General features: G+C 44.8%; 66 protein-coding genes and 1 pseudogene. 11 read left to right on the forward strand and 56 right to left on the reverse strand.

Annotated elements, in window-relative coordinates; genetic code table 11:
* Positions 1–313: 313 nt before the first annotated feature.
* The 6 genes from G5B12_RS11180 to rpmJ all read right to left on the reverse strand — a co-directional run bounded on the left by G5B12_RS11180 (position 314) and on the right by rpmJ (position 3,918).
* Entirely contained in the window at positions 314–850 is a 537-nt protein-coding gene (locus G5B12_RS11180; protein ID WP_021976084.1) for a bL17 family ribosomal protein, read from the reverse strand.
* 176 nt (positions 851–1,026) lie between these two features.
* Positions 1,027–1,986 (reverse strand): DNA-directed RNA polymerase subunit alpha, encoded by a 960-nt coding sequence (locus tag G5B12_RS11185; RefSeq protein WP_021976085.1) that lies wholly within the window; start codon positions 1,984–1,986, stop codon positions 1,027–1,029.
* An 84-nt stretch (positions 1,987–2,070) separates the two neighbouring features.
* Positions 2,071–2,664 carry a 30S ribosomal protein S4 gene (gene rpsD / locus G5B12_RS11190; protein ID WP_021976086.1) on the reverse strand — a complete coding sequence of 198 codons (594 nt, stop codon included), beginning with the start codon at positions 2,662–2,664 and terminating at the stop codon, positions 2,071–2,073.
* A gap of 16 nt (positions 2,665–2,680) precedes the next feature.
* Positions 2,681–3,073 carry a 30S ribosomal protein S11 gene (gene rpsK, locus G5B12_RS11195; protein ID WP_015526942.1) on the reverse strand — a complete coding sequence of 131 codons (393 nt, stop codon included), beginning with the start codon at positions 3,071–3,073 and terminating at the stop codon, positions 2,681–2,683.
* A 55-nt stretch (positions 3,074–3,128) separates the two neighbouring features.
* Entirely contained in the window at positions 3,129–3,497 is a 369-nt protein-coding gene (rpsM, locus tag G5B12_RS11200; RefSeq protein ID WP_008707282.1) for a 30S ribosomal protein S13, read from the reverse strand.
* 307 nt (positions 3,498–3,804) lie between these two features.
* Positions 3,805–3,918 (reverse strand): 50S ribosomal protein L36, encoded by a 114-nt coding sequence (gene rpmJ / locus G5B12_RS11205; RefSeq protein ID WP_003022746.1) that lies wholly within the window; start codon positions 3,916–3,918, stop codon positions 3,805–3,807.
* Between the two features lie 258 nt (positions 3,919–4,176).
* Between rpmJ and G5B12_RS11210 the strand changes: the two genes are divergently transcribed.
* Positions 4,177–4,908 carry a YoaK family protein gene (locus tag G5B12_RS11210; protein ID WP_021976087.1) on the forward strand — a complete coding sequence of 244 codons (732 nt, stop codon included), beginning with the start codon at positions 4,177–4,179 and terminating at the stop codon, positions 4,906–4,908.
* A 243-nt stretch (positions 4,909–5,151) separates the two neighbouring features.
* Here the strand turns inward: G5B12_RS11210 and G5B12_RS11215 are convergent, their stop codons facing one another.
* Together G5B12_RS11215 and G5B12_RS11220 are read right to left on the reverse strand one after the other, a co-directional pair.
* The gene (locus G5B12_RS11215; protein WP_174088288.1) at positions 5,152–5,889 is read right to left on the reverse strand and encodes a leucine-rich repeat domain-containing protein; all 738 of its coding nucleotides are present in this window, start codon (positions 5,887–5,889) and stop codon (positions 5,152–5,154) included.
* A 302-nt stretch (positions 5,890–6,191) separates the two neighbouring features.
* On the reverse strand, positions 6,192–6,467 hold the full coding sequence (locus tag G5B12_RS11220; protein ID WP_174088290.1) for a recombinase family protein: 276 nt from the start codon (positions 6,465–6,467) through the stop codon (positions 6,192–6,194).
* A 190-nt stretch (positions 6,468–6,657) separates the two neighbouring features.
* Here G5B12_RS11220 and G5B12_RS11225 point away from each other — a divergent pair, with 190 nt between their 5' ends.
* Positions 6,658–6,912, forward strand: a complete 255-nt coding sequence (locus G5B12_RS11225) for a helix-turn-helix domain-containing protein (RefSeq protein WP_021976089.1) — start codon at positions 6,658–6,660, stop codon at positions 6,910–6,912.
* Between the two features lie 370 nt (positions 6,913–7,282).
* Here the strand turns inward: G5B12_RS11225 and G5B12_RS17525 are convergent.
* The 4 genes and pseudogenes from G5B12_RS17525 to treP form a co-directional block, all read right to left on the reverse strand.
* A pseudogene (locus G5B12_RS17525) lies at positions 7,283–7,552 on the reverse strand (transposase); the annotation flags it as partial.
* Between the two features lie 528 nt (positions 7,553–8,080).
* A complete protein-coding gene (locus G5B12_RS11235; protein ID WP_118071084.1) occupies positions 8,081–8,902 on the reverse strand; it encodes a hypothetical protein in 822 nt (273 codons plus the stop codon).
* 161 nt (positions 8,903–9,063) lie between these two features.
* Positions 9,064–10,710 carry an alpha,alpha-phosphotrehalase gene (treC, locus tag G5B12_RS11240; protein ID WP_021976091.1) on the reverse strand — a complete coding sequence of 549 codons (1,647 nt, stop codon included), beginning with the start codon at positions 10,708–10,710 and terminating at the stop codon, positions 9,064–9,066.
* 60 nt (positions 10,711–10,770) lie between these two features.
* Complete coding sequence (gene treP / locus G5B12_RS11245; RefSeq protein WP_174088292.1) at positions 10,771–12,750, reverse strand: PTS system trehalose-specific EIIBC component; 1,980 nt, start codon at positions 12,748–12,750, stop codon at positions 10,771–10,773.
* A gap of 300 nt (positions 12,751–13,050) precedes the next feature.
* Between treP and G5B12_RS11250 the strand changes: the two genes are divergently transcribed.
* Both G5B12_RS11250 and G5B12_RS11255 read left to right on the forward strand, forming a co-directional pair.
* Positions 13,051–13,776, forward strand: coding sequence for a UTRA domain-containing protein (locus tag G5B12_RS11250; protein WP_021976093.1), 726 nt, complete (start codon positions 13,051–13,053; stop codon positions 13,774–13,776).
* A 124-nt stretch (positions 13,777–13,900) separates the two neighbouring features.
* Positions 13,901–15,223, forward strand: coding sequence for a sodium-dependent transporter (locus tag G5B12_RS11255; protein ID WP_174088294.1), 1,323 nt, complete (start codon positions 13,901–13,903; stop codon positions 15,221–15,223).
* 112 nt (positions 15,224–15,335) lie between these two features.
* Here the strand turns inward: G5B12_RS11255 and G5B12_RS11260 are convergent, their stop codons facing one another.
* The 32 genes from G5B12_RS11260 to G5B12_RS11415 all read right to left on the reverse strand — a co-directional run bounded on the left by G5B12_RS11260 (position 15,336) and on the right by G5B12_RS11415 (position 35,671).
* Positions 15,336–17,477, reverse strand: a complete 2,142-nt coding sequence (locus G5B12_RS11260) for a hypothetical protein (RefSeq protein ID WP_174088296.1) — start codon at positions 17,475–17,477, stop codon at positions 15,336–15,338.
* A gap of 176 nt (positions 17,478–17,653) precedes the next feature.
* Positions 17,654–17,872, reverse strand: a complete 219-nt coding sequence (gene infA / locus G5B12_RS11265) for a translation initiation factor IF-1 (protein ID WP_005428560.1) — start codon at positions 17,870–17,872, stop codon at positions 17,654–17,656.
* Between the two features lie 34 nt (positions 17,873–17,906).
* Positions 17,907–18,665 (reverse strand): type I methionyl aminopeptidase, encoded by a 759-nt coding sequence (map, locus tag G5B12_RS11270; protein WP_021975812.1) that lies wholly within the window; start codon positions 18,663–18,665, stop codon positions 17,907–17,909.
* 2 nt (positions 18,666–18,667) lie between these two features.
* The gene (locus G5B12_RS11275; RefSeq protein WP_021975811.1) at positions 18,668–19,312 is read right to left on the reverse strand and encodes an adenylate kinase; all 645 of its coding nucleotides are present in this window, start codon (positions 19,310–19,312) and stop codon (positions 18,668–18,670) included.
* Positions 19,313–19,410: 98 nt separating this feature from the next.
* Positions 19,411–20,724 carry a preprotein translocase subunit SecY gene (secY, locus tag G5B12_RS11280; protein WP_021975810.1) on the reverse strand — a complete coding sequence of 438 codons (1,314 nt, stop codon included), beginning with the start codon at positions 20,722–20,724 and terminating at the stop codon, positions 19,411–19,413.
* Positions 20,724–21,164, reverse strand: coding sequence for a 50S ribosomal protein L15 (rplO, locus tag G5B12_RS11285; RefSeq protein WP_015526933.1), 441 nt, complete (start codon positions 21,162–21,164; stop codon positions 20,724–20,726). Before rplO ends, secY begins: the two co-directional genes overlap by 1 nt.
* A gap of 12 nt (positions 21,165–21,176) precedes the next feature.
* A complete protein-coding gene (gene rpmD / locus G5B12_RS11290; protein WP_015526932.1) occupies positions 21,177–21,356 on the reverse strand; it encodes a 50S ribosomal protein L30 in 180 nt (59 codons plus the stop codon).
* Positions 21,357–21,369: 13 nt separating this feature from the next.
* On the reverse strand, positions 21,370–21,879 hold the full coding sequence (rpsE, locus tag G5B12_RS11295) for a 30S ribosomal protein S5 (protein WP_015526931.1): 510 nt from the start codon (positions 21,877–21,879) through the stop codon (positions 21,370–21,372).
* A 17-nt stretch (positions 21,880–21,896) separates the two neighbouring features.
* A complete protein-coding gene (rplR, locus tag G5B12_RS11300) occupies positions 21,897–22,265 on the reverse strand; it encodes a 50S ribosomal protein L18 (RefSeq protein ID WP_021975809.1) in 369 nt (122 codons plus the stop codon).
* 17 nt (positions 22,266–22,282) lie between these two features.
* Positions 22,283–22,822 (reverse strand): 50S ribosomal protein L6, encoded by a 540-nt coding sequence (gene rplF / locus G5B12_RS11305; protein ID WP_118062096.1) that lies wholly within the window; start codon positions 22,820–22,822, stop codon positions 22,283–22,285.
* Positions 22,823–22,909: 87 nt separating this feature from the next.
* Complete coding sequence (gene rpsH, locus G5B12_RS11310) at positions 22,910–23,311, reverse strand: 30S ribosomal protein S8 (RefSeq protein ID WP_015526928.1); 402 nt, start codon at positions 23,309–23,311, stop codon at positions 22,910–22,912.
* A 77-nt stretch (positions 23,312–23,388) separates the two neighbouring features.
* Entirely contained in the window at positions 23,389–23,574 is a 186-nt protein-coding gene (locus G5B12_RS11315) for a type Z 30S ribosomal protein S14 (RefSeq protein WP_015526927.1), read from the reverse strand.
* Positions 23,575–23,587: 13 nt separating this feature from the next.
* Positions 23,588–24,127, reverse strand: a complete 540-nt coding sequence (gene rplE, locus G5B12_RS11320; protein ID WP_021650765.1) for a 50S ribosomal protein L5 — start codon at positions 24,125–24,127, stop codon at positions 23,588–23,590.
* Positions 24,128–24,149: 22 nt separating this feature from the next.
* Positions 24,150–24,461, reverse strand: a complete 312-nt coding sequence (rplX, locus tag G5B12_RS11325) for a 50S ribosomal protein L24 (protein WP_021650764.1) — start codon at positions 24,459–24,461, stop codon at positions 24,150–24,152.
* Between the two features lie 11 nt (positions 24,462–24,472).
* The gene (gene rplN / locus G5B12_RS11330) at positions 24,473–24,841 is read right to left on the reverse strand and encodes a 50S ribosomal protein L14 (RefSeq protein ID WP_019162495.1); all 369 of its coding nucleotides are present in this window, start codon (positions 24,839–24,841) and stop codon (positions 24,473–24,475) included.
* A 13-nt stretch (positions 24,842–24,854) separates the two neighbouring features.
* Positions 24,855–25,109 (reverse strand): 30S ribosomal protein S17, encoded by a 255-nt coding sequence (rpsQ, locus tag G5B12_RS11335; RefSeq protein WP_021650763.1) that lies wholly within the window; start codon positions 25,107–25,109, stop codon positions 24,855–24,857.
* A gap of 18 nt (positions 25,110–25,127) precedes the next feature.
* The gene (rpmC, locus tag G5B12_RS11340) at positions 25,128–25,337 is read right to left on the reverse strand and encodes a 50S ribosomal protein L29 (protein ID WP_021650762.1); all 210 of its coding nucleotides are present in this window, start codon (positions 25,335–25,337) and stop codon (positions 25,128–25,130) included.
* Entirely contained in the window at positions 25,327–25,764 is a 438-nt protein-coding gene (gene rplP / locus G5B12_RS11345) for a 50S ribosomal protein L16 (protein ID WP_118062095.1), read from the reverse strand. The genes rpmC and rplP overlap by 11 nt, the downstream gene beginning before the upstream one ends.
* A complete protein-coding gene (gene rpsC, locus G5B12_RS11350; RefSeq protein ID WP_015526923.1) occupies positions 25,764–26,420 on the reverse strand; it encodes a 30S ribosomal protein S3 in 657 nt (218 codons plus the stop codon). The genes rplP and rpsC overlap by 1 nt, the downstream gene beginning before the upstream one ends.
* Positions 26,421–26,431: 11 nt before the next feature.
* A complete protein-coding gene (gene rplV / locus G5B12_RS11355; protein ID WP_015526922.1) occupies positions 26,432–26,821 on the reverse strand; it encodes a 50S ribosomal protein L22 in 390 nt (129 codons plus the stop codon).
* A gap of 86 nt (positions 26,822–26,907) precedes the next feature.
* The gene (rpsS, locus tag G5B12_RS11360; protein WP_015526921.1) at positions 26,908–27,189 is read right to left on the reverse strand and encodes a 30S ribosomal protein S19; all 282 of its coding nucleotides are present in this window, start codon (positions 27,187–27,189) and stop codon (positions 26,908–26,910) included.
* Between the two features lie 15 nt (positions 27,190–27,204).
* Positions 27,205–28,050 carry a 50S ribosomal protein L2 gene (rplB, locus tag G5B12_RS11365; RefSeq protein WP_118062094.1) on the reverse strand — a complete coding sequence of 282 codons (846 nt, stop codon included), beginning with the start codon at positions 28,048–28,050 and terminating at the stop codon, positions 27,205–27,207.
* Positions 28,051–28,256: 206 nt separating this feature from the next.
* Positions 28,257–28,556, reverse strand: a complete 300-nt coding sequence (gene rplW, locus G5B12_RS11370) for a 50S ribosomal protein L23 (protein ID WP_021976670.1) — start codon at positions 28,554–28,556, stop codon at positions 28,257–28,259.
* A complete protein-coding gene (gene rplD, locus G5B12_RS11375) occupies positions 28,556–29,176 on the reverse strand; it encodes a 50S ribosomal protein L4 (protein WP_021976669.1) in 621 nt (206 codons plus the stop codon). The genes rplW and rplD overlap by 1 nt, the downstream gene beginning before the upstream one ends.
* A gap of 21 nt (positions 29,177–29,197) precedes the next feature.
* Positions 29,198–29,830, reverse strand: a complete 633-nt coding sequence (gene rplC, locus G5B12_RS11380; RefSeq protein WP_174088298.1) for a 50S ribosomal protein L3 — start codon at positions 29,828–29,830, stop codon at positions 29,198–29,200.
* A gap of 65 nt (positions 29,831–29,895) precedes the next feature.
* Positions 29,896–30,213 carry a 30S ribosomal protein S10 gene (gene rpsJ / locus G5B12_RS11385; protein WP_015526916.1) on the reverse strand — a complete coding sequence of 106 codons (318 nt, stop codon included), beginning with the start codon at positions 30,211–30,213 and terminating at the stop codon, positions 29,896–29,898.
* Positions 30,214–30,559: 346 nt separating this feature from the next.
* The gene (locus G5B12_RS11390; RefSeq protein WP_021977062.1) at positions 30,560–31,642 is read right to left on the reverse strand and encodes a hypothetical protein; all 1,083 of its coding nucleotides are present in this window, start codon (positions 31,640–31,642) and stop codon (positions 30,560–30,562) included.
* Between the two features lie 137 nt (positions 31,643–31,779).
* Positions 31,780–32,034 carry an HPr family phosphocarrier protein gene (locus tag G5B12_RS11395; protein WP_015526913.1) on the reverse strand — a complete coding sequence of 85 codons (255 nt, stop codon included), beginning with the start codon at positions 32,032–32,034 and terminating at the stop codon, positions 31,780–31,782.
* The gene (gene whiA, locus G5B12_RS11400; protein ID WP_021977061.1) at positions 32,031–32,987 is read right to left on the reverse strand and encodes a DNA-binding protein WhiA; all 957 of its coding nucleotides are present in this window, start codon (positions 32,985–32,987) and stop codon (positions 32,031–32,033) included. Before whiA ends, G5B12_RS11395 begins: the two co-directional genes overlap by 4 nt.
* Positions 32,988–33,034: 47 nt before the next feature.
* Positions 33,035–33,913, reverse strand: a complete 879-nt coding sequence (gene rapZ, locus G5B12_RS11405) for an RNase adapter RapZ (protein WP_021977060.1) — start codon at positions 33,911–33,913, stop codon at positions 33,035–33,037.
* Between the two features lie 66 nt (positions 33,914–33,979).
* Positions 33,980–34,870 (reverse strand): UDP-N-acetylmuramate dehydrogenase, encoded by an 891-nt coding sequence (murB, locus tag G5B12_RS11410; RefSeq protein ID WP_118062093.1) that lies wholly within the window; start codon positions 34,868–34,870, stop codon positions 33,980–33,982.
* Positions 34,871–34,939: 69 nt separating this feature from the next.
* On the reverse strand, positions 34,940–35,671 hold the full coding sequence (locus tag G5B12_RS11415) for a tRNA threonylcarbamoyladenosine dehydratase (protein ID WP_021977058.1): 732 nt from the start codon (positions 35,669–35,671) through the stop codon (positions 34,940–34,942).
* A 192-nt stretch (positions 35,672–35,863) separates the two neighbouring features.
* Between G5B12_RS11415 and G5B12_RS11420 the strand changes: the two genes are divergently transcribed.
* From G5B12_RS11420 to G5B12_RS11440, 5 genes are read left to right on the forward strand one after another with little or no spacing between them, the layout of a single operon-like run.
* Positions 35,864–36,280, forward strand: coding sequence for a stage V sporulation protein AB (locus tag G5B12_RS11420; protein WP_174088300.1), 417 nt, complete (start codon positions 35,864–35,866; stop codon positions 36,278–36,280).
* Between the two features lie 40 nt (positions 36,281–36,320).
* On the forward strand, positions 36,321–36,779 hold the full coding sequence (locus G5B12_RS11425) for a SpoVA/SpoVAEb family sporulation membrane protein (RefSeq protein WP_021977056.1): 459 nt from the start codon (positions 36,321–36,323) through the stop codon (positions 36,777–36,779).
* Entirely contained in the window at positions 36,776–37,831 is a 1,056-nt protein-coding gene (locus tag G5B12_RS11430; protein ID WP_118071090.1) for a stage V sporulation protein AD, read from the forward strand. The genes G5B12_RS11425 and G5B12_RS11430 overlap by 4 nt, the downstream gene beginning before the upstream one ends.
* Positions 37,832–37,833: 2 nt before the next feature.
* Positions 37,834–38,190, forward strand: a complete 357-nt coding sequence (locus G5B12_RS11435; RefSeq protein WP_021977054.1) for a SpoVA/SpoVAEb family sporulation membrane protein — start codon at positions 37,834–37,836, stop codon at positions 38,188–38,190.
* A gap of 25 nt (positions 38,191–38,215) precedes the next feature.
* Positions 38,216–38,842: a stage V sporulation protein AA gene (locus G5B12_RS11440; RefSeq protein ID WP_021977053.1), complete on the forward strand. Its 627-nt coding sequence runs from the start codon at positions 38,216–38,218 to the stop codon at positions 38,840–38,842.
* A gap of 128 nt (positions 38,843–38,970) precedes the next feature.
* On the opposite strand, the gene G5B12_RS11445 is transcribed toward G5B12_RS11440, so the two are convergent.
* Positions 38,971–40,953, reverse strand: coding sequence for a sodium-translocating pyrophosphatase (locus G5B12_RS11445; protein WP_148447506.1), 1,983 nt, complete (start codon positions 40,951–40,953; stop codon positions 38,971–38,973).
* Between the two features lie 196 nt (positions 40,954–41,149).
* Complete coding sequence (locus G5B12_RS11450; RefSeq protein ID WP_044961019.1) at positions 41,150–42,073, reverse strand: 4Fe-4S binding protein; 924 nt, start codon at positions 42,071–42,073, stop codon at positions 41,150–41,152.
* Positions 42,074–42,264: 191 nt separating this feature from the next.
* Between G5B12_RS11450 and G5B12_RS11455 the strand changes: the two genes are divergently transcribed.
* Positions 42,265–43,182, forward strand: a complete 918-nt coding sequence (locus G5B12_RS11455) for a LysR family transcriptional regulator (protein WP_092069535.1) — start codon at positions 42,265–42,267, stop codon at positions 43,180–43,182.
* Between the two features lie 120 nt (positions 43,183–43,302).
* Here G5B12_RS11455 and G5B12_RS11460 read toward each other — a convergent pair whose 3' ends face one another.
* Positions 43,303–44,601 carry a dicarboxylate/amino acid:cation symporter gene (locus tag G5B12_RS11460; RefSeq protein ID WP_174088302.1) on the reverse strand — a complete coding sequence of 433 codons (1,299 nt, stop codon included), beginning with the start codon at positions 44,599–44,601 and terminating at the stop codon, positions 43,303–43,305.
* A gap of 1 nt (position 44,602) precedes the next feature.
* Positions 44,603–45,493, reverse strand: a complete 891-nt coding sequence (gene rfbD / locus G5B12_RS11465; RefSeq protein WP_418721362.1) for a dTDP-4-dehydrorhamnose reductase — start codon at positions 45,491–45,493, stop codon at positions 44,603–44,605.
* Positions 45,494–45,848: 355 nt separating this feature from the next.
* On the opposite strand from rfbD, the gene G5B12_RS11470 reads away from it, so the two are divergent.
* Complete coding sequence (locus tag G5B12_RS11470; RefSeq protein ID WP_021977048.1) at positions 45,849–46,346, forward strand: QueT transporter family protein; 498 nt, start codon at positions 45,849–45,851, stop codon at positions 46,344–46,346.
* A 62-nt stretch (positions 46,347–46,408) separates the two neighbouring features.
* Here the strand turns inward: G5B12_RS11470 and G5B12_RS11475 are convergent, their stop codons facing one another.
* The 8 genes from G5B12_RS11475 to G5B12_RS11510 form a co-directional block, all read right to left on the reverse strand.
* Positions 46,409–47,131: a SigF/SigG family RNA polymerase sporulation sigma factor gene (locus G5B12_RS11475; RefSeq protein WP_021977047.1), complete on the reverse strand. Its 723-nt coding sequence runs from the start codon at positions 47,129–47,131 to the stop codon at positions 46,409–46,411.
* A 2-nt stretch (positions 47,132–47,133) separates the two neighbouring features.
* Positions 47,134–47,559, reverse strand: a complete 426-nt coding sequence (spoIIAB, locus tag G5B12_RS11480; RefSeq protein ID WP_015526893.1) for an anti-sigma F factor — start codon at positions 47,557–47,559, stop codon at positions 47,134–47,136.
* Positions 47,543–47,902, reverse strand: a complete 360-nt coding sequence (locus tag G5B12_RS11485) for an STAS domain-containing protein (RefSeq protein WP_021977046.1) — start codon at positions 47,900–47,902, stop codon at positions 47,543–47,545. Before G5B12_RS11485 ends, spoIIAB begins: the two co-directional genes overlap by 17 nt.
* Before the next feature lie 125 nt (positions 47,903–48,027).
* A complete protein-coding gene (locus G5B12_RS11490) occupies positions 48,028–49,353 on the reverse strand; it encodes a hypothetical protein (RefSeq protein ID WP_174088303.1) in 1,326 nt (441 codons plus the stop codon).
* Positions 49,354–49,363: 10 nt separating this feature from the next.
* Positions 49,364–49,516 (reverse strand): hypothetical protein, encoded by a 153-nt coding sequence (locus G5B12_RS11495; RefSeq protein ID WP_021977044.1) that lies wholly within the window; start codon positions 49,514–49,516, stop codon positions 49,364–49,366.
* Positions 49,513–50,811 carry a bifunctional folylpolyglutamate synthase/dihydrofolate synthase gene (locus tag G5B12_RS11500; protein WP_021977043.1) on the reverse strand — a complete coding sequence of 433 codons (1,299 nt, stop codon included), beginning with the start codon at positions 50,809–50,811 and terminating at the stop codon, positions 49,513–49,515. Before G5B12_RS11500 ends, G5B12_RS11495 begins: the two co-directional genes overlap by 4 nt.
* A 171-nt stretch (positions 50,812–50,982) precedes the next feature.
* Positions 50,983–53,085 (reverse strand): LTA synthase family protein, encoded by a 2,103-nt coding sequence (locus G5B12_RS11505; protein ID WP_174088305.1) that lies wholly within the window; start codon positions 53,083–53,085, stop codon positions 50,983–50,985.
* 15 nt (positions 53,086–53,100) lie between these two features.
* The gene (locus G5B12_RS11510; RefSeq protein ID WP_118071098.1) at positions 53,101–55,755 is read right to left on the reverse strand and encodes a valine--tRNA ligase; all 2,655 of its coding nucleotides are present in this window, start codon (positions 55,753–55,755) and stop codon (positions 53,101–53,103) included.
* Positions 55,756–55,954 lie beyond the last annotated feature (199 nt).

A 55,954-nucleotide genomic window follows, 5' to 3' on the forward strand; every position in this document is an offset into this window, starting at 1 on the left:
TACCGGAATATATGGCTCCCATTCTCCGGAATGGTGGCTCTCAAAGTCCGGACAGGTGGCTCTGAGAGTCCCGGAATAATCATCGTCACAAATGGCAATGGTCATCATCGTCATACTTATGTATCCCCTCTTGTTCTGTCATTGTATCTTTTTGTTCTATATATTATATCATGATTCATTATTTAATTTATGTCATCTTCATGTAATTTATGGTCGTAAATCCGCCATTTCTGCATTTTTTCAACTATTTAAGCATACAAAAAAAGGACATCTGCATTTCTGCAAATGTCCTTTAAAATGGTCAGAATTACAATTATACAAGCTCGATGAGAACTTCCATAGCTGCGTCGCCTTTACGCTGACCGATCTTAACGATTCTTGTGTAACCACCGTTACGATCTGCGTATTTCGGAGCGATCTCGCTGAACATCTTGTCAACCATGTCAACTTCTTTTGTGTTTTTCTTTCTGCCAGCGCCCTTAGCAGGAACCTCTGTTACAGGATAGAAAACTTTCATCATCTCACGACGTGCATGAAGTCTGGAAGGAGCATCTTTCTTGATCTCTTTCTGTACTTCATCGTAAACTGTTTTCTTCTTGCCGTCTACGACTTCTTTTACACGTTTTCCGTCAGCATCTTTGCGGGCAACTTTAGCTGTTACTGTAACTGTCTCGAAATTGTCTTTCTCACGTACAGCCATAGCGATAAGTCCCTCAGCGATCTTGCGGATCTCTTTAGCCTTAGCTTCTGTTGTCACGATCTTTCCGTGATGAAGAAGGTTTGTAACCTGATTTCTCAGGAGTGCTTTTCTCTGGTTAGATGTTCTGCTTAATTTTCTATATTTTGCCATTTTATTATCCTCCATCTGTGGGACACCAGGACATGCTTGTTCGGTCTTACTGTCCTGCTGCTGACACCCCACTCATTATTCTGTTTCCGGCGGTGTGCACGCACGTACGGCATGCTGGTACCAGAACCTGTTATCCAGTTACGGTTCGCGACATTCACCGCGAACCGTCAACATTATTATTCCTCTGTAGGCTGGAGCTGAAGTCCCAGCTCTTTGAGTTTCGCAAGTACTTCCTCTAATGATTTGCGGCCCAGATTACGAACCTTCATCATATCGTCAGAAGTCTTGTTGCATAATTCTTCAACCGTATTGATACCGGCTCTCTTAAGGCAATTATAGGAACGAACAGAGAGTTCAAGCTCATCAATGCTCATCTCCAGAACCTTTTCCTTCTCATTGTCTTCTTTCTCGATCATAACCTCAGCGGTCTTAGCATTCTCGGAAAGATCAATGAACAGGCTTAAATGCTCGCTGAGAACCTTCGCTGCAAGGCTGACTGCCTCGTCCGGATCAAGTGTTCCATTGGTATATACATCCAGTGTAAGCTTGTCGAAGTCAGTTACCTGACCAACTCGTGTATTCTCGACGATCATGTTGACTCTGTCAACCGGAGTGTAGATTGCATCAACTGCGATCACACCGATCGGCATATCATCGGTTTTGCCTTTGTCTGCGCTGATATAACCACGTCCCTTGGTAATGGTAAGTTCCATGGCCAGTCTGCAGTCTTTTCCGCCGTTCAGGGTTGCGATCACCTGATCCGGGTTCATGATCTCAATATCCTGATCTGCCTGGATATCAGCTGCTGTAACAACACCTTTTCCCTCACACTCGATGTATGCGGTCTTCGGCTCATTGTCACTGCTGTGATTCTTGATGGCAAGAGATTTCAGATTCATGATGATCTCGGTTACATCTTCCTTCACGCCCGGAATGGAGCTGAATTCATGAAGTACACCATCGATCTTTACCTGGCTTACTGCAGCTCCCGGAAGGGAGGACAGCATAATTCTTCTTAAAGAATTGCCAAGGGTAGTACCGTAACCTCTTTCAAGAGGCTCTACAACGAATCTTCCAAACTTCTTATCTTCGGATATTTCGGTAATTTCGATTTTTGGTTTATTGAAATCAAACACTATAAGGTTCCCTCCTTCTGGGTTAATCAACATTCGAGGGTATTACCAATTTTTATAACTGTAGACACTGTAAACAGTTACTAATTATTTAGAATACAGCTCGACGATAAGCATCTCGTTTACAGGAACATCGATCTGCTCTCTTGTAGGAAGCTCTTTAATTACACCCTTCAGGTTCTCCTGATCAGCATCGATCCACTCCGGAACAAGTCTTCCACCTGTAACCTCAAGGATTCCTTTATATCTCTCAGAACCTTTGCTCTTCTCTCTGATCTCGATTGTATCGCCTGCTTTGCAGAGATAGGACGGAATGTTTACGCATTTTCCGTTAACAAGTACGTGCTTGTGATCTACGATCTGACGAGCCTCTCTTCTTGTTCTTGCAAATCCCATACGGAAAACGATATTGTCAAGTCTGCTCTCAAGCATAACCATAAGGTTCTCACCTGTCTGGCCCTGCATTCTGTCGGCTTTCTTGTAGTAGTTACGGAAAGGTTTCTCAAGAACTCCGTAGATGAATTTTGCTTTCTGTTTCTCTTTTAACTGAAGTCCGTACTCAGATACCTTGCGGTTTGCACGTTTTAACTGTCTTGTGGACTTCTTATCAATTCCTAAGTAAATCGGATCCAGGCCAAGGGATCTGCATCTTTTCAGAACAGGTACTCTGTTTACTGCCATTTCAACTACCTCCTAATTAGACTCTTCTGCGTTTTGGTGGACGGCATCCATTGTGAGGAACCGGAGTTACGTCACGAATGCTGGTTACTTCAAGTCCGCATGCCTGAAGCGCACGGATTGCTGCTTCACGGCCTGAGCCCGGGCCTTTTACCATAACGTCTACTGTTTTTAATCCATGAATTAAAGCAGCTTTTGTTGCAGTCTCTGCTGCCATCTGTGCTGCATAAGGGGTAGATTTCCTTGAACCTTTAAATCCAAGACCACCGGCACTTGCCCATGAAAGAGCGTTTCCCTCGTTATCTGTCAGTGTAACGATTGTATTGTTGAAGGAAGACTGAATGTGTGCCTGTCCGTGTTCAACGTTTTTCTTGACACGACGTTTTGTCGTTTTCTTTGTAACTTTTGCCATTTTAAAACTAACCTACACTTTCCTTTTTTTGAAATTAATTAGTTATATCTATAAATTATTTCTTCTTGTTTGCAACTGTTCTCTTCGGTCCCTTGCGAGTTCTCGCATTTGTCTTGGTCTTCTGACCACGAACCGGGAGTCCTTTACGATGACGGATACCTCTGTAGCATCCGATCTCCTGCAGTCTCTTGATGTTAAGGGCGATTTCCCTTCTCAGATCACCTTCTACTGTCATTGTCTCATCAATAACAGCGCTCAGTCTCTTAACCTCGTCATCAGTCAGATCTCTGACACGTGTGTCAGGATTAACCTCTGCTTTAGCAAGAATTTTGTCTGCGCTTGGTCTACCAATTCCATAAATGTAGGTAAGACCGATTTCAATACGTTTCTCTCTTGGTAAGTCTACACCAGCTATACGAGCCATGTACTGTTTCCTCCATTTTCTGTTTCTGAAAGTCCTGCATATCGTATGTCACTTGCTCCCGCAAGGTGAAATGGGACATATCAACCTGCCGCTTTCTTTTCTAGTTTCCTAATTGGGGTGCCTCGGTAAAACACCCAGCTGTAATTGGCGAATCACAGCCTTTCCGAAATTGCGGATCTTAACCGCTGTTGCCTCTCGGTATTAGGCAATACATGCTTATTATTCACTCAGTAGAACAACCCTTCCGGGTGTTTCATACTGCAGCCGCACGTTTCACAAACATTCCAAAGAAGTTCCGATATGGAAATCAACCCTGACGCTGTTTGTGCTTCGGGTTCTCACAGATGATTCTGATGGATCCCTTTCTTTTAATGACCTTGCACTTCTCGCAGATCGGCTTTACAGATGATCTTACTTTCACTGGAAATCCTCCTTCCGTAAATTAGTCTCATATCTGCAGTTTCATAGGCGCACTCATACACAGTATTTGCGCGCTTGAAATATATACTAACACCTGTTTTCCTGAAATGCAAGAAAAAATTTTAAAAATTTTTGATTTTTTTTACAGACTGTATTATAATGGGTGGCAAAGTCCGGCAGAACCTGTCAAACTTCTTATATCCTGTACTTTCATACAGACGGAAAGCTGCCCATTTTTATATGAAAGGAATCTTTATATATGCATACGGAAATGAAATATCGTTTTCTGATCCATTACACCTTATCTTTTATCGGAGGATATCTGGGGCTTTACGCCATTGTATCAAGAGCCGATCTTTTCGGCAACGCACAGACTGCCAACCTTCTCGGTGTTGTGCGTGATATCATCGGCAGAGACTTTTCGGACATGATGCTGCGTGTGGGCGCACTTCTGATCTATATGACAGCTGTGATCCTTACGGTCTGGATACCGGAACATTTTTCCACAGATCTTCGTTTTATCAGTATCGGAATTGATATCTGTGCAGTTTTGCTGCTTGGTTTCCTGCCAGCCAGAATGAGCCCGGTCGTAGCTCTTTATCCGGTATTCTTCGCAATGCCTTTCCAGTGGTGTACTTTCAAGGCTCCCGGCGGATATAACAGCTCGACGATCTTTTCCACCAACAATCTCCGCCAGTTCACCACTGCTGTCACACAGTTTCTTATGAAAAAAGATGACGCACAGCGTGATAAGGCGAAATTCTACGGAATGACGCTGCTGTCTTTCCATGCAGGTGCTGCTCTTTCTCTGATCCTTTATATGTACTGTGGATTGTCCGGTGTGTGGGTCTGTCTGATCTCGGCTTTCTATGCGGTGTGGCTGATTGCTGCGGACCGCAGTACTGCCGCTGATACTTCTAGCGTATCTCAAAAGAAAACTTCTGCCCCAAGCAATTATAGAAATATTTCCTACAAGAAAAAAGAAGCCTGAATCAAAATGAGCCATTGATTAATAATGATTTTTAACACCGTCAGCTCTAAATAAAACTATCCCGGCAAGTACAAGTTTTTACACTTTGCAGCTTGTTCGGGATAGTTCTATTTTAAGAAATAACATTCATCTTGGAACACAAAGCTCTCTTATCTGAAGTTTTGCATCCGCATTTTTCTATGCTGTTTTTTCGGTGCGTTTTCCCTCAAATTTACTTAATTTTTTCCGACATTCCCATTTTCTTTATTTTTTATAGACCGCCGTGGAACTCATTCCTCTGGATTTTAAAAGCTTCTTGTATGCATTCAGCTGTTTTGCCGGAACTTTGACAGTCAGCTTTTTATATGTTCCTGCAAAGGCTTTTTCACCAATAGTTTTATTAGATAATACTCCTGTCTTGATAATAACGGTTCTGAGATTTTTACAGTTATAGAACGCCTGTTTACCAATTCTGCTGACGGTTTCTGAGATTGTAATACTACTCAGACTTACGCAATTGGCAAATGCTCTGTCTACAATCTTCATTATATTATTTCCACCACTTACTTTATTCAACTTTCTGCATCCCCAAAATACATCCGTACCTATTACTGTCACATTCTTTCCAATAGTAACAGTTTTGAGGACCGTATTATTTTTAAAAGCATTTGCTGATATTCCCGTTACTTTACATGTAATTCCATTTATTTTAACTCTATCAGGAATTCTTACAGATGCTTTCTTATAAAACGGCTTTGTAAATTCAACGCTCATTCCATCCTTCAGTACCTTGTAAACTCCATTTGTAGCTTTATCATTTATGACTTTTCCAAGTGTTACAGTCTGTGGTTTGAGTTTTGCAATCTTTTCAGTTCTTGTCACTCCACAGAAAGTACAGGTAAATGTTTTGATTCCTTCCTTCGTAGTGGTAGCCGCTGTTGTAATTTTTCCCGCATTCCACGTATGTTTCGTTTTCGGAATTATTGTTCCTTCTTTCAGCAACTTGCCACAATCCTGGCAAAAAATATCGCCACTGTAACCATCGGATTTACAGGATGCTTTTTTTGAAAATTTCGTAATAGTATTTACATGTCCGGTCGCATGGATTTCTTCTATTCTTGTGGATCTACATACTTCGCAAGTGAATGTTCTGATTCCTTTTTCTGTACAGGTTGCATTTTTCGTTACTTTTCCTTCATCCCAGGTATGGGGTTCTTTCGGAATAGTTTTTCCAGAAGAAATTTTTATGCCGCAGTCTGTACAATAAACATCGCCTGTATAACCTTCCTGTATGCAGTTTGCTTCTATCTCATTACGCAGTTCTGTATACTGATGTCCTGTTGCCGGAATTTCTTCTGTGCTTGTTTTTCTACATCTTGTACAAGTGTAAGTTTTACTTCCAGGTTCTTTGCAAGTTGCATCCTTTGTAATTTTTCCACTATCCCACATATGACCTGTTGCCCCGACTGATAGTCACAATATATATTTTTCTTTTTAATTTGGTAAGGTTCCAGAGCTAACAGCTGCCTGTCTATACTTTGTTCCTTGGTAGATACTCTAATATATGCATATTTCTCCATTTTTTTGTCCTCCTGTATTTTTTTTATAATCCAGTAGACATTTACACATCCAATTCACCTATATATAGGTAACATTTTAATAATATTCTTTTATTTACTTAAAGTCAACTATGTAAAGGTAATTTTATATTTTTCCTCTGTTATGATGAACTCAACTTTACAAAGATAACTAATCATAACAGGTGACCGTATGACTTATTCTGATATTTATGCATTACGTATCTGTCAGCTCTGCAAAAATCGTAAAATTACGATAAACAAGCTTGCAACACTGGCTGGACTGAAACAATCCACAATAGATAATATTATACGAGGAAAAAGCAGGAATCCCCAAGTAAGAACACTCCATAAAATCGCTAATGTATTTGGAATGACCTTAAGTGAGTTTCTTGATTTTCCGGAACTCAATGACTATTCCATTGATGATGAAGAAGATGATGAATAATGATTTTTAACACTGTCACTCCCAAATAACATTTATTTTGGGATACAAAAAAACCCTTATCTAAAGTTTAGCATTCGCATTTTTTCAATGCTTTTTCCCTTAAATTACTTGATTTTTCTTTCTTCCTTTTTTAGCATAACAGAAACAGGATTTCCTGATACGCCACAGTTTCTTCCTGTTCAGACTTATAGTATACTTAAATAATCAAATAGAGAGACACCATTTTATTAGTTGAAAAAGCAAGAATCTTTCAACAACCGTTGAAGAATCTGCGGTTGAGCTTCTTCATCGCTACTCTGGCAGACTCCATCAGCGGCCATTCTTTCCTAAGCCTCCCTTTCAGCATGCCTTATTTTAAACTGCTTTGTTTTCAACCATCAAATTCTATGTCAATTTTAACGCAAAAGTGATTTCCTGTCCTTCCTGCCTGAATACTGCGATTCATCCGAAGCATGATTCCATACTCACTTGTGATCCGTTCCAGATTTTCTTCCCGTTTCTGGACCATTATCTTCGACACCATCAACACTTTTTTACGTTTTTCCATAGATGTTTTGCAGTTATTCCCTTTGATACATTCTGTTTTATAAGAACAACCAGTGCAGTCTGAACATCTGTAATAAGTTTTTATACTGACATATCCTCTCGTCGTTTTACTTCTTCATTCATTTGTAACTGTTCCTCCACTTTCGTACCTGTCATCTGCAACGATTTCTGAATATGTTTCTATGTCAAGAAAAAGCACTCTTTAAAAGCGCTGTATCTGGCCACTTTTAAGGCTACGAAAAATAGGCCAGTACAATTCGAAACTGGGTGCAGGTATATAACAAACTGAGTATTATATACGAAAGGTGCCATCCAGAGTAACAAGTAAACCGACGATTAAGACGGGCGCCCCCTGTGCTTGACATATAATTCAACAACTTTTATATAAAACAAGGGCGAAGGGTCTATCACCCTTGCATTCGTAAAAGAATCTTATTTACAGACTTTTTCTCACAATCTCAAATAAAATAATCCCAAACAAGTTACAAAACGTAAAAACTTTGTACTTGCCGGGATCATTTTATTTGGAACTGACGGTGTTAAAATCATTATTAACCGACAGCCCCTCTGTTTTTCTATTTATTTTTCAGACCTCAGACTATTATGAAATTTAGAAATTTTCTTATCCGGCAATTCCTCTGCTCCACGCAGTAAGAGCTTTCTTGTTATTTCCGTTGAGATCACATCTGCACTTTCTTGTTTTCCAGTCATAAGTAGCTTCTGTATAATAAATATAGTTGCCCTTTACAGATACTTTAATAGCTCTGTCACTAATTATTTTGCATTTGCTTCCATCTCTGTTTATCAGATAGACAGGACCTCCATGAGGGAATCCCACAGCTGTAACCAAGACTTTGTTTTTCACGCTCTGTACTGTTGAACAATCCTTCCCCAGACGTTTTATCTGTCTTTTTTTCAGATTTACCACTGCAAAATTTCCCAGTCCGTCACCATACTGGGTCTGATATCCCATATAAAGATAGGTGCCATCGCAGCCGATAATGCTATCCGCAGGTCCCTCCCCCCTGAAGCTTATCAGCACTTTATTTTTACGGGTTTTCAGATTATACTGAACCAGTTTACGATTTTTGTAAGTTCCTCCAAAGCTGCCGCTCCTCAGAAATGCTGCACTTTCATAATAAAGATATTTTCCGTTTGTTACAATGGAACCACTGGAACAGCTGTTAAGAAGCGCTTTCTTTTTACCATTCTTTGAAGCATATACAATATAACGATTGGTTCTGTCATTGTATTTCATAGAATAAATCGTGCCGTTTACTTTGCCGCTTTTATAAAAAGTAATCTTCTTATATGCACTGAGTCCGTTTGACGCGGCCTGTACATTCTCTGTTGTTCCTACTGCTGTAAACAGCATACTGAATGCCAGCAGTAATACCATACATATGGTCAGCAGTCTGTTACCTTGGTTTCGTTTGTTTTTCATAATTTTCCTTCCTTTCCTGTTGCGGTGTTTACAGATATCGTATATCTATATTTTACACTACAGGAAGACTGTATGTCCATAGATACAAAAAAGAAACAGGTTCTGATTTATTTTCAGTTCCTGTTTCTTTTCATTTTAATCAGGTGGGCATTTTTTTAATTTTATAAAGCTGAATCTAATACGATTGTCTCAAACGGTCTTAATGTGATCTTTCCATCTTCTGCAGTGATCTTCTCATAGTTTCCAAGACGTTTCTGATATGCTTTCCATTCCGGTTGCTGCCGGATCGTTACATTCTCTGCTGTCAGATTATTAAGAACGATCAGTTCTTCTCCCTGATAGTTACGTCTGTATGCCAGCACATCTGCATTTTCTTTTTCCAGAAATTCGATAGTTCCCTCTGCTATGATATCTTTTTCTTTTCGAAGGGCAATCAGTTTCTTATAGAAGCTGTAAATGGAGTCCGGATCTTTAAGTTCTGTTTCTGCATTGATCTCCTTATAATTCTCGGGAGCTTCGATCCACGGTGTTCCTTCTGTGAATCCTGCGTTTTTGTCATCAGACCACTGCATCGGTGTTCTGCTGTTGTCTCTTGATCTGGCAGCCAGAACCTTAAGAGCCTGCTCTTTGGTTTTTCCCTGATCAAGAAGGATTTTATAATAATTCAGGCTCTCCACATCACGGTACTGGGAAATATCGTTGTAGTGGGCATTGGTCATTCCCAGTTCCTCTCCCTGATAAACATAAGGAGTTCCCCGCATCATGTGAATCGCCGCTGCCAGCATCTTGGCGGATTCTTTCCAGTAAAGGTCCTCATTGCCCATTCTGGACACAACTCGCGGCTGATCGTGATTGCACCAGAAAAGTGCATTCCAGCCATCTCCATCCTGCATTCCCATCTGCCATGTCTCGAACAGTTTTTTCAGTGCTATTCTGTCAGGCTCCATCAGTGTCCATTTATCTCCGTCCTTATAATCTACTTTCAGATGATGGAAATTAAAGCACATGGAAAGCTCTTTTTCCTTCCGTCCTGAATAACGAATACAGTTCTCAAGCGAAGTGGAAGACATTTCTCCTACTGTGATCATATCCTCAATGCCTGTATCTCTGGTCAGTTCCTTAAGATATTCATGTACATGAGGACCGTCTGTATAAAATCTTCTTCCGTCGCCTTCCAGATCATCCTCAAACAGCTCAGGCTTGGAAATTACATTAATTACATCAAAACGGAAGCCTTTTATCCCTTTGTTTTTCCAGAAGCGGATAACTTTTTTCAGTTCGCCACGGACTTCCGGGTTCTCCCAGTTCAGATCTGCCTGGGTAACATCATAAAGATGGAGATACCATTTTTTCAGTGATGGTACATACTCCCATGCAGGACCGCCGAATTTTGACTGCCAGTTTGTCGGAATCTGATCTTCCGGTTCATCCCGGAATATGTAGTAGTCCTGATATTTTTTTTCTCCTGCAAGGGCTCTCCGGAACCATTCATGCTCTGTGGATGTGTGGTTGAATACCATATCCAACATCAGACCAATTCCACGGTTATCACACTCTCGGATCAGTTCATCCATATCCTCCATGGTTCCAAACTGTGGATTGATCTTATAATAATCTGCCACATCATAACCGTTATCGTTCATTGGAGAGATAAATACCGGTGTAATCCAGAGATAATCAATTTCTAATTCTTTGAGATAATCCAGCTTTTCAATGATTCCACGGATGTCACCAAAACCATCCCCATCCGAATCCCTGAAGGATTTCGGATAAACCTGATATACTGTCTTTCTGCCAAAATCTGTCATAATTCTTTCCTCCTAAATCAATCGGACATTCATGATCCGATCTCACAGCCTGTACCCACTTCAGTTAAATAAAACGATCTCTGTTTTTCCTGCTTCTGCGTGAATATCTGTTACAAATTCAAAATCTTTCGCATTGCCTTCTTCTGTCACAATACATACTGTCACATCCGGATGGCCTGCTGTCCTAATCTTTTCCCTGTCAAAACGTACCAACGGTGTTCCCTGCTTTACTTTCTGGTTCAGAGATACCAGATACTCAAAACCGTCACCTTGCATTTCCACTGTATCAATTCCAATATGGAGAAGGATCTCCATGCCGTTCTCAAGAGTCAGCCCGCAGGCATGTCTGGACTCGTCCATAAGAACAGTTACTTCACCGTCACATGGCGCATAAAGAGTATCGTTCTCCGGAAGGATGGCAAGACCGTCACCCATAACTCCTTCGGAAAATACGCCGTCATTTACTTCCTTCAGAGGAATTACTTTTCCTGTAAGGAAAGCTCTGAGAGTGTTTGCTCCATCTCCGTTAAGTTCTGTTGTTTCTGTATTTTCTGTTGCGCTGATGCTGCCGGCTTCTGCTGATACATCCACTGTATCTGCGCTGTCCCCGGCTCCCACTCGATCTGCCATGGAAAGTTTTTTCTTTCCAACAATAAATGTCAGTGTCATCGGAATCACAAAAGCGATCACCATACAGATTGCAAAGCTTCCCATATATTTCGGCTGAATGGACAGGATTCCCGGGATTCCACCTACACCTACTGCGTTGGCTGTTGTAGAAGTCATAACGCAGACAACTGCTGAAATAGCAGATCCGATCATTCCATAGATAAACGGGAATCCGTATTTCAGGTTTACACCAAAGATTGCCGGCTCTGTTACTCCAAGGTAACAGGAAATTCCTGCCGGAACATTGACTTCCTGTGCTGCTACATTCTTTTTCTGAAGGATGATCATTCCCATAACCGCAGAACCCTGAGCAATATTGGAAAGTGCGATCATCGGCCACAGCATGGTTCCGCCATAATCTGCGATCAGCTGAAGGTCAATAGCATTGGACATATGATGAAGTCCTGTGATAACAAGAGGTGCATAAACAAATCCGAAAATTGCACCAAATACAACTTTAAAGGATCCTGTGATTCCTGCATATACTACGGAAGAGATCGCAGAACCGATCTTCCATCCGATAGGACCTACAATAAAATGCGCAGCCATTACAGCAAGTACAAGACTGCAGAATGGAACTACAACACTTGAGATCACCTGAGGAGATATTTTTCTGAAGAACCTCTCAAGATAAACAAGTACAAACGCTGCCATGATCGCCGGAAGCACCTGTGCCTGATAACCGATCATGTTCACTTTTACAAATCCGAAATCCCATTTCGGAATATCCGCTGCTGCTGTTCCGGCTACAGAATAAGCGTTGAGAAGCTGGCCGGAAACTAGGGTAAGTCCAAGGACGATACCAAGCATCTCCGTTGTGCCCATTTTCTTGGTCACAGACCAGCAGATACCTACCGACAGCATGTGGAAGATTGCTTCACCGATCAGCCACAGGAAACTGTCCATTCCGGACCAGAACTGACTGATATCACATAAAGTTTTCGTTCCATTCTCAAAGAAGTAAATGCTGTCAATACAGTTTCGAAATCCCAGGATCAGACCACCGGTGATGATAGCCGGGATCAGCGGTGCAAAGATCTCTGCCAGTGCAGCGATCACCTTCTGGAGAACATTCTGGTTCTTCTTTGCTGCCTGCTTCACTGCATCCTTGGAAACGCCTTCCACTCCTGCCACTTTTACAAAATCATTGTAAAAATCAGCGACTGCATTTCCGATGATCACCTGAAACTGTCCCGCCTGTGTGAAGCTTCCCTTTACCACCTTCATAGCTTCGATTGCTTCCACATCCGCCTTTGACGGATCATTGAGTACAAAACGCATTCTAGTTACACAATGTGATACAGCTGCAATGTTCTCTTTTCCTCCGATGAGGCGAAGCAGCTGCTGGGCATCCTGTGTATACTTTCCCATTTTCCTTTCCTCCATTACATTTTGATGATTATTTCCCTTTGTTCTGATTTGTTTAAACATGTTGTCGATGTTTTATTTATATCACGCTTGTTTAAACATGTCAATATGCTTTTTAAAACTTGTTTAAACATTTCAAAGTATTTGCATTGCGCTTGCCTGCAAAATCTTTTATAATGATCCTATAGCATTTCCATAAATTACTGCATCAAGTTCAGCTGCTCAGAACATAAATTGCCGGAAATGCTATAGGAATCATAAATCCTGCTATATTTTTTGACCGAACATGAATGGAGAATAGAAATGCCAAGAAGTATTTATGAAGATATCTATAAAGATCTGAAAATGAAAATCGAAGATAACACTTTTGCCTACCAGGAGCTTCTTCCCCCTGAAAACACCCTGATCCAGACCTACGGCTGCTCCCGAAATACTCTGCGCCGCGCAGTTGGCCTTCTTGTCAGTGACGGCTATGTACAAACCATGCAGGGAAAAGGTGTCCGCAATATCTACCGTCCAAGTGAGCAGACTGCCTTCACCATCGGTGAGATCGAAACATTCAAGGAATCTGCTACAAGGAACGGCCAGAATGCCCGCACGGAAGTTGTTCTTTTCACTGAACTGTGCATCAGTGAAAAACAGGCCTCTTACACCGGCTTTCCTGTCGGAGCTGAAGTTTACTATATCCAGCGTATCCACTATCTGGATGATATTCCGCTGATCATCAACCATAACTATTTTCTGAAAGAATCTGTTCCCGGCCTTACTGCCGAGATTGCCAGACATTCCATCTATGAATATCTGGAACAGGAACTTCATATGACCATTGTCAACAGCAAACGTGTGATGACTGTGGAAAAGGTCACAGAGATTGATGAAAAATATCTTCATCTGAATGTAAAAGATTATAACTGCGTGGCTGTGGTATCCAGCCAGACTTACAACAGTGACGGTGTTATGTTTGAGTATACCCAGTCCCGCCATCGTCCGGATCACTTCCGTTTTTATGACAACGCCCTGCGCCGGTGATCCAACAGGCTCCCTGACACTCCCCTTGCGGAAATGCTCAGATTTCCCAATGCTGTGCTGTTTCTTCTTTTCCTGAACTGTGTTATACTGAAACAATCAAATGGAGAGAGGAATTTTTATTCTTATGAAAAAGCGAGAATCTTTTAACAGCCGCTGGGGGTTCATTCTGGCCTGTATCGGGTCTGCGGTTGGAATGGGAAATATCTGGATGTTTCCTACCAGAGTTTCCCTGTATGGAGGGGGATCGTTTCTGATCCCGTATTTTATTTTTGTGGCACTGATCGGATTTACAGGGGTGATCGGTGAGATGAGTTTCGGGCGTGGAACACGTTCCGGCCCCATTGATGCTTTTGGTCTTGCCTGCGAAACAAAAGGCAGGAGGAAACTGGGCGAAACCCTTGGATGGATCCCTGTTGCCGGTGCACTTGCCATGGCTATCGGCTATACCGTTGTCATGGGCTGGATCTTCCGATATATGATCGGAACTTTTACAGGATCCACCCTGGCTCCTGCAGATATTGAGTCCTTTGGTTCCAAATTCGGCGGCATGGCATCTGCCTGGGGAAACAATCTCTGGCAGCTGGCTGCTCTTGTGATCTGTATGTTTATCCTGATGTATGGTGTTGGAAGTGGTATCGAAAAGGCAAACAAGATCATGATGCCGATCTTTTTCGTACTGTTTGTGATCCTTGGCATCTATGTTGCTTTTCAGCCTGGCTCTGCTGCCGGATACCGTTACATCTTCCGTGTGGAACCAGAAGTTCTGGCGAAACCATCCACCTGGATCTTTGCACTTGGGCAGGCATTTTTCTCCCTGTCCGTTGCAGGTAACGGAACACTGATCTACGGGTCCTACCTTCCGGACAGTGAAGATATCCCGGCTTCTGCAGCCAGAGTTGCACTTTTTGATACGCTGGCTGCCATGCTGGCTGCACTCGTGATCATTCCTGCAATGGCAACTACCGGTGCACAGCTTGATCAGGGTGGGCCTGGACTTCTGTTCATCTATCTGCCTCACCTGATCAAAACCATGCCAGGCGGCCGGATCATTGCCATTATCTTCTTTGTGGCGGTATTCCTTGCAGGCATGACTTCTCTTATGAACCTTTATGAGGCACCAATCGCCACAGTCCAGGAAAAAACAGGCCTTGGCCGTATCCCTTCCTGTATGGTGATCGCAGCTATCGGAGTCGTAGTTTCTCTTCTGATCCAGGGCATCGTCTCTGACTGGATGGATGTACTTTCTATCTATATCTGCCCTCTTGGCGCAGGACTTGCAGGAATCATGTTCTTCTGGGTATTTGGCCGGAACTATGTAGAGAGCCAGATCAACAAGGGCCGTGAAAAACCATTCACAAAATATTTTTATCCGGTGTGTAAATATCTTTATATTACGGTATGCTTTCTGGTGCTGATCCTTGGTATCGTGCTTGGCGGTATCGGATGATAAAACGCTGAAATTTACAGAATGGACTACATAAAAGAATCCCGCGGAAACGGTTTTAAACGTTTCCACGGGATTCTTTTCATTTATATTTTTGCAAAAGGGATGTTCTTTTTTAGAGGGTGTCCGGTTTCTCCACTTCATAATCAGACCAGGATGCAACCGCATCGCTGCCGGATGTATCTGCTGTATCTTCGTATTTATCTACAGTGATCGTATAATCGCTGTCGCCTTCTACATATACGGTTCCGTCTGTTCCTTTAACTGTGACGGTTTTTCCGGAGTCATCCACGATGGTTCCGGCATTGGAAAGTTTGGAGACGGTGCTGTCACCGGTTACTGTCCAGGTAGAATCGTCGCTGACATATACGTTGCAGTAACCATCTCCGCCGTTGCCGGCAAAGCTTTCATCGTCTACAATGGCTCCGGTAAGATTACTTCCATCGGTCATATAGAAATCAAGCTGGCTGATGGTGTCCCAGATTACATCACCTTCCATATCCTGGCTGATTGCAGTAAAGTCGCAGTCTGCTCCGTTGGCTCCGTTTTCGCCCCAGCCTCTTTCGTTGTTATTTCCTGTACAGCGGAGAAAATACTCATTGTCATTGTTGTATGTGATATCTACAGCATTCAGAGTGATGTCGCTCTCTGTGTTGGTTGTGTAGAACACACCGCCATTCTGTGATGTAAGGGTTCCTCCATCCATCTGGAAGGCGCTGTTTCCTACTTCGGAATCACCGGACATGCTCTGGTAGAGGATTACGGTCCAGGTGCTGTCATTCTGGCTTAAATCGCTCATATTTCCGGTGAGATCGCAGTCAAATAGATGCAATGAGTTCAGGCCTTCGATGCATACTGCTTCTGATCCGTTTGCTGTAAGTGTGGCATCCTTTACCGCAATATCGGCAGTGCAATATACAGCCGGCGAGCCTTCGCCGTTGGATGTATAGGTTCCGCCGTCTACTACCATGGTTCCGCCGCCACGGTCACTTCGGATGGCAGCTGCGGATTCTCCATCTGTCTCCACGTCCAGATCCCAGGCATATAATTTACCACCACCGGCTGCGTGGATCCCACCGGAAGTATCCTGTGTTGTCTTGATGGTAGTATCTGCCGCATAAACGGTTCCGTCGCCGTAGGCAAAAAGTCCTGCTCCGCCGGCTGCGTCAGTGGTTACGGTTCCGCCTTTTACATAGGCGTTGCCCTCTGTTGCAAGGAGTGCCGCTCCTACGCCGTAAAAGCTGGAGTTATCGCCGCCTGTGCTGTCGGAAGAATTTCTTGTGATGTCCACATTATCAAAGATTACATTTGCTCCTGATGATACAAGTACTGCATTTTCATCTGTTCCTGAGGATTCCAGGGATGTGTCGGATACTTCTGTATCGGAATTGTAGGTATTGGCTGCGTCGTAGCTGTCTACTCCCTGAGACTGGCCTCCTGGTGCTCCACCAGGGCCTCCCTGACCGCCCTGGCCTCCACTCATATCTGTACTCTGTACTTTGATGGTAAGGGCGTTTCCTTCATCATCTGTGGTGATGGCTACGATGTCATCTTCCTGGATGTTGGAAAGTTCAATGTTTTCACTCTGAGAATTATTGCCATCCGGCGCACCGCCCTGGGCCTGACCATTTCCGTTATCTCCGTCTGGTTTCTCAGGTGCTTCTCCATTTCCGTTATCTCCATCCGGTTTCTCAGGTGCTTCTCCCTGATTTCCTCCTGGAGCTCCGCCTGGACCTCCGGCGCTTTCTTTTGTGATCACTGTATCGTCTGTTACTGTGACTGTCATCTCATTTCCGGTCAGATCCAGCATGGAAGGCGCTTCTCCCTGATCTCCGCCTGGGGTACCACCATTTCCATCTGCATTGTCACCGTCCGGTTTCTCCTGGACTTCATCACTGCTGTCATCAGATGCTGCCTCTGCATCGGATTTGTCTGCTGTATCAGAAGAAGCATCTCCACCAGGTGCTCCACCATTTCCGCCCATTTCTTTCATCGTTCCAACTGCGATGATAATCTTTCCGTCTTCCACAGATTTCACTTCACCGTAGGTCACATCTTCCTCATCAGAATCCTCTTTATCCACATCTGCACTGCTGTCACTATCATCTGTGCTTTCTGCACTCTCTACTGTTGTATCTTCTGTTTCTTTATTCTCTGAACTTTCCGCTGTATTCGTTGTTGTCGCTGCCCCGCATGCAGTAACAGATGTAGCTGCCATCATAACTCCCAAGATCGCTGCAAGATATTTTTTCTTCATATGAACACCTCTCTTTTTTGTATGCTCATACTATATCAGCAAAATCTGTTCATTTTATGTTTAAAGCGTGAAAAAAATGTGAGTGATAAACTCCACTTCAGATTCTTTTTCTGCAGAAAAGGCCTAAAAAAAGACCTGGCAGCTTAACGCCACCAGGTCGTCTTTTACAATATTTCTTATTTATCTCTCCAGATGATTCTTCCCTTGGAAAGATCATACGGAGAAAGTTCGATCGTTACTTTATCTCCCGGGAGAATACGGATGAAGTTCATACGGAGCTTACCGCTGATATGGGCAAGTACCACATGTTTGTTTTCCAGTTCTACTTTAAACATCGCGTTAGGCAGTTTCTCCAGAACAGTGCCTTCTACTTCGATCACATCTGCTTTTGACATTTTTTACCTCCTATGTCATGACAACAATTGCTGCTTACAGATTTGTAAGCGTCAGAATCTCTGGTTCCCCATCTGTAATGAGGATCGTGTTTTCATAATGTGCGGAAAGTGAACCATCCATGGTTACTACTGTCCACTCATCGTCCAGCCATGCCACGTCCGCACGACCAAGGTTGATCATGGGCTCGACGGCCAGGGTCATTCCCGGAAGGAGCTTGATGCCCCTGCGCTTCTGCGGGAAGTTTGGAATCTGCGGATCCTCATGAAGATGAGTTCCGATTCCATGTCCTACAAGGTCACGTACAATACCGTAACGGTATTTCGCTGCGTGGGCTCCGATGGCTTTGGAAATATCATTTAAATGATTTCCGGCTTTTGCCATTTTCAGTCCTTCAAAAAAGCACTCTCTTGTAACTTTAATAAGCTGCTGTGCCTCTTTGGATACTTCACCTACCGCATAGGTACGTGCTGCGTCAGAATGGTAGCCCTTGTAAATCAGGCCGGCGTCGATCTTAACCAGATCCCCGTCCTGGATAATCTTCTCTTCGGATGGAATTCCATGCACAACCTCATCATTCAGGCTGATACAAAAAGAAGCCGGAAAACCTCCGTAATTCAAAAAGTTCGGAATACAGCCCATAGACCGGATCATTTCTTCTCCAATCTTATCAATCTCCTTGGTGCTGACGCCTGGTTTGATATAAGGGATCAAACCATCATGCACCTTCTCCAGAAGATGGCCGGATTCTCTCATAAGTTCTATTTCATGCTGTGTCTTAATTGTTACGGACATTCTTATTCTCCTAAGATGTCAACGATCTCCTGGAATACCTCATTCAGATCCCTGGTTCCGTCTACCGTCTTCAAAACACCCTGTCTGGTGTAATAGTCAATCAATGGCTGTGTCTGCTCATGATAAACATTCAGACGCTTCTGGACTGTTTCCGGCTTATCATCGTCACGGAGTACAAGCTTGTCACCACAGGTATCACAGACACCTTCTGTTTTCGGTGCTGCGAACTCAACATGATAAGTTGCACCGCATTTTACGCAGGCACGACGACCGCCCATACGTTTCACGATATTATCATCCGGTACATCCACATCGATTGCATAGTCAATTTTGCTTCCAAGTTTGTTCAGAGCCTCTGTCAGACATTCTGCCTGCGGAATTGTTCTCGGAAAACCATCCAGAACATATCCTTCTCTTGCATCCTCCTGCTGGATTCTGTCAACAACAAGGTCACAGGTCAGTTCATCCGGAACAAGAAGTCCCTGATCCATGTAAGTTTTTGCTTTGTTTCCAAGCTCGGTACCGTTTTTGATGTTGGCACGGAAAATATCTCCTGTGGAGATGTGCGGAATCCCATATTTCGCCGCAATTTTCTTGGCCTGAGTACCTTTGCCTGCCCCCGGTGCACCCAACATAATAATTCTCATAGCATACCCTCCATTTTCCTGTTTGCTGCCTGATTTTCAGACAGTCCTGTTTACAAATCAAGGCTGCGACACTTTCGCACCGCAACCTTCATTTTCAATTAGTTCAGGAAGCCTTTGTAATTACGTACAAGCAGCTGAGATTCCATCTGCTTAACGGTCTCCAGGATAACACCTACGATGATGATGATAGATGTTCCTCCGAAGGAAACGTTCGCGCCAAATACACCGTTAAAGAAGAACGGAATAACGGCCACGATAACAAGACCTACTGCACCTATAAATATAATATAATTCAGGATTTTAGTCAAATAATCTGAAGTCGGTTTTCCCGGACGGATGCCTGGGATAAAACCGCCCTGCTTTTTGATATTATCGGCTACTTCCAACGGATTAAAGGTAATGGATGTATAGAAGTATGCGAAGAATACGCAAAGTACTACATACACGATCAGACCCCAGCTATACTGGATCTGACTTGGATTACACCAGTTATTAGAGGAAAGTCCTCTTAAGATCTCACTTCCAATGCCTGTTCCGTTTCCTTTGCCAGCAAACTGTGCAATGATTGACGGGAATGACATAATGGAAGAAGCAAAAATAACCGGGATAACACCGGCAGTATTTACCTTGAGCGGGATGTTTGTGGACTGACCGCCCATCATCTTACGTCCAACCATCTTTCTGGAATACTGAACCGGAATTCTTCTCTCTGCTCCGTTGAGGATAAGTACGAGCACTACAACAAACAGGATGATCACAGCAATAATGCAGGCTGCGAGCATGCCTTTTGCAATTGTTTTGCCCTTGACGAAGTTCTCATAAAGAAGGGATACATCGCTCGGGATCCTGGACACGATATTGATTGTCAGGACGATGGAAATACCATTTCCAACACCCTTCTCTGTAATACGCTCGCCCAGCCACATAAGCATTGCGGAACCCGCTGTTAAACTTGCAACAACTACGATTCCTTTAAGGAAGTTCATGTTCGGGATCATACCCTGACGTCCGAATCCGATTGCCATGGCAACAGACTCAAACAGAGCAAGACCAACGGTTACATAACGTGTGATTGCTGTAAGCTTTTTTCTGCCTTCTTCTCCGTCACGCTGCATTTCTTCCAGTGCCGGAATGGCAATGGTAAGAAGCTGAATGATAATGGAAGAAGTAATGTAAGGTGTGATGTTCAATGCAAAAATTGACATCTGAGTAAAGGAACCGCCGGTGAACGCATCAAAGAAATTGAATGCGTCACCGGTATTAGATTCAAACCACTGCTTGAAGAAGTCACTGTCGACTCCCGGTACAGGAAGCTGGGATCCAATTCTGATCACGAATATCATCCAGATCAGATAGAGAAGTTTCCTTCTCATTTCCTTTACTTTGAAAACACTCTTAAGAGTCTCAAACATTAGATCACCTCTACTGTACCACCAGCAGCTTCAATTTTTGTTTTTGCAGTCTCGCTGACAGCGTTTACTTTAACATTGAGTTTTTTTGTAAGCTCGCCGTTTCCAAGGATCTTAACACCATCACCGATCTTGGAGATTGCACCGCTTGCAAGTAAGCTGTCAACTGTAACCTCTGCGCCATCCTCAAAACGATTGAGAACGTCTACATTGATTGCGATAATTTCTTTGGAGTTTCTGTTAGTGAAACCTCTCTTAGGAAGACGTCTGTATAAAGGCATCTGACCTCCCTCGAATCCCGGTTTCTTGTGACCGGAACGAGCAAGCTGTCCTTTATGTCCTTTACCAGCAGTTTTGCCGTTTCCTGAACCATGTCCACGGCCTCTTCTGAAGTTATCGCTATGCTTGGAACCCTCTGCGGGTCTTAAGTTTGATAATTCCATTCTGGCACCTCCTTAATCTTCTACTTTTACCAGGTGCTGCACCTGCTGAATCATTCCTCTGGTTGCAGCGTTGTCTGGCATCTCAACTGTTTTATGCATCTTTGTAAGACCCATAGCTTTTACAGTTTTTTTGTGCTTCGGTACTGCACCGATTGGAGATTTTACCAGTGTAACCTTGATTGTATCTGCCATTTCCATTTCCTCCTTAACCCAGAATCTCATCTACAGATTTTCCGCGGAGCTTTGCAACCTCTTCCGGAGTCTTTAACTGGCTCAGGCCTGCGATTGTTGCCAGAACTACGTTCTGTTTATTTCTGGAACCCATACATTTTGTACGGATGTTTTTGATACCAGCAAGCTCGATTACGGCACGTGCCGGGCCACCGGCGATAACTCCAGTACCTTCCGGAGCTCTCTTCAGAAGCATCTCAGCGCTTCCGAATTTTCCGATGAAGTCATGTGTAATGGAATTGTTCTCGTCTCTTGCAACAGTAACAAGTTTCTTCATAGCGTCCTCTTTACCTTTGCGGATCGCCTCCGGAATTTCTGCTGCTTTTCCTAAACCTGCACCAACGTGTCCATTGCCGTCACCTACAACAACTAAAGCTGTGAAACGGAAGTTACGACCACCTTTAACAACCTTGGTAACACGCTTGATTGATACTACTTTATCTTCTAACTCTAACTGACTAGCATCAATAAGATTACGTTTCATGTGTTCTTTTCCTCCTCTTAGAATTTCAGTCCAGCTTCTCTTGCTGCATCTGCCAGTGCTTTAACTTTTCCGTGGTAGATATATCCACCTCTGTCGAAAACAACGTTCTCGATACCAGCCTCGATGGCTTTTTTACCGATTACTGTTCCGACTTTTGCTGCAGCCTGTACATCGTCAGTGTTCTCAAGCTCTGCTTTTACGTCCTTCTGGAGAGTAGAAGCGGATACTAAAGTCTTACCAACTGTGTCATCAATAATCTGTGCATAGATGTGCTTGTTGGAACGAAATACTGCCAGACGAGGAGTAGTTGCAGTTCCGTTTAAATGATGACGTAATCTTCTATGCTTCTTTTCGCGAATTTCGCTTCTGGATGCTTTGTTAATCATATTCTCACTCTCCTTAATTATTTCTTACCGGTCTTACCGACTTTACGTCTGATAACTTCGTCAACGTACTTGATTCCCTTGCCCTTGTATGGCTCAGGTCTTCTCTTGTCTCTGATCTCAGCTGCGTACTGGCCAACTTTTTCTTTGCTGATACCAGATACGATGATCTTGTTTCCATCAACTGTGGACTCAAGACCTTCTGGATCTTCCATTTCTACCGGGTGAGAATATCCAAGGCTAAGTACGAGCTTCTTGCCCTGCTTAGCTGCTTTATAACCAACACCGTTAACCTCAAGCTCTTTTTTGTAGCCTTCGCTTACACCAACAACCATGTTGTGGATAAGGCTTCTTGTTAATCCGTGAAGGGATTTGATTCTCTTTAAGTCGTTCGGTCTTGTTACTACTACATGACCGTCTTCAACTTTGATCTCTAACTCTGTCGGGAGTGCTCTCTCAAGTGTTCCCTTAGGTCCTTTTACTGTTACAACGTTTCCATCAGCGACTGTAACCTCAACGCCAGCTGGAATTGCAACCGGAAGTCTTCCGATTCGTGACATAAATTTGTCCTCCTTACTTAGATTGTCGGAGAGGGCCCATGCCCTCTCTGTTTTCAGTTTAAAAGCTATATGACTGCCCTGTATGGACTACCATACGAATGCAAGTACCTCGCCACCAACCTGAAGCTTACGAGCCTCTTTGTCAGTGATAACGCCTTTGTTTGTGGAAAGGATTGCGATACCAAGTCCACCAAGAACCTTCGGAAGCTCATCCTTGCCTGCGTATACACGAAGACCTGGTTTGGAGATTCTCTTAAGTCCTGTGATGATCTTCTGATTTTTGTCCTCACCGTATTTCAGTGTGATGTGAAGAGTTTTAACAACTCCATCCTCAACCAGATCATATTTTGCGATGTATCCCTCATCTACAAGGATGTTTGCGATAGCAATTTTCATCTTGGATGCCGGTACGTCTACAGTGTCATGTTTTGCAGTGTTTGCGTTACGGATTCTTGTAAGCATATCTGCGATCGGATCGCTCATTGTCATGTAAGTTTCCTCCTCTTTCTTCAGACTTTACATGTCGTGTGAATTAATATATATCTAATCAAAAAGTTGCTTGCAGCCTACCAGGACGCTTTTTTAACACCCGGAATCTGACCTTTGTATGCCAGCTCACGGAAGCAGATTCTGCAAATTCCGTATTTTCTCAGGTATGCATGTGGACGGCCACAGATTCTGCAGCGAGTATACTCTCTTGTGGAGAATTTAGCTTTGCGCTGCTGTTTAATTTTCATTGCTGTCTTAGCCATGAATCTTTTCCTCCTATTTAGCAAATGGCATGTTGAATAATGTCAGTAATTCGCGTGCCTCTTCATCTGTTTTAGCAGTTGTAACGAAGATAACGTCCATTCCTCTTACTTTATCAACCTTATCGTACTCAACCTCTGGGAAGATCAGCTGCTCTTTGATACCAAGAGCGTAGTTTCCTCTGCCGTCGAATGCGTTCGGGTTAACACCACGGAAGTCACGTACACGTGGAAGAGCAAGGTTGATAAGACGATCAGCGAATTCATACATCTTCTCACCTCTCAGAGTAACTTTACATCCGATCGGCATACCCTCTCTGATTTTGAAGTTAGCGACAGATTTTTTAGCTTTTGTAGCGATTGCTTTCTGTCCTGTAACAAGTTCCATATCTGCGATTGCAGCGTCAAGAAGTTTAGCGTTCTCTTTCGCCTCGCCAACACCCATGTTAACAACGATTTTCTCGAGTTTTGGCACTTCCATTACGTTTTTGTATCCGAATTTCTTGGTCATGGCATCCATGATCTCGTTCTTGTAAAGATCTTTTAATCTACTCACCTTTATATGCCTCCTCTCTTAATTAATCGATTGTCTTTCCTGTTGCCTTTGCAACACGGACTTTTTTGTCTCCATCCATCTTGAATCCAACTCTTGTAGCTTTTCCGTCTACAACGAGCATTACGTTGGAGATGTGAAGCGGAGCTTCTTTTGTCACGATTCCACCGTTCTGATTAGCTGCGGACGGTTTAGCGTGCTTTGTAACCATGTTTACGTTCTCAACAACTACTGTGTTGTCTTTTACGTTAACTGCAAGAACTTTTCCGTCCTTACCTTTATCTTTTCCAGCGATAACTTTTACAGTATCACCTTTTTTAATTTTCATAGCTGACATTCGGCACCCTCCTATAATACTTCCGGAGCTAAGGAAACGATCTTCATGAATTTCTTCTCACGAAGCTCTCTGGCAACTGGTCCAAAGATACGAGTTCCTCTCGGAGTTAAGTCATCCTTGATAATTACGGCAGCATTTTCATCGAAACGGATGTAGGATCCGTCTTTACGACGAGCGCCTTTTTTGGTTCTAACAACTACAGCTTTAACAACGTCACCTTTTTTAACAACGCCGCCTGGTGTTGCATCTTTAACCGTAGCAACGATTGTATCACCGATGTTTGCATATCTTCTTGTAGAGCCGCCCATAACACGAATACAAAGGATTTCTTTTGCACCAGTGTTGTCGGCAACTTTCAGTCTAGTTTCCTGCTGAATCATACTGGTTTCCTCCTTATTTAGCTTTCTCTACGATCTCAACCAGTCTCCATCTCTTGTCCTTGGACAGCGGTCTGGTCTCCATTACCTTAACGGTATCTCCGATGTTGCACTCATTGTTCTCATCATGAGCTTTTAATTTATATGTTCTCTTCACGATTTTTTTGTAAAGAGGATGTTTTACATGGTCTTCAATTGCAACTACGATGGTCTTATCCATTTTGTCGCTGATAACCTTACCCACGCGGGTTTTTCTCAGATTTCTTTCCACGATCTATGTCCTCCTGTCCTATTTGGAAGCGTTTGCCTGCTCAGTGATTACTGTCTGGATTCTGGCAATATTTTTACGAACCTCTTTGATTCGTCCTGTATTGTCTAACTGGTTTGTTGCATTCTGAAATCTCAGATTGAAAAGCTCTTTTTTAGCAGCTACTAATTCTTCATTCAGTTCTGCAACTGACTTTGCTTTTAAATCTTCAACGAACTTATTAATTTTCACTGTTATCACCGCCTTCTAAGTCTGCACGAGAAACTATTTTACATTTACATGGTAACTTGTGCATTGCAAGACGTAATGCTTCACGGGCAACCTCTTCGGACACGCCTGCAATCTCAAACATAACACGACCTGGTTTAACTACTGCTACCCAGTACTCCAGAGCGCCTTTTCCGGAACCCATTCGAGTCTCAGCTGGTTTAGCTGTTACCGGTTTATCCGGGAAAATCTTAATCCAAACTTTACCGCCACGTTTGATGTAACGGGTCATAGCAACACGGGCTGCCTCGATCTGATTAGATCTGATCCAGCACGGCTCAGTAGCAACAAGACCGAAATCACCATAGTTGATAGCATTGCCTCTCAGGGCTTTTCCTCTCATGGAGCCACGGAATTGTTTACGACGTTTTACTCTTTTTGGCATTAACATTATTTATCGCTCCCTTCCTTAGTTCCTTTTGTCGGAAGAATCTCACCATTGTAGATCCATGCCTTAACACCAACTTTACCGTATGTGGTGTCTGCTTCCGCAAAGCCATAATCGATATCTGCACGAAGTGTCTGAAGCGGGATTGTTCCCTCGCTGTAGAACTCTGTACGAGCCATATCAGCTCCACCGAGACGTCCGGATACGGAAGTCTTGATTCCCTTAGCGCCAGCCTTCATTGTTCTCTGCATTGTGGACTTCATAGCACGTCTGAAAGAAATACGGTTCTCAAGCTGAAGAGCAATGTTCTCAGCAACCAGCTGTGCATCTTTGTCCGGTCTCTTTACTTCTTTGATGTCAACGATAAGCTTCTTGTCTGTGTATTTCTGAAGCTCAGCTTTAACTTTCTCGATCTCTGCGCCGCCCTTACCGATTACGATACCAGGTTTTGCTGTGTAGATGATGATCTTAACTCTGTCAGATGCTCTCTCGATCTCGATCTTGGAAACACCTGCGCTGTATAATTTCTTTTTAAGGAATGTTCTGATGTTGTAGTCTTCTACCAGGTAGTCAGCAAATTTATCTTCTGCATACCATCTGGAATCCCAATCCTTGATAACTCCGACTCTAAGGCCATGCGGATTAACTTTCTGTCCCATGCTTTTCCTCCTTACCTTTCATCAAGCACAACAGTGATATGGCTTGTTCTCTTCTCGATTCTGTAAGCTCTACCCTGTGCTCTCGGCTGAATTCTCTTCATTGTAGGTCCCTTATCTGCATAGCATGCTGCAACATAAAGGTTGTCTGCGTTCATTCCGTTGTTGTTCTCAGCGTTTGCTACTGCTGACTCAAGCAGTTTTTTGATCACGCTGGAAGCGTATCTCGGATTGTATGTCAGGATACCAAGTGCTGTCTGTACATCTTTGCCACGGATTGCATCTAATACGTAGCATGCTTTCTGAACAGAAATTCTTGCATAAGATAACTTTGCAGACGGCCTTGTCTCTCTATTATTCTCATTTCTGGCTCTCTTTATCTGGCTTCTATGTCCTTTTGCCATCTTAAAGTGCCTCCTTTCCTAAATTCGATATCTGAGTTATCTGCCAGCTGTCTTAAACTGACAGCGGGCAGTTATAAATCTGATGACTAGCGTACTCCGGACTTCTTCTCGTCTTTTCCGTGTCCTCTGTAAGTTCTTGTTGCAACGAACTCACCAAGTTTGTGTCCTACCATATCCTCTGTGATATATACCGGCACATGTTTTCTTCCGTCATGAACAGCGATTGTGTGTCCTACGAAAGACGGGAAGATTGTGGAACGGCGAGACCAAGTTTTGATTACGGATTTATCATTTGCAGCGTTAAGAGCGTCTACTTTTTTAAGTAAGCTCTGGTCTGCAAAAGGTCCTTTTTTCAGTGAACGAGACATGCTTTCTCCTCCTTATTATTTCGATAATGCTTTTCCATCGCGTCTTCTTACGATGTACTTGTTGGACTGTTTGTTTTTCTTTCTGGTCTTCAGGCCGAGAGCAGGTTTGCCCCACGGTGTGCAAGGACCTGGGCGTCCGATACCGGTCTTACCTTCACCACCACCATGTGGATGGTCATTCGGGTTCATTACGGAACCACGAACTGTAGGTCTGATACCCATGTTACGTTTACGTCCGGCTTTACCGATGTTAATAAGGTTGTGATCTCCGTTTCCGATTACACCAACAGTTGCGCGGCATACGATCGGAACCATTCTCATCTCACCGGAAGGAAGACGAAGTGTTGCGAACTTTCCTTCTTTAGCCATGAGCTGTGCGCCGTTTCCTGCAGAACGAACCATCTGTCCGCCTTTTCCAGGATGAAGCTCAATGTTGTGAACCATAGTACCAACCGGGATAAGCTCCAGCGGGAGGCAGTTTCCAACACGAACCTCAGCTTCCGGACCATTGTAAACCTTCTGGCCTACTTTAAGTCCCTCTGGAGCGAGGATGTAAGCTTTCTCGCCATCTGCGTAGCAGATAAGAGCGATGTTAGCTGTTCTGTTCGGATCGTACTCGATTGTTTTAACTGTTGCAGGGATTCCATCTTTTCTTCTCTTGAAGTCGATGATTCTGTATTTTCTTCTGCTTCCGCCACCCTGATGTCTTACAGTGATCTTACCCTGATTGTTACGTCCGGCGTTCTTCTTAAGGGAAGTAACGAGGGATTTCTCTGGTTTTGCAGCTGTAATCTCAGAGAAGTCGGAACCAGTCATATGTCTTCTTGACGGTGTATATGGGTTATAGCTTTTGATTCCCATGATGTTTCTCCTTTCAATCTTTATCATCACGCTTTTGACTGCGTATATTCGCGATAATCAGAGTGACACAGATTCATGAGGAAGCAGGCTCGTCATGCTTGCATGTAAGAGACTGATTACTTATGAAGCTGTAAAAGCGTGAAACGCGACCGAGGAAGCTTCTGCTTCCGAGGTGTCACTCGTACCGCTTGATGCTGATCTTCTAATTAAAGTCCTTCGAAGATCTCGATATCTTTGCTCTCTTCTGTAAGAGCTACGATAGCTTTTTTGGTCTTAGCAGTTTTTCCAACTACCATTCCACGGCGTTTTTTCTTTCCATCGTTGTTGATGGTGTTTACGCTTTTAACTTTTGTTCCCTCGAACATCTTCTCAACAGCCTCTTTGATCTGAGTCTTGTTTGCTTCCGGATGTACAAGGAATGTATATTTTTTCTCACCCATGGCGTTCATGGATTTTTCTGTGATAACCGGACGGATGATTACGTCATAGTACTGAATACTTGCCATTATGCGTATACCTCCTCGATAGATGCAACGGCATCCTTTGTAACAACTACGGTGTTGTGTTTCATAACATCGTATGTGTTGATTGTAGCCGGTGTTGCAGTTTCCACGTCAGCGATGTTTCTTGCAGAAAGAATTACGTTCTGATCGTTATCAGCTGTGATTACAAGAGCTTTCTCTGCTTTCAGGTTTGTAAGGACCTTCTGCATCTCTTTTGTCTTAACCTCAGCAAGTGCAAGGCTGTCAACAACAACAAGTTTATTATCCTGAACCTTGGATGTCAGAGCGGATTTAAGAGCTGCTCTTCTTTCCTTCTTGTTCATTTTTACTTCATAGTCTCTCGGAACCGGAGCGAATACAACACCGCCGCCTGTCCACTGTGGTGCACGGATGGAACCCTGTCTTGCATGACCTGTTCCTTTCTGTCTCCACGGTTTTCTTCCGCCGCCTCTTACCTCAGAACGAGTTTTCGCTTTCTGAGTTCCCTGACGGTTATTTGCAAGCTGACGAACAACTGCAAGATGAACGAGATGCTCGTTGATCTCAACGCCGAATACTGCGTCATTCAGCTCCATTGTGCCAACTTCATTGCCTTCCATATTATAAACAGTTACATTAGCCATTCTGATGCTCCTCCTTTCCTATTATAAGGACTTTACTGTCTCTTTGATTGTAACCAAAGATTTCTTAGGTCCTGGAACAGCACCTTTAACTAACAGTAAGTTATTTTCTGTATCTACACGTACGATCTCAAGATTCTGAACAGTTACCTGAACATGTCCCATGTGACCTGGCATATGTTTTCCTTTGAAAACCTTGCTCGGATCGGAGCAAGCGCCGTTGGAACCTGCATGACGATGATATTTAGAACCGTGAGCCATAGGTCCTCTGGACTGGCCATGTCTCTTGATGGCGCCCTGGAAGCCTTTACCTTTGGAAACTGCAGTAGCATCGATGTGATCTCCTGCTGCAAAGATGTTAGCCTTGATTTCCTGTCCAACCTCATACTCGCCGGCATTGTCAAATCTGAACTCTTTTACAAATCTTTTTACAGCTACACCAGCTTTATCGAAGTGGCCTTTCTCCGGTTTGTTGACCAGTTTCTCTCTGATCTCGCCGAATCCAACCTGAACTGATGTGTATCCATCGTTCTCCTCAGTTTTAACCTGAGTTACAACGCAAGGACCTGCCTGTAAAACAGTTACCGGAATTAACATTCCATCTTCATTGAAGATCTGAGTCATTCCGACTTTAGTAGCTAAAATAGCTTTCTTCATTTCTTTCTTCCTCCTTATAGCGGATTACCATTCGGTAATCATATAGTTAATGTCAAATGACATTATTAGCGGTTTTTCATCTTGATATCGATGTGAACACCAGCCGGCATTTCCAGTCTGGAAAGTGCGTCTACTGTTTTCTGAGTTGGTGTCAGGATATCGATAAGTCTCTTATGAGTTCTCTGCTCAAACTGCTCTCTGGAATCTTTGTATTTATGAACAGCTCTTAAGATTGTAACAACCTCTTTCTTAGTAGGAAGCGGAACCGGTCCACTTACCATTGCTCCGTTCTTCTTTACTGTCTCGATGATCTTTGCTGCAGATGCATCAACGAGCTGATGATCATATGCCTTTAATGTGATTCTCATTACCTGATTTGCCATAAAAAAAGTCTCCTCCTATTCGTACTTATATAGCAGTACGACAAGCGGCGACTGTACACATCTCCGTGTGTGTCATGGTATATTTGCACACACGCCCATCCCAAGATGGTTATTGAACTTTGTACAGTGACTTGTCGTCAGTTTCCTAACTTGACATTCGCTCCACGGAAAACCTACCGATATGGTAGCAACCTCGCGCTTCATAGCTATCAATGTCACAGCAAGGATTAGTATATACGATGATCTCTAAGAATGCAAGTGTTTTTTTTAATTTTTTCAATTTTTTTTAAAAAAGAAAAAAACGGCTCATTTCTGAACCGTTTTCTTCTTATATAATAGGTAGTTATTATTCTTCTGTTGCATCTGTATCACTGCCAATGATATCGGAATAGTCAAATAACGTTACATTGGTGATATCGTCTTTCACGATATCCGGTGCATCCCCTGCCTGTTTCACACGGCTTGCAAGCTGTGCGGCAGAAAGAGATGGCATCGCAAGGCTTCCGATTGTAACCTGCTCTTCTTCCACTCTCTCAGGTTCTTCCGTTCTTCTTGGCTGCGGACGGGCTGTTTTTCGTTCTGCCGGTCTTCTCTGGGTCCGTTCAAACTCAGGAGCCATATCTGCCTCTTCAGAAGTTGCTGCCGCAATTTCTTTTTTCAGTTCTTCATGTGCTTCACTGGCTGCCGTCTGTGCTGTCTGCTGCATGGCAGAAGCTTTTTTTCCAGATGAATGTTCTGTAATATCATCTTCATCGATTTCGTCCACAAAACCGCCGGTACGTACTTTTCGCTTTTCAGCTTTTTTGCCTTTGCGTTTGCGCGCCTTTTCTTCCTGAAGGATTTCTTTTTCTTCTTCCCTCATTCTTCTGGCACGTGCTTTCTCTTCTCGTTTCAGTTCTTTTTTTGATTTCACATATCCTGGTTCCGGATCTTCCATATCATCCTGTATGTCATCCGGCTCTTTTTTCCAGAGTTCTGCGATCACATAAAGAATGATCAGGAACAGTACAACAAGTCCGAGAATGATCAGGCCTTCTATACTCTCTGTAGCAACCAGCAGATATCCTACATATCCGATCGTGATCACTACTTTCGGAACATAATCTCCAACTTTAATTGTAAGCGTCTTACCTCCGGAAACAGACTGATCCGTAACGGTTCCGGTTCCCTTGGAAGCATCAAGATCCGTAATGGTATATTTATATGTCTTGGAATCTTTCTGTACAAGAATTGGTGTACCTACACTGATCGCAGAACTTTTCTCCGGAATTGCATATGTAACAGAACCAACAGGAAGGTTCGTTGCCTCATCAGCTTTATCCACGATCACTGTTCTCACCCCGAAAAACGGTGGAAGAACAAGTCCCAGTACGCAGACCAAAGTACATATTACAACAAGATGTACAATAAATTTCAATACTTTTGACATAGGTAATCTTCCTCTTTCATATTAGTAGGCGAATTGAAGCGGAAAGGGATACAGCGGGAATCGGTCTTCCTTTCCGTCTGTATCCCTTTATATTCCACGTCCGCAATGATTATCACGGACTGCTCTGTCTAAATTAATTACTGGTTGCTTAAATACTGTTCAATGCTCTCCATCGCCGCATTCTCATCATCACCGTTGGCAGACAATGTGATTTCTTCTCCAGCGTCAAGCCCCAGTGTCATCATTCCCATGATGCTCTTTGCATTGACTCTTTTTTTGCCAATCTCAACATAAATTTCACTGTTAAACTGGCTTGCTACCTGAACAAGCTGTGCTACTGGTCTCGCCTCCAGTCCAGTGGATAAGTTGATAGTGATTGGTTTTTTAATCATAATAGCTCCTCCTTGTTCTCCCGCAGCTCATCTGCGATCTCACTCAGCTTGCGAAGCCGGTGATTCACACCTGATTTGCCCACCTGCGGATTCAACATCATACCTAATTCTTTCAGCGTGGCATCTGGATATTTAAGCCTCAGCCTGGCCACCTGTGCCAGAGCGTCGGTCAGACTTTCAAAACCGACGGTCCTGCTGATCAGCTGTATATCTTCCACCTGTCTCACTGCCGCATTTACCGTTTTATTGATATTCGCAGCTTCACAGTTCACCTTGCGGTTTACCGTGTTACGCATTTCCTTAAGTATCCGGATATTCTCCAGATCCATAAGTGCTACGTTCGCTTCCATGACTGCCAGCATGTCAACGATCTGCGCGCCCTCCTTCACATAGACCACATATGATTTCTTGCGCACCACAATTTTAGCTTCTACGTGAAAACTGCGGATAATCCCCTGTAATTGTTCTGCTTTTCCGCGATCAGGACATACGATCTCAAAGTGATAGCCTTTCTCAGGATCACTGATCGAACCCGACGACAGGAAAGTGCCGCGAATAAATGCGCGCTTGCAGCAATTCATCTGAACCACAAGCGAATTATCCATTTCAAGTAACCCGGTTTTGTTATTCACGGAAAGTTTCGTTCCCTGCAGAATCTCCTCCGCTCTCTGTGGGTCTGCAACCTCTACAAGATATACCTTACCACGTTTCAGATGGGACCCCTCCCGAATAACAATCGCTGTCTCTATATTAAATGTTTTTCTTAATAATGTAAAGCTTTTTCTTGCAACTGCTTCATTTTCTGTCTGAATCCACAGCTTTATGTTTCCATCTGACATTTTTTCCACATGGCCACAGCCGCAGAGCAGTGCCGCCATTTCTGCCACCTGACAGTGCCTTGCCGGACTGAACTGCCCCGCAAGTTCTTCTTTGACTTTTCCTGAAAACGACATCCCGAACCCTCTTTTACTGTTTCCGCACAGTATTCTTTATTGTAACACTATTTTTTCAGAAGTCTGTCCTTCTCTGCATCCCTGTGTTCCAGACGAATGCCATAATCGCCGGACTTGGACAGCCTGGAAAAAAGTTCCCTGGCAATCGTCACAGACCGATGTTTACCACCGGTACATCCGATTCCGATCACAAGGCTTGTTTTTCCTTCCTTAATATAATTAGGAATGAGAAAGCGTATCATATCCTCCAGCTTATCTGCGAATTCCTTCGCTGTATCACTGGCCATTACATAATCAAATACTGCATCATCCAGACCTGTGAGCGGGCGCAGTTCATCCACATAATAAGGATTAGGAAGGAAACGCACATCAAACACGAGATCTGCATCTGCCGGGATTCCATACTTAAATCCGAAGGAAAGAACAGAGATCATGATATTGCTGAATTCTCTGTCATCCACAAAAATCTTCTCTATCTCCTGACGCAGCTCTCTGGTAAGAAGGTGGCTGGTATCAATAATATAATCTGCACGCTTCCGGAGAAATTTTGTTTTTTCACGTTCCAGGCGGATTCCCTCATCCACTCTTCCTGTCCTAGCAAGCGGGTGACTTCTTCTGGATTCTTTATATCTCTTCACAAGAACAGAGTCTTCCGCATCCATGAACAGGATCTCATAATCGTATCCTGTCTGTTTCATGCGGTCCAGCACCACTTCCAGTTCATCAAGAGCACTCCCGCTCCTGGCATCGATTCCAAGCGCAACATTCCTTACGTTCTCACTCTGCATTTCCGGAAGAAGGGAAGCGAATTTCTCCAGAAGCTGAATCGGAAGATTATCCACGCAGAAATAATTCATATCCTCCAGCATCTTAAGTGCGGCGGTTTTTCCCGCTCCTGAAACTCCTGTAACGATCACAAAACGCATAATCTCTCTTCCTTTCCATTTCTTCTTCCGTTATTCATACAGCAGTCATCTGCTTTTCTTTCTGCGTTAAAACTCACCCAGGAACTTCACTTCCGGTTCCAGGGTAACTCCATATTTCTTATATACAATGTCCCTCACATTATCCATCAGTGTACGGACATCTCTCGCAGTGGCGTCACCTGCATTGATCACAAAACCACAATGTTTTTCGGAAACCTGGGCACCACCTACCTGATATCCCGCAAGGCCGCTGTCCATGATCAGCTTGCCTGCAAAATATCCTTCCGGTCTCTTAAAGGTACTTCCTGCACTTGGATACTCCAGCGGCTGTTTGGTAGTACGACGGATAGTCAGATCCTTCATGGTCTCCCGGATTACTTCCGGATCTCCCTCTTTCAGACGGATCTTTGCTTCCAGAACAATATAGCCTGCTGTTTTGATGATACTGGTCCGATATCCCAATTCAAGTTCTTCTGTGGGAAGTGTAAAAATATCACCCTCGGCATTCATGACAGTTACCTCTGTAAGAACATCTTTCATTTCACCACCATAAGCCCCTGCATTCATCACAACCGCGCCGCCTATCGTTCCCGGAATCCCTCCCGCAAACTCGAAGCCTGTAAGTGAAGCATTTTTGGCGGCAGCTGCCACAGCCGAAAGCAATGCACCTGCCTGTGCCGTGATCTCATTTCCCTCAACTGTAACCGACGACATATTTCTGTAGATCTGGATCACAGCTCCACGATACCCACCGTCTCCTACAAGAAGATTGCTTCCATTTCCAAGGATAAAATACGGAATCTCTTTCTCTTTACAGATTTTTATAACACGGCCCACATCTTCGCCTTTATCCGGCATCAGAAAATAATCAGCCGGACCTCCGATCTTAAAAGTCGTATGCTGGCTCATTGCTTCTTCTGTAAAAACACGATCCTCTCCAAGAAGATCGCAAAACATTTTTCTGATCTCTGAATTCACTGTTTCTGTTCCTCAGTCTTTCTGTTTTATTTCTATCTATTCTTATTGTCAGCTGCGTAAACCACTTCCTGCCGCCAGTATATCCCTTACAACTTCTCCGGCAAGCAGATATCCCGCAGTTCCCATCACAAAAGAAATATTTCCCTCCACAGATTTCTTCACCACGGTTCTGCTTCTCCGGAAAAGTTTCTCTCTTGTGGGACGTTCTCTGGAATACAGTACCTTAAGCTTCCGTATTCCTCTCTTACGCAGTTCTGTTTTTATCATTTTAGTTACCGGACATACGGTAGTTCTGCCTATATCTGCAATTTCCAGTCTGGATGGATCCAGTTTATTGCCTATATCCATACATGATATCAAAGGTACATGTGCTTCCGCTGCTCTTCTGATCAGGAGCAGCTTGGATGATATTGTACCCAGTGCATCCACGATGTAATCAAAAGAACATAAGTCAAACATTCCCGCAGTCTCCTCATTATAAAAGGTTTCGTAAGTATGCACCAGAATATTCTCGTCAATATCACGGATTCTCTTCTTGGCTGCTTCTACCTTGCTCATTCCCAAAGTGGAATGAAGTGCCAGAACCTGACTTCCGATATTGGGCAGTGTGATCTTTTCATGGTCGATCAGTGTCAGACTTCCCACACCGCAGCGTGCGAGTGCCTCTGCTGCCTGCGCTCCGGCTCCGCCAAGGCCGAATACTGCAATCTTCGCCATGCTGAGTTTTTTTACACCTGTATTTCCAACGAGCAATTCCATTCGTGAAAAAGCATCCTGCATATCCGTCCTCCTGACACTGTTTTTTCTTCCGGTTAAGAAAGACAGCGCCTGTACGCCGCTGTCTATAGCCTTTTTTATTATACTATCTAAGTCAGAAAATGTACAGATATTCTTGTTTTTTAAGATTTTCGCATAAAAATTTTATATTCACTCATACTACTTCCATAGAAATACACAAAGGAGGTTCCGTCCATGTTTCAACAGGTGCTTTTGTGCTTCACCGGTTTCTGTTCCGGTATCATCGTAGCCGGAGGAGTTTCCGGACTGCTGATCGGACTTTCCATTGTTCCCCGTTATGCAGGCATCACCCACACAGCCAATCACATTTTTTTATATGAAGATATGTCACTTCTGGGAACCGTTGCCGGAACCATCGTTACCCTCTTTCCGGTCAGGATCCCACTGGGACCTTTTTTCCTGGCTGTCTGCGGAGTATTCTTCGGAATTTTCCTGGGTGGCTGGATCCTGGCACTGGCAGAAATTGCAAAAGTCTTTCCCGTTTTCGCCAGACGCCTGAAACTCACCCAGGGACTTTCTCTTGTGATCATATCCATTGCTGCCGGAAAAACTTTTGGCTCTCTTTTTTATTATGCCATGGGCTGGATGTAAACTTTACAGCCCTCCATCATCTTGCGAAAGGATTTTTCATATGCGTAATATTGACGAAAAAAAATACGAACAGTATGTCAAACAGCTTACCCCAACCCACAGTCTTCCTCTGAATATGGCAAAAGCATTTCTCACGGGCGGACTGATCTGTCTTCTTGGCCAGGTCATTATCAACACAGCCCTGGCTCTCGGTGCGGACACTTCCGACGCCAGAACCTGGTGTTCTGTACTTCTCATCCTTTTAAGCGTCATTCTCACAGGGTTTGGGATCTACCCGAAGATCGGCAAATTCGGTGGTGCCGGGAGCCTTGTTCCCATTACCGGTTTTGCCAATTCGGTAGCAGCATCCGCCATTGAGTTCCGTGCAGAAGGACAGGTCTTCGGCATTGGATGCAAGATCTTTACCATTGCAGGACCTGTGATTCTATACGGTATCTTAAGTGCCTGGGCTCTCGGTGTGATCTATTACATTCTGAAAATCCTGGAGGTGATATCATGAGTAGAAATCTTCATCTTGGCGCAGCCAGCATTTCCTTTTCACAGCCTCTTTATATCGAAAGCGCCGCATCTATTGTCAGCCAGAAAGAAGCTGATGGTCCTCTTGGAGATTTTTTTGACCTGATCTGTAAAGATCCCATGTTTGGCTGCGGCACCTGGGAATCTGCGGAAAGTACCCTGCAGAAAGAAACTGCCACTCTGGCCATGAACAAAGCCGGACTGGACTTCGAAGATATCCACCTGATGTTTGCCGGAGATCTTCTTGCCCAGACTGCAGCTACCTGCTTTGGTTCCGCCGGGCTTGGAATTCCTTTCTACGGACTTTACGGCGCCTGCTCCACCATGGGGGAGTCCTTGTCTCTCGGCTGCCTTGCTCTCACCGCCGGTTTCGGCACCCGGGTCTTATGTGCCACCTCCAGCCATTTTGCAAGTGCGGAAAAAGAATTTCGTTTTCCTCTGGGATACGGTAATCAGCGGCCCTTTTCTGCCACCTGGACTGTAACAGGAAGCGGCGCCTGTATTCTGAACACAGCCCCTCCAGGGGAAAAATCTCCTCTACGCTCCGGCAACGGCTGCGCTGCCATCACTGGACTTACGGCCGGCCGGGTCATGGATTACGGACTCAAAGATTCCATGAACATGGGCGGCTGCATGGCTCCTGCTGCCTGCGACACCATTGCCCGGAACTTTTCAGATTTCGGGCGGAAGCCTTCGGATTACGATGCCGTCTTTACCGGGGATCTGGGGAGCATCGGGCAAAAAATTCTCCTGGATCTTCTGTCCGAACAGAACATCCAGCTCTCACCCATTCATAAAGACTGCGGAATCCTGATCTATGACAATCCATCTCAGGATACTCACGCAGGAGGAAGCGGCTGTGGCTGTTCTGCCGTAGTCCTTGCCTCCTATATCCTTCCAAAAGTTGTATCCGGGGAATGGAAGCGGATTCTTTTTGTGCCCACAGGCGCCCTTCTTTCCAAGGTAAGTTTCAACGAAGGTGACAGTATTCCAGGTATCGCCCACGGAGTTGTCATTGAGCATATGGAGGTGTAAGTATGGATTATTTCAACGCATTCTGGTTCGGCGGTCTCATCTGCGCCCTGATCCAGATCCTTCTGGACAAAACAAAGCTGATGCCTGGCCGCGTGATGGTACTTCTGGTGTGCAGCGGTGCCGTATTAAGTGCCGTTGGTATCTACAAGCCGCTGGTGGATTTTGCAGGTGCCGGAGCTTCCGTTCCCCTGATCGGTTTCGGCCATGTGTTGTGGGAAGGAATGAAAAAAGCCATTGAAGAAGACGGTATCCTGGGACTTTTCACAGGAGGCTTTACTGCCTGTGCGGCCGGAGTTTCCTCTGCCCTGATCTTCTCTTATCTGGCCAGTTTTTTCTTCCGGCCGAAAATGAAAAAGTAAGGTTTCGAGAAAGGAGTTTTTTCTCATGAGCGATACTCTTTATCTTCAGCTGGATCAGAATATCGAAGTTACCAATCCCCATGTATACCTCCAGGACATTGCCGCCCTTTCCATGAGTGATCCAAAGATCCTCAACCGTCTCCGGGTCATGCCGGTAATGGTTCTGGACGAGACAAAGCCCGGACGCTATGTCATGTCTGTGTCAGATCTTCTGAAAAAGATCCAGAAGCTGGAACCATCTATTGATATTTCTCCCATGGGAGAAACGGATTTCATCATCACCTACCGCATCAGTTCCGCCACAGGAAAGCTTTTCCGGTATGTAAAAATCTTTTTTGTATGCCTGGTTTCCTTTTTCGGCGCCGCTTTTTCTATTATGACTTTTAACAATGACGTGGATCTTGGGAGCCTTTTTGACCAGTTTTACACCCTTGTCATGGGAAAAAGCTCCGACGGTTTTACCATTCTGGAGCTCTCCTACTCTGTCGGGATCGGCCTTGGTGTACTGCTCTTTTTTAATCATTTCGGACATCTGAAACTGAGCGATGATCCCACACCCATGCAGGTACAGATGCGTACCTATGAAGATGATGTAAACCAGACACTGATCGAACAGGCAGAACGGACCGAAAATCCGGAAAAAGAAGCATGAGCCTTAATCCAGGATTCAACGACCTATCCGTACAGATCAGCCGCTTGTCGCACAAAAAGCTCCTTACAGATTTCTCTGCAAAGAGCTTTTTTATATAATATGGGTTTACTGTTTTTCTGAAATAATGATTACAGAAGTCCTCCGATGGATAAGAACAGAGGAGCAAATACCAGTGACACGATGGTCATAAGTTTGATCAGGATGTTGATGGACGGACCTGATGTATCTTTGAACGGGTCGCCGACTGTATCGCCGACAACGGCTGCTTTGTGCGCCTCGCTGCCTTTTCCGCCATGATGTCCTGTCTCGATGTATTTCTTAGCATTATCCCATGCACCACCTGCGTTGGACATGAAGATTGCCATCAGTACACCTGTTACAAGAGCACCGGAAAGAAGTCCACCAAGAGCCTCAACACCAAGAACAACACCTACGATAACCGGAACAACGACTGCCATGATTCCAGGAAGCATCATCTCGTGAAGAGCTGCTGTTGTGGAGATTGCAACGCATGATTTGTAATCCGGTTTCTCGGTACCTTTCATGATACCTGGTTTCTCACGGAACTGACGTCTTACTTCCTCGATCATCTTGTAAGCAGCCTTGGAAACAGATTCCATAGTGAAAGCTGAGAAGAGGAATGTAAGCATACCACCGATGAAGATACCGATTGTAACACGAGGAGCAAGGATATTGATTGCATCCATGCCTACTGCATTTGCGTAAGATACGAACAGTGCAAGTGCTGTAAGAGCTGCGGAACCGATTGCGAAACCTTTACCCATAGCTGCTGTTGTGTTACCTACAGAGTCAAGCTTATCTGTGATCTCACGAACAGACTCGTCAAGTCCGGACATCTCTGCAATACCACCGGCATTGTCAGCGATCGGGCCATATGCGTCAACGGCAACTGTGATTCCTGTTGTAGAAAGCATACCAACAGCTGCAAGAGCGATTCCGTATAATCCGTTTACTCCGTATGCAACAAAGATACCAACACAGATCAGAAGGATCGGGAATGCTGTGGATTTCATACCAACAGCGATACCGCTGATGATAGTTGTAGCTGCACCAGTCTCAGACTGCTCGCCGATTCCCTGAACCGGTTTGTAATCTGCAGATGTGTAGTACTCAGTAATGTTTCCGATGATAACACCAACAACAAGACCTGCGATAACAGCGATGGCTGCCTGCATTCCTCCGAAGAGTGTCTGGCTGAGGATCAGGGAAACGATGATAACAAGTGCAGCAGATACATAGCTTCCTCTTGTGAGGGCTTTCTGCGGGTTAGAGTTTTCATCACCTTTTACAAAGAATGTTGCGATGATGGATGCGATCAGTCCGCAGCCTGCGATAGCCAGCGGATAGAGAACACCGGAAACTGCTCCGGCTGCCGCACCAAGTGTAATGGCAGATACCAGAGATCCTACATAGGACTCAAAAAGGTCTGCTCCCATACCTGCAACATCACCTACGTTATCACCTACGTTATCAGCGATAACAGCCGGGTTACGAGGGTCATCCTCAGGGATTCCTGCCTCAACCTTACCTACAAGGTCAGCTCCTACGTCAGCTGCCTTTGTATAAATTCCACCACCAACACGTGCAAACAGTGCGATGGAAGAAGCACCAAGGCTGAATCCAGAAAGTACGTCAACGTTCTTTGTGATGATATACACAACGCTGACACCAAGTGCACCAAGACCTGCAACACACATACCCATAACAGCACCGCCGGAGAATGCAATGGAAAGAGCCTTGTTCATTCCTCCCTCTTTTGCTGCATTTGCTGTTCTTACATTAGCCTTTGTTGCAACGGTCATACCGCAGTATCCTGCGATTGTTGAAAACAGAGCACCTACTACGAAGCAGATTGCTGTTACCCAGCTTCCAACTCCGATTCCGATCAGTACAAAAAGTACGGCTACAAAAATAACCAGGATCTTGTACTCTGCTGTTAAGAAGGCGCGGGCACCTTCTGCGATCGCACCTGCGATCTCCTTCATTCTGTCTGTTCCTGCATCCTGCTTGCTGACCTTCGCTGCAAGGTATGCTGCGAACAGAAGTGCCAGTACTGCTGCCACCGGCACCAAATACATGTAGTTTTCCACTCTTTTTACCTCCGTTCATGTATTGTTAATACTTTATCACATTATTTTGCATATTTCAAATAGAATTTTCACTTAGTTTTTTGTTAATATTGTGATATAATAAAATTTTATATAAATGAAATAAAATTTTTTTATATTATTGTTCGCATTTTTTCAGTTTCAGACAGCTTATATAATAGGAAGTTTTTTTATATCTCTATTTGGACAAAATTTCCATTTTTCTTTCCAGAAGATTTTTTTCCAATAATTGTTTTTCTGCATTTTCGAATCCAATTCGTTCTATAGTCTCGGCAAAACGTTCTCCCTTTAATCCCTGGTCCTTAAAAAGCAGGATTGCCTTCTCAATAACATCAAGTGCCTCTTCCTCCGACGTAAAGATCCGGTTCAGGGCCTTTCCATGAGAAATTTTCTTTCCCCAGCGTCCACCGATATAGATCTTGAATCCGTAGATACCGTCCGGAATGGAGTGGAACGGACATTTTCCCACACATCTTCCGCAGTGTCTGCAAAGCTCCTCATCGATGTGCAGCTTCCCGTCAACGACCTTCGCCACTTTATTCGGACATGCAGCTTCAATGGCACATTTTTTGCAGCCCTTGCAGGCCTCGCTGTCAAAGTGCGGGATCCTCTGTCCGATGATCCCCACATCATTCAGATTTGGTTTCACACAGTTATTCGGGCATCCGCCTACTGCGATCTTAAATTTATGCGGCAGTGCAACCTGACGGTAGCCTTTATAGAATCTCCGGAAAATCTCTTCTGAAATTGCATAGGAATCCAGAAGTCCATACTGACAGGTGGTTCCCTTGCAGGATACTACCGGTCGGACCTTTGCTCCTGTTCCTCCTGTCTCCAGACCTTCCTTCGCAATAAATTCCTGAAACTCTTCGATCTTTTCGTAGGGGATTCCCTGGATCTCCACGGAAAGCCTGGTCGTGTAGGTAAGATTTCCGTTGCCGAATTTCTCTGCTGCTTCCGCCATACATCTGTGCTGTGCCGCTGTCACCTTTCCGTTTACAGTGATCACCCGTGCAGAAAATTCATCGGTTCCCCGGTTATTTAAAAAACCCTGCCCCTTCAGTCTTTTCTCTTCCTCTTTGCTTACAGTTAATGCTGACATATTTCCTCCTCCTGGTCTCACCGGCATTCCGATACTTTCCCACGGTATCGTTGCCCTGTATTTTGCAATGTTGAAATCGTTTTCACGTACTTCCTACTATACCACTTGAAGATGTATTTGAGAAATGATATTATTTTATAAAAATGATAGGTTTTACCTATATACCAATTTACAATAAAAGGAGATTCCATATGACCATCCGCCATCTCACTGTTTTTGCGGCCGTTGCGGAACAGGGCTCCATGAGTGCTGCTGCCAAACATCTTTATCTTTCCCAGCCAACAGTCAGTCAGGCCGTCCGTGAGCTGGAAGCTCATTATAACGGCCTTCTCTTTGAACGTCTTGGGAAAAAGCTTTATCTCACAGAACGGGGAAAGCTTCTTCTTCCCCATGCCCGTGAAATGATCCGCCAGTTTCAGCAGCTGGAAGAGCTGATGCAGAACCAGGGACAGTCTTCCACCCTGAAGCTTGGCTCCACCCTCACTGTGGGAACCTGCCTGACCCCATCCATTATCCTGGATCTGCAGAAAAAAATCCCGGGCCTTGACGTTTACTCCTTTGTCACCAACACGCAAAATATCGAACAGAAGCTTCTGCGTTCTGAGCTGGACGCTGCTGTGGTAGAAGGTGAGATCCATTCCCCGGACCTTGTCGTTCTTCCCATCATCGACGACTGTCTGGTCCTTGCCGCCGGAAAAAAGCATCCGTTTTACCGCAGAGGACGCATCCATGTCCAGGAGCTGAACAACCAGAAATTTGCAGTCCGGGAATATGGAAGCGGTACCAGACAGCTTTTTGAGGATTACACCCTTCGCCATGATCTGAAGATCCGAACTGCCTGGGAAGCCAACAGTCCGCGGGCACTGCTGAACGCAGTGCTGTATAACCAGATGCTCTCTGTTATGTCCATCCGTCTTATGCATCATGAGATCCGTCACCGTTCAGTCCGGGTCTTCTGCAACGAAGCAGGGGAATGGAACCGGAAATTCAAGCTGGTCTATCACAAGAATAAGTTTCTTACCCCTGCTATCTTTGAGCTGGAAAAGATCCTTCACACCTATCAGCAGCTGGAAGTGCCCTCTGTCATGGGTGTTCTGGAGCAGGAATAAGCAGGGGACTCACCTGATTTCGTTAAAAAACGGCCGCACATATCGTTCTTACGATATGTACAGCCGTTTTTCGTTTTTTATCTCACCCGAAAGGGTCGGATCTTTTTCTGAACCGGATATTTAGTTTGATTCGTTGAACACTTTTCTATCCAGTGCATTGTTCTGGTGTGCAACGATGGTTGTGCAGACTGCATCACCGGTAATGTTAACTGCTGTTCTGGTCATATCCAGGATACGGTCAATACCCATGATCAGACCAATGGCCTCAACCGGAAGACCTACAGAGTTAAATACCATGGTCAGGGTAACAAGACCAACACTTGGTACACCGGCAGTTCCTACGGAAGCAAGGGTTGCAGTTCCGATAACTGTCACATAATCCATCGGACTTAAGTGGATACCAAAAGCCTGTGCCGCAAATACTACGGCAACACCCTGCATGATAGAGGTACCGTCCATGTTGATAGTAGCTCCAAGAGGAATGGTAAATGAAGAGATCTTCTTGGAAACACCCACTTTCTTGGACAGGGTATCAATGGACATCGGGATCGTGGCATTGGATGTAGCTGTTGAGAATGCAAATGCCATAACCGGGAAAAATTTCTTGATGAATTTTATCGGATTCAGTCCTGTGAAGATCTTCAGCAGGATCTGGTATACGCCGAAGCACTGGATCGCCAGCGCAAGGAGAACACCGATCATATATTTTGCCAGCGGGATAAACGCGCTGAAACCGATGTTTGCAAAGGTTCTGCTGATGAGGCAGAATACACCGATCGGTGCAAGTGCCATGATCATCATGGTCATCTCCATCATGATATCATTGAACTGGCTGAAAAAGTTCGCTACTGTCTCTGCGCGCTCTCCCATTTTCGCAAGGATCACACCCACGATCAGGGCAAATACGATAACCTGAAGCATGGTTCCGCTTGCCAGGGAATTGATCGGATTGTCCGGGATGATATTCAGGATAGTATCTGTAAGAGAGGTAGCCTCCATAGTCTCCACAGAGGAAGCGGAGGACTGAATAGAGCTCATATCGAGTCCCACACCCGGATTGATCAGATTACCTACAGTCAAAGCAACAGAAACAGCCAGAGCTGTAGTCGCCAGATAAAATACCAGTGTTCTCACACCTACGGTTCCAAGCTTCTTGGTATCACCGATGGACATACTTCCGCAGACAAGTGAACAGAATACCAGCGGTACAACCAGCATTTTCATCAGACGGATAAATCCCTGTCCGATCACATAAAGGATTCCCTCCACGATCACATCTTTCTTGAAGCTGCTGTCAGGAACCAGGTAACAGAGAATGATTCCCAGTATCGCACCTGCGATCAGCGCCACAAAGATCCTCGTGGTAAGACCCATTTTCTTTTTCTGTTGTGTTTTCTCTTTTATATTTTTTTCTTTCATCCTAATCCTCCGTTCTTTCATCCATATATTCTTTCAGTGATGCTTTCCAGTCCGGCATATCATACACTTCAATGATACGGAGGATAAAATTATCAAGGACGGCATAAGGCGGTCTGACAGAAGAAAGATCTGACTGCTCTGTCGGCACGGATCTCAGTTCGATCTCCTTTCCTGCAAGGCGAAGGATCTCTGTTGCAAACTCATAACGGTTGCATACACCGCTGCAGGTTACGTGATAAGTTCCATATTCGTTGGTATCGATAAGATACAGGATCATTCTTGCCAGATCCTTGGCACTGGTCGGTGATCCAAACTGATCCGAAGCAACGGAAAGCGCCTGGCCTTTTTCTGCGGTCTCCAGCACACGGTTTACAAAATTGTTTCCGCCTTTTCCGTATACCCAGTTGCTTCGGATAATGAAATGTTTGTGTGTAAACTCTTTTACATAGTTCTCTCCGGCTCTCTTGGAACGGCCGTAAACAGTCAGCGGATTGGTATCGTCAAACTCTGTATACGGTTTTTTGCTCTTTCCGTCGAAAACATCATCTGTGGAAAGCTGGACGATCTTTGCCCCGCATTTTCTTGCCACGATGCTTAAGTTTCTTGCTCCCAGTGCGTTGACACGGTATGCATGTTCCGGATTCTTCTCACACTCATCGGTATCTGTGATACCGGTGCAGTTGATGATCACATCCGGACGGTTAATGGAACCGAAGTTGATCACTTCATCTGTGTCTGTGATATCCAGCTCATCAAGATCTGTGTTCAGAGTCTCGATCTGCATTGGATCCAGAACATCATTCAGTGCCCGTCCGATCTGTCCGTTGGCACCTGCGATCCATACTTTTAACATCTTTCTACCTCCCTGGTATAATGTGTGTGATACATAAATAAAGAGACATCGATTTAGATCAAAACCAATGCCCCTTTAACCTATATACTGAAATATATTTTATCAATATCACAAAAAGCTGTCAAGAAAAAAGCCCCTGTTTCCATAAGGTTCCTGCTGCTTTTGCTTCTGTCTGGCCTGCTTCAGAGCCAGGGTCTGTCCACACAGGCCAGGGTTATCAAATAGTCAGGATCGTACCTTGCATTTCCACGCCCCTTATGCTATACTCAGTTTCGCTGCAAAAGCCCGCAAAAACCAAGGTCGTACAGGGCTTACAAGGCGGTCACCGCCTATAAATGTGCCGAGTGTTCGTGACCTTCCACTCGTAAAACAAAACTAAAGGAGAATAAAAAACATGAAAAACAAAGGTACTCATTTTCTGGTACAGGGAGCTGCCATTGCAGCTGTATATGTTGTCCTGACACTGGTATTCGCGCCACTTAGCTTCGGTGAAGTTCAGATCCGGTTTTCCGAGGCGCTGACTGTGCTTCCGTTCTTCACACCGGCTGCCATCCCGGGACTTTTTGTGGGATGTATCATCGCCAATCTTCTGGGCGGTGCGATTCCGGTTGACATCATTTTCGGAAGCATTGCCACACTCATCGGTGCATTCTTCACCTACAAGCTTCGCAATACAGGTAAATGGACAGCCCCGATTCCACCGATCATTTCCAACATTGTGATCGTTCCTCTTGTGCTTCGTTACGGATATGGCATTAACCTTCCTATCCCGTTTATGATGCTCACAGTAGGAGCCGGCGAATTTATCTCAGCCGGTGTGATCGGTATGATCCTTCTTGGAGCACTTTCCAAATACAAAAATGTACTTTTTCATAAAAAAGCAGCAGTCTGATCGAACCTGCTGCCCACAAAAGGGAGCCATGAGAAAACAGCAGCATTTCTCATGGCTCCCTTTTATTTTTTCTCTGCGGATTCCTGCAGACTGCGCAGGATCCTCTTTTCCATTCTGGATACCTGTACCTGGGATACGCCAAGCTCATGGGCGATCTCCATCTGGGTCATGTTCTGAAAATACCGCATATAGATCAGCCTCCGCTCCTTTGCCTCCAGAGTCCCCAGTATCTCTTCCAAAAAAATCCTGTCCAGTGCTTTTTCCTGCCGGTTTTCTTTTTCCGGGAGCTTGTCCATCAGAGAAATCTCCGTTCCCTCACCCTGATAGATCGTTTTGTGAAGGGATTCCACCTCTGCACCGGATTCCATAGTCATTACCAGTTCTTCTATGGAAATTCCCATTTCCGCTGCCATTTCTCCCGTCGTAGGTTCCCGCTCCAGCCGTCGTGTCAGTGCTTCTCTCACCTGATAGATCCGGTAGTGATTTTCCTTCAGAGAACGGCTTACCTTCAGTATCCCGTCGTCCCTGAGATAACGTTTGATCTCTCCGATGATCATGGGAACTGCATAGGTGGAAAATTTCACATCATAGGACATGTCAAACTTATCCACTGCTTTCAGAAGTCCGATGCTGCCGATCTGGAACAGATCCTCCATCTCCACCCCACGTCCCAAAAAACGCTTTGCCACACTGTATATCAGCCCTGTATTTTCCTCAAACAAAAGATCTCTTGCCGCTTTATCCCCCTGGTGTGCACGCCCGATGAGGACAAGAGTACGATCCATAGTTACCTCCTGATGATCTTTTTCATGTGCACAGTAGTTCCACGACCAACCTCCGATTCCACCTGAAGCTCATCCATAAATGCCTCCATGAATGTAAACCCCATACCGGAGCGGTCTTTATCAGCCTTTGTGGTAAACAGTGGCTCCATGGCTTTTTTGATATCCGGGATCCCGGCTCCGTGATCCGTTACATCTACCTGAAGCTCCTGCCCTCGGAGACGACATTCTACCCGGATCTTATGTATCTCCCCTTCATACCCGTGTATGATGCAGTTGGTCACTGCCTCCGATACTGCGGTCTTCAGATCCGAAATTTCTTCCAGCGTAGGATTCAGCTGTGTGCAGAATGAAGCCACAGCCACTCTTGCCAGTGCTTCATTTACCGGTCTGCTGTCAAAAATGATCGTCATTTCATTTGTGTTTTCCATCATAAACACCCTCCTGTTCACCTGCCGATTTTTCACTTCCACAGATTTCAATATATTTTCCCACTCCGGATAGCCGCAGAAGCTTTGCAATATGACTGTTCACATTGATAACCTGCACACATTTCCCCCTCATACCAAGTGCCCGATATCTCCCCATCAGCAGGCCGATCCCGGAACTGTCCATAAAAACGGTCTCTGAGAAATCAAAGATCATGTTTTTTATATAGTCATGTCCAATAATTCGGTCTGATTCTCTCCGAATCTCATCAGAAGCCGGATGATCCAGTTCCGCCGGAAGATGTACAGTCAGCACGGTTCCGGATTTTTCAAAACCTGATGTCATTTTATCATTCCCCCATTTTTGATTTTTTATTCCATTTTTTATGACCAAAGGGTAAAAAAAGAGGAATGCGCCAACGCACATTCCCCTTATCCGAGGTTTCTCCTCTGTATGAGTTATGATCTTTTTTATTCTGTATAACCGTCATCGTAAGAGGAATCCTCATATCCTCCGTCACTGTAGCTGCTGTCTTCTCCGGTATCTCCGTCAGAGCTCTGTGTATCCTCTCCATCCGAAGCAGCGGCATCAGCTCCTGCTTCAGATGTTCCATCTGTGCTGCTGTCAGCACTTGCCGTTCCGTCAGAAGCTCCGCTCTCGATCCCGCTTACACCGGTCTTTCCGCTGATAGTACTGTAGATCCCCTTTGCAGAATCTGACAGTGTATCCACATATACCTTCTGGAGCTCCAGCGCTGCTGTATCCAGATCATCCTGCTGCATGGCAGTATATGCATTGAACAAAGCCTCATAGCTCTGACTGCGTTTCTGCTCTTCCTCTGCCTGCTTGGCAACTGCATCTGCCGTATCACTGGACTGGGCAACTTCTCCCTGAGCCTTGGTAAGCTCCACACTTTGGCTGGAAAGAGAATCACTGTATTGTATGATCTGCTCATTGGCCTGCCTGTAAATATCCTGTTTCACAGCCGGCAGTACAAGAAGCCAGAATGCTGCCGCACCTGCCGCAAATCCAAGTACCGTGGTAAAGAAAAGTGATATCTTTGATCTTTCTTTATAAGACGACGGCCTTACAACGATTTCTCCGGAAATATTATCATTCTCATTTTTTTCATTTCCAAACAAGCCCTTACGCCGTTTTTCTATCTTTGTGGTAACACCCGTCTGCTCGTCAACTTCACGCAGGAAACGAAGTGTAGTGGTATTGGTCTTGTCGATCCTGGCTGCTTTTTTCAGGGTTCTTCTTGCCTTGTTCCACTCCTGATTCTTCATCTGGATCAGCGCAAGAAGGTGATACCCCTTGATCAGCTTGGGATTCTGGGACAGGATCTTTTTCAGGCGGATGGCCGCCATATCCTCATGGCCTTCCCTGCACATGGCAAGGGCATTGTTGTATTTCTTGATGCTTTCGTTGATCGTTTCCAGTTTGTTCTGGTTTGCCTGAAGCCTGGCAATATATTCTGAAGCCAGATTCCGATTCTTCTGGATATTCTTGCTGATGACCCACTCACTCAGTGCGGCAACCACCTCACCGGTCTCAAAATATACAAGGCCAAGAAGATTTCTCGCACGGATATTCCGTTTGTCATAGGCAAGACTCTGCTTCAGACAGCTGATCGCCCCGGACAGATCCCGGATACTGGCTTTTTCCAGGCCCTGGTTATAATAAAGCTTGGAAAGGTAATCCACCTTCTTCTGGATCAGTACATTGGCTCCACAGTGCGGACAGTAATCCAGATCTGTATCTGTCAGGAACGCTCCACAGTTTATGCAGTTCATTCACTTCTCCTTATCTTACACGTCTGTTGCTCTTGACCTCACGCAGCATCTCCTGGAGTACATCCATGATATCTGTGATCTCCCGGTCATAAATGGCGCCTTCTACATCTGCCACATCCAGACATGGTTCAAATTTCTTCAGTTCCTCTTCATAATCGATCATAATTTTTTCCTCCTGATCACAGCCTTGATCTCACCGACCAGATAAAGGGATCCTACACAGAACAGCATTCCATCCTCGCCTTTTTCCTTTACTGCCCGTTCAAAAGCTGCCGGAACATCCTCTATTGCTTCAACTTCCGGTACTCCGTCTTCACGGAAGATCTCCGCAAGCTCTTCGACCGGAACTTTACGGTATCCGCCTACCTGTGTGACGATCACATGTCGGAAACGGATCCTGGTACAGATCGTACGGATCATATCCGTATAGTCCTTGTCATCCACTGCGGAAAACAGCAAAGTCAGAGGAAATTCCTTCTGGAAATGTTCTGCTGTCTCTACAAACTTCTCAACACCGTCTTCGTTATGTGCGCCATCCACGATCACACCCGGAAGAACCGTTTCCATCCTTCCCTGCCAGCGTGTTTTGGCCATACCGGCCTTCAGAGCCTCCAGAGATACCGGGATCTGATCTTCCAGTACCTGAATGGTTTTTACCGCAAGAGCTGCATTCATAACCTGATAACGGGCGATAAACGGTATGTCAAATACGGTATCGCCATATGTCTTGTCCTTAAGAGAAAATCGGATTCCGTCCTTTGTGATCTTATGGATCTCTGTATCTTCCCGTTTCAGCTCATAATATGGACATCCCAGCTTCTCTGCATTCTCACGCATCACTACGGCCGCATCCGGATCATTTCCGTCGTAGATCACCGGAACACCCGGCACCATGATCCCTGCCTTCTCTCCTGCGATCTCGGAAACCGTATTCCCAAGATACTGCATATGATCCAGGCTGATGGATGTGATCACACAGGCTGCCGGATCCTCCACCGCAGTGGTTGCATCCAGACGTCCGCCAAGGCCGGTCTCCAGTGTTACATAATCCACGCCGGCTTCTGCAAAGATCACCATTCCCATCAGAAGGAGTGTCTCAAAATAGGTGGGATGATAGCTGCCCTCCGCAACCAGCTCATCGGAAAGCTTTTTAACTTTTTCAAAAGCACAAAGGAAGGTATCGTCATCGATCACTTCCTCGTTGATCTGAAAACGCTCGTTGATCTCCACCAGATGAGGAGATGTAAAAAGTCCGCAGGAATATCCTGCTTCCCGAAGGACCGATGTGATAAAAGCACAGGTACTTCCCTTTCCGTTGGTTCCTGCCACATGGATCACACGGAATTTCCTCTGCGGATCTCCAAGTCTTCTTAAACATTCTCTGGTATGGTCCAGGCTGTTCTTAGTAGTAAATCTCGGTATATCTTCAATATACGCAACTGCTTCTTCGTAATTCATAAAAAAAACCATCACTTATCTATAATGTATTCGTAAAGAACTTTTGGGGAGAAAAGCTTCTCCCCTTCTGTTCGTTACGATACCATTATATAATAGTGGTGGAAGATGTCCAGTCCTAATCGTAATATTTTATCCGACATTTTTTGTATCGGAGTATCTTTTCTATGTCATTTACTGGTTGTCTGTACTGTTTTCTTCACCGGAATCTTCTGTGGATCCCGTTTCTGACGCTGTATCCGTTAGCCCTGTATCAGAACTGCTCTTTTCACTGTCAAGCTTCCACTTGCTGTCAGCAAGCAGTGCATAAACTGCCCGGTCATGGCTCTTTGTCATGGCCTTTCTGGTGGAACTGTTGCTTCGCTGCACTACCGAGAGCCGGTCAAAATCATCCAGTTCCTTTCCGGTAATGATCAGCTTGGTAGGATTCACGTAAACCGTATCGTACCATTCTCCGTTGATCTTCACCTGGCTGGACGGCGTAAAGTTTGTTCCCTGGATATAATAGGTGTGATCCGTCTCAGACACAACCTGAATGGAATCCAGTGTGGTATCATAGATTCCCATACGCATCTTTGTCCGCTCAAAAGGATTCTCTCCGTCATATGTATACTGCTTTCCGTAAAGAAGATCGTACTGCAGGGTCTCCAGATCCACCTGATAATTTTTGGTATTTCTTCTTGCCTGATGATACTTGAAAATATTTCCCTCATGGATACCTACACGGTCCATAACCTCTGCTGCCATCTGGTATGCCGCAAGATTTTCTTTCTTTTTCTTAAGTCCGAAATTATCCCACATCACATACTCTGTCTGGAACAGATATTTATTCTCCACATCCTCCACAGTCAGTCCCATGGTTGGCAGATGATCACCATACATAACCAGTACCACATCCTCCGGATAATCTGCCAGCTTATCAGTCAGCTCTTTGACAAAATCATCCATCTCATGGATCTGATTTACATAATACTCCCACTTATTGTTCAGCTCGTCCGTAGGGGCCCCGGAAACTGTGATCTCCGGATTTTCCAACACCGGTTCTGAAGGGTAATCTCCATGTCCCTGTACGGAAATAGTATATACATAATCAGGTCCTTCTGTGGAATCCAGACACTTGACGATCTCATCGGTGAGGACACTGTCCTTGGTCCAGCCCAACGGGTTCTTCTGGTTTTCATCCTTCATGTACTCTGCCGAAGTAAAGGTATCAAATCCCAGATTCGGGAAAATGCTTCTTCTTCCGTAGAAATTCGCCTCATTGTTATGTACTGCATGGGCAGTATAGCCCAGATTCTTCAGAACATACGGCGCGCTCTCACATGTAGTTTCCTTAAGGATACTCTTGTAAGGATATTCTCCCGGTCCAAAATAATGAAGGCTCATTCCAGTAATGGATTCAAACTCAGTATTTGCGGTTCCGGCTCCTACGGAAGGTACCTTATAATATCCGGAGGAATACTCCTTCATCAGCTTTCTGAAATTCGGAATAGGATCTTCTGACAGCTCCAGATAATTTACCAGCGTAGGATCAAAAAAGGACTCCAGCTGCAAAAACAGAATATTCGGATGACTGCCTTCTTTCGTTTCCGGAAGATTTTCTTCCGACTTCTCGATCCTTTTGATCTCGCTTTTGGAATAATCTCTCGGTGCACTGATTCCGGTATTAAAGATCGTCGTTGCCAGACAGTAAGGATATCCGTAATCCTCATAAGCTATGGCAATATTTCCAAAATAATTGGAAAGAACTCTTTTTTCCAGAGCAAGCTGTGTGATTCCTCCAAATGCAAGAACCCCAACCAGGACCAGTGGAATATTCACCTTATATTTCAGCTTGCCTCTGTACTTCGGCGACCTTATCAGGATGATCAGAAGGATTAGAACCGCAATTCCCAGAAGAACTGCACCTATGGTCATCTGGGTATGGGTCAGATATTTTTTTGCAATACTGAGACCATCTGTCAGATTCTTCACATCCGGTCCTGTAAACGGTGTGACACGGTTGAGAAGAAGCACACCGTTTACGATTCCCAGAAACAGCCATAAGCTGCCCACAAAGATACGCCAGAAAATTCTCTTTCGGAAGAGATAAACAATCAGCATCGTCGTAAAGATAAACGCTGCATTATAAGCAAATACAAGCGGCCTTGTGGTCATGTAGGTCCACGCCTCTGTGAACGAGTGCCTGCATATGGCCTCGATCACAAAGTACAGGACTGCACAGCCCAGAGCCTGAAGTATCAGCGAAATCTTATTGAAAAAGTTACACCACTTCATTAAAACACTCCTTCGTTATTTCACCATCTGTGTTAACTGCAGGTTCACTTTCTCTTTCATCTCTTTGTATTTCTCAAGTTTCTCCTTCTCTGCCTCTACCTTGGCTGCAGGTGCCTTGTTCACAAAATTCGGATTGTTCAGCATTCCCTCGCAGCGTGCGATTTCTTTTGTAAGTCGCTCCTGCTCTTTTGTGAGACGTTCGATTTCTTTTTCACGGTCGATCAGATCCTCCAGCGGCAGATAAACCACACCGTCTGCCACAACGATGGATACCGCATCCTCACCGATTCCGTTCTTATCCTGCTGTACGTGGATCTCTTTTGCAAACGCAAGGTTTGTAAAGGATTTCTTGCAGGACTCAAAACGTGCACAGCACTCTGCATCCTTGCCTACGATGTAGATATTTGTCTTTCTGTTCTGCGGTACGTTCATCTCGTTTCTGGTGTTACGGATTCCACGTACAACCTCCTGGAAGCTTGAAACTGCTTTCTCAGCATCTGCAAAGTTCATCTCATCTTTGTATACCGGCCAGTCAGAGATCATAATGGACTCTTCCTCAGGAAGCAGTGTGCAGTAGATCTCCTCTGTGATAAACGGCATGAACGGATGAAGAAGCTTCAGTCCCTGTGTCAGTGCAGTGCGAAGTGTCCACAGTGCATCGTTTGCTGCTGCCGGGTTCTCCTCTGCTTTCCACAGTCTTACTTTGGCCATCTCGATATACCAGTCACAGAGCTCATCCCACAGGAAGTCATAAACTTTCTGTACAGCGATTCCAAGCTCATATTTATCCATGTTCTCGGTAACATCGCGGATCACGGTGTTCAGTCTGGAAAGGATCCATTTATCCTCGTTGCAAAGAGCGTTCAGGTCTTCCGGCTCTGTTACGGTCTTTCCTTCCAGGTTCATCATAATGAAACGGGATGCATTCCAGATCTTGTTTGCAAAGTTACGGCTGGACTCTACACGCTCCCAGTAGAAACGCATGTCATTTCCAGGTGCATTACCTGTCATCAGAGTCAGACGAAGTGCATCTGCACCGTATTTATCGATAACTTCCAGCGGATCGATACCGTTTCCAAGGGATTTACTCATCTTACGTCCTTGGGAGTCACGTACCAGGCCGTGGATCAGTACATGGTGGAACGGAGTCTCACCGGTCTGCTCCAGTGCGGAAAATACCATACGGATAACCCAGAAGAAGATGATATCATATCCGGTTACCAGAACATCTGTCGGATAGAAGTACTCAAGCTCCGGTGTCTTATCCGGCCATCCAAGCGTGGAGAATGGCCACAGTGCGGAACTGAACCAGGTATCCAGAGTGTCCTCATCCTGGTGCATATGTGTGCATCCGCATTTCGGGCACTTCTCAGGCATTTCTCTTGCAACAACCATCTCACCGCACTCATCGCAGTAATAAGCCGGGATTCTGTGTCCCCACCAGAGCTGACGGGAAATACACCAGTCACGGATATTCTCCAGCCAGTGCAGGTAAGTCTTGTCAAAACGTGCCGGAACAAACTGAAGATTTCCGTCGTCCAGAGTCTTGATGGCAGCTTTTGCCATTTCATCCATTTTTACAAACCACTGTGGTTTGATCATTGGCTCTACGGTTGTACCGCAGCGATCATGGGTACCAACGCTGTGACTGTGCGGAACAACTTTTACAAGGAGTCCCTGCTCTTTCAGGTCTTCTACCATGGCCTTACGTGCCTCGTAACGGTCCATACCTGCATATTTTCCGCCAAGGCTGTTGATAGTCGCATCATCGTTAAGGATATTGATCTCCTCAAGATTATGGCGGCGTCCAACCTCGAAGTCATTGGGGTCATGTGCCGGTGTAATCTTAACGCAGCCTGTTCCGAATTCCTTGTCAACATACTCATCGGCAATAACCGGGATCTCTCTGTCTGTAAGAGGAAGTTTCAGCATCTTGCCTACAAGATCTTTATATCTCTCATCCTCCGGATTTACAGCAACTGCTGTATCACCGAGAAGTGTCTCCGGACGAGTGGTTGCGATCTCAACAAAACGTCCTTCCTCACCTACGATCGGATAATTGATGTGCCAGAAATATCCATCCTGGTCCTCATGTACAACCTCTGCATCGGAAATAGAAGTCTGGCATACCGGACACCAGTTGATGATCCTGGAACCTTTGTAAATATATCCTTTTTCATAGAGACGGATAAATACCTCCTGAACAGCCTTGGAGCAGCCTTCATCCATGGTAAAGCGCTCGCGCTCCCAGTCTGCAGATGCACCCAGTTTTTTCAGCTGGTTGATGATCTTTCCGCCGTACTCTTCTTTCCATGCCCAGGCATGTTTCATAAATTCCTCGCGGCCGATCTCGTTCTTGTCGATACCTTCTTTACGAAGTTTCTCTGTTACCTTAACCTCTGTAGCGATGGCTGCATGGTCTGTTCCCGGCTGCCAGAGAGCCTCATAACCCTGCATTCTCTTGAAACGGATCAGGATATCCTGCATGGTCTCATCCAGTGCATGGCCCATATGCAGCTGTCCGGTTACATTGGGCGGCGGCATTACGATTGTGAAAGGTTTTTTGTCCGGATTAACTTTTGCATGGAAGTATCCGTTATCCATCCATTTTTTGTACAGACGATCCTCAATACCCTTGGGATCATAAGTCTTTGCAAGTTCTTTACTCATGTTTTCCTCCTGAATCTTTCTGATTATAGGAACCTTAAAATGCTCCTGTTCTCTGCAAGAAAAAACACGCCCTCCACACAAAAGCCACTAACTAATGTGCGAAGGGCGATCATTCTCGCGGTACCACCTTCATTATCCGGAAAAAACATCTGTTATTCCCGTCTATCTCTTGTCCCTTAACGCGGGGTACGTGAAAACC

Origin of the sequence: Blautia sp. MSK.20.85 (assembly GCF_013317245.1) — a bacterium.
Lineage (GTDB): Bacteria > Bacillota > Clostridia > Lachnospirales > Lachnospiraceae > Blautia_A.

Coding starts and splice junctions, on each gene's coding strand:
- rplX (WP_021650764.1), bottom strand. CDS start 24,461: ATGTCAGCTATGAAAATTAAAAAAGGTGATACTGTAAAAGTTATCGCT.
- G5B12_RS11510 (WP_118071098.1), bottom strand. CDS start 55,755: ATGAGTAAAGAACTTGCAAAGACTTATGATCCCAAGGGTATTGAGGAT.
- murB (WP_118062093.1), bottom strand. CDS start 34,870: ATGTTTTGCGATCTTCTTGGAGAGGATCGTGTTTTTACAGAAGAAGCA.
- rpsJ (WP_015526916.1), bottom strand. CDS start 30,213: ATGGCAAATCAGGTAATGAGAATCACATTAAAGGCATATGATCATCAG.
- rpsM (WP_008707282.1), bottom strand. CDS start 3,497: ATGGCTCGTATAGCTGGTGTAGACTTACCAAGAGAGAAACGTATTGAA.
- G5B12_RS11470 (WP_021977048.1), top strand. CDS start 45,849: ATGAAAAACAAAGGTACTCATTTTCTGGTACAGGGAGCTGCCATTGCA.
- G5B12_RS11485 (WP_021977046.1), bottom strand. CDS start 47,902: ATGACATCAGGTTTTGAAAAATCCGGAACCGTGCTGACTGTACATCTT.
- rplW (WP_021976670.1), bottom strand. CDS start 28,556: ATGGCAAGTATTCAGTACTATGACGTAATCATCCGTCCGGTTATCACA.
- G5B12_RS11500 (WP_021977043.1), bottom strand. CDS start 50,811: ATGAATTACGAAGAAGCAGTTGCGTATATTGAAGATATACCGAGATTT.
- G5B12_RS11415 (WP_021977058.1), bottom strand. CDS start 35,671: ATGCAGGATGCTTTTTCACGAATGGAATTGCTCGTTGGAAATACAGGT.
- G5B12_RS11275 (WP_021975811.1), bottom strand. CDS start 19,312: ATGAGAATTATTATGTTGGGTGCACCGGGGGCAGGCAAAGGTACTCAG.
- G5B12_RS11455 (WP_092069535.1), top strand. CDS start 42,265: ATGACCATCCGCCATCTCACTGTTTTTGCGGCCGTTGCGGAACAGGGC.
- G5B12_RS11425 (WP_021977056.1), top strand. CDS start 36,321: ATGCGTAATATTGACGAAAAAAAATACGAACAGTATGTCAAACAGCTT.
- rpsE (WP_015526931.1), bottom strand. CDS start 21,879: ATGAAACGTAATCTTATTGATGCTAGTCAGTTAGAGTTAGAAGATAAA.
- G5B12_RS11420 (WP_174088300.1), top strand. CDS start 35,864: ATGTTTCAACAGGTGCTTTTGTGCTTCACCGGTTTCTGTTCCGGTATC.
- G5B12_RS11260 (WP_174088296.1), bottom strand. CDS start 17,477: ATGAAGAAAAAATATCTTGCAGCGATCTTGGGAGTTATGATGGCAGCT.
- treC (WP_021976091.1), bottom strand. CDS start 10,710: ATGACAGATTTTGGCAGAAAGACAGTATATCAGGTTTATCCGAAATCC.
- rpsS (WP_015526921.1), bottom strand. CDS start 27,189: ATGTCTCGTTCACTGAAAAAAGGACCTTTTGCAGACCAGAGCTTACTT.
- secY (WP_021975810.1), bottom strand. CDS start 20,724: ATGTTTGAGACTCTTAAGAGTGTTTTCAAAGTAAAGGAAATGAGAAGG.
- rplB (WP_118062094.1), bottom strand. CDS start 28,050: ATGGGAATCAAAAGCTATAACCCATATACACCGTCAAGAAGACATATG.
- G5B12_RS11225 (WP_021976089.1), top strand. CDS start 6,658: ATGACTTATTCTGATATTTATGCATTACGTATCTGTCAGCTCTGCAAA.
- rplD (WP_021976669.1), bottom strand. CDS start 29,176: ATGGCTAATGTAACTGTTTATAATATGGAAGGCAATGAAGTTGGCACA.
- G5B12_RS11475 (WP_021977047.1), bottom strand. CDS start 47,131: ATGGATCGTACTCTTGTCCTCATCGGGCGTGCACACCAGGGGGATAAA.
- G5B12_RS11435 (WP_021977054.1), top strand. CDS start 37,834: ATGGATTATTTCAACGCATTCTGGTTCGGCGGTCTCATCTGCGCCCTG.
- rpsD (WP_021976086.1), bottom strand. CDS start 2,664: ATGGCAGTAAACAGAGTACCTGTTCTGAAAAGATGCAGATCCCTTGGC.
- rpsC (WP_015526923.1), bottom strand. CDS start 26,420: ATGGGACAGAAAGTTAATCCGCATGGCCTTAGAGTCGGAGTTATCAAG.
- rpsK (WP_015526942.1), bottom strand. CDS start 3,073: ATGGCAAAAGTTACAAAGAAAACGACAAAACGTCGTGTCAAGAAAAAC.
- rplN (WP_019162495.1), bottom strand. CDS start 24,841: ATGATTCAGCAGGAAACTAGACTGAAAGTTGCCGACAACACTGGTGCA.
- G5B12_RS11495 (WP_021977044.1), bottom strand. CDS start 49,516: ATGATCGATTATGAAGAGGAACTGAAGAAATTTGAACCATGTCTGGAT.
- G5B12_RS11505 (WP_174088305.1), bottom strand. CDS start 53,085: ATGAAGTGGTGTAACTTTTTCAATAAGATTTCGCTGATACTTCAGGCT.
- G5B12_RS11210 (WP_021976087.1), top strand. CDS start 4,177: ATGCATACGGAAATGAAATATCGTTTTCTGATCCATTACACCTTATCT.
- G5B12_RS11180 (WP_021976084.1), bottom strand. CDS start 850: ATGGCAAAATATAGAAAATTAAGCAGAACATCTAACCAGAGAAAAGCA.
- map (WP_021975812.1), bottom strand. CDS start 18,665: ATGTCCGTAACAATTAAGACACAGCATGAAATAGAACTTATGAGAGAA.
- G5B12_RS11490 (WP_174088303.1), bottom strand. CDS start 49,353: ATGAACTGCATAAACTGTGGAGCGTTCCTGACAGATACAGATCTGGAT.
- G5B12_RS11315 (WP_015526927.1), bottom strand. CDS start 23,574: ATGGCTAAGACAGCAATGAAAATTAAACAGCAGCGCAAAGCTAAATTC.
- rplP (WP_118062095.1), bottom strand. CDS start 25,764: ATGTTAATGCCAAAAAGAGTAAAACGTCGTAAACAATTCCGTGGCTCC.
- rplR (WP_021975809.1), bottom strand. CDS start 22,265: ATGATTAACAAAGCATCCAGAAGCGAAATTCGCGAAAAGAAGCATAGA.
- whiA (WP_021977061.1), bottom strand. CDS start 32,987: ATGTCGTTTTCAGGAAAAGTCAAAGAAGAACTTGCGGGGCAGTTCAGT.
- rplV (WP_015526922.1), bottom strand. CDS start 26,821: ATGGCAAAAGGACATAGAAGCCAGATAAAGAGAGCCAGAAATGAGAAT.
- infA (WP_005428560.1), bottom strand. CDS start 17,872: ATGTCAAAAGCAGATGTGATCGAAGTAGAAGGCACTGTTCTGGAGAAA.
- G5B12_RS11460 (WP_174088302.1), bottom strand. CDS start 44,601: ATGAAAGAAAAAAATATAAAAGAGAAAACACAACAGAAAAAGAAAATG.
- rplF (WP_118062096.1), bottom strand. CDS start 22,822: ATGTCACGAATCGGAAGACTTCCGGTTGCAATTCCAGCTGGCGTTGAG.
- rplO (WP_015526933.1), bottom strand. CDS start 21,164: ATGGAATTATCAAACTTAAGACCCGCAGAGGGTTCCAAGCATAGCGAT.
- G5B12_RS11430 (WP_118071090.1), top strand. CDS start 36,776: ATGAGTAGAAATCTTCATCTTGGCGCAGCCAGCATTTCCTTTTCACAG.
- spoIIAB (WP_015526893.1), bottom strand. CDS start 47,559: ATGGAAAACACAAATGAAATGACGATCATTTTTGACAGCAGACCGGTA.
- G5B12_RS11440 (WP_021977053.1), top strand. CDS start 38,216: ATGAGCGATACTCTTTATCTTCAGCTGGATCAGAATATCGAAGTTACC.
- rapZ (WP_021977060.1), bottom strand. CDS start 33,913: ATGCGTTTTGTGATCGTTACAGGAGTTTCAGGAGCGGGAAAAACCGCC.
- G5B12_RS11450 (WP_044961019.1), bottom strand. CDS start 42,073: ATGTCAGCATTAACTGTAAGCAAAGAGGAAGAGAAAAGACTGAAGGGG.
- G5B12_RS11220 (WP_174088290.1), bottom strand. CDS start 6,467: ATGGAGAAATATGCATATATTAGAGTATCTACCAAGGAACAAAGTATA.
- rpmD (WP_015526932.1), bottom strand. CDS start 21,356: ATGGCAGATACAATCAAGGTTACACTGGTAAAATCTCCAATCGGTGCA.
- G5B12_RS11255 (WP_174088294.1), top strand. CDS start 13,901: ATGAAAAAGCGAGAATCTTTTAACAGCCGCTGGGGGTTCATTCTGGCC.
- rplC (WP_174088298.1), bottom strand. CDS start 29,830: ATGAAGAAAGCTATTTTAGCTACTAAAGTCGGAATGACTCAGATCTTC.
- G5B12_RS11235 (WP_118071084.1), bottom strand. CDS start 8,902: ATGAAAAACAAACGAAACCAAGGTAACAGACTGCTGACCATATGTATG.
- G5B12_RS11250 (WP_021976093.1), top strand. CDS start 13,051: ATGCCAAGAAGTATTTATGAAGATATCTATAAAGATCTGAAAATGAAA.
- rpsH (WP_015526928.1), bottom strand. CDS start 23,311: ATGACAATGAGCGATCCGATCGCAGATATGCTTACAAGAATCCGTAAC.
- G5B12_RS11395 (WP_015526913.1), bottom strand. CDS start 32,034: ATGATTAAAAAACCAATCACTATCAACTTATCCACTGGACTGGAGGCG.
- treP (WP_174088292.1), bottom strand. CDS start 12,750: ATGGGAAAGTATACACAGGATGCCCAGCAGCTGCTTCGCCTCATCGGA.
- G5B12_RS11390 (WP_021977062.1), bottom strand. CDS start 31,642: ATGTCAAAAGTATTGAAATTTATTGTACATCTTGTTGTAATATGTACT.